This window comes from Paenibacillus sp. Dod16, from assembly GCF_049893405.1.
GTDB lineage: Bacteria > Bacillota > Bacilli > Paenibacillales > Paenibacillaceae > Paenibacillus_AQ.
On sequence record NZ_JBNDYG010000004.1, the window covers coordinates 115,343 to 165,562 of the forward strand.

Annotated in this window: 49 protein-coding genes and 1 riboswitch (1 of these 50 running past the window's edge); of the genes, 23 read left to right on the top strand and 26 right to left on the bottom strand. The window is 49.3% G+C overall.

Going from position 1 to position 50,220, the window contains the following annotated elements:
- The 8 genes from ACPV3A_RS04455 to ACPV3A_RS04490 form a co-directional block, all read right to left on the bottom strand.
- Positions 1 to 328: the 5' portion of a hypothetical protein gene (locus ACPV3A_RS04455; RefSeq protein WP_426198304.1), read on the bottom strand. 116 nt of this gene lie to the left of the window's left edge; 328 of the gene's 444 nt are visible here — the first part of the coding sequence; it begins with the start codon at positions 326 to 328; its stop codon lies beyond the left edge, outside the window.
- Positions 329 to 645: 317 nt separating this feature from the next.
- Positions 646 to 1,896 (bottom strand): anti-sigma factor, encoded by a 1,251-nt coding sequence (locus ACPV3A_RS04460; RefSeq protein ID WP_426198305.1) that lies wholly within the window; start codon positions 1,894 to 1,896, stop codon positions 646 to 648.
- On the bottom strand, positions 1,893 to 2,393 hold the full coding sequence (locus tag ACPV3A_RS04465; protein WP_220686721.1) for a sigma-70 family RNA polymerase sigma factor: 501 nt from the start codon (positions 2,391 to 2,393) through the stop codon (positions 1,893 to 1,895). Before ACPV3A_RS04465 ends, ACPV3A_RS04460 begins: the two co-directional genes overlap by 4 nt.
- Positions 2,394 to 2,598: 205 nt before the next feature.
- The gene (locus ACPV3A_RS04470; RefSeq protein ID WP_339221395.1) at positions 2,599 to 3,225 is read right to left on the bottom strand and encodes a hypothetical protein; all 627 of its coding nucleotides are present in this window, start codon (positions 3,223 to 3,225) and stop codon (positions 2,599 to 2,601) included.
- Between the two features lie 170 nt (positions 3,226 to 3,395).
- Entirely contained in the window at positions 3,396 to 4,523 is a 1,128-nt protein-coding gene (locus ACPV3A_RS04475; protein WP_194540694.1) for an ArnT family glycosyltransferase, read from the bottom strand.
- Positions 4,524 to 4,673: 150 nt separating this feature from the next.
- Positions 4,674 to 4,904, bottom strand: coding sequence for a hypothetical protein (locus ACPV3A_RS04480; protein ID WP_426198306.1), 231 nt, complete (start codon positions 4,902 to 4,904; stop codon positions 4,674 to 4,676).
- 98 nt (positions 4,905 to 5,002) lie between these two features.
- Positions 5,003 to 6,859, bottom strand: a complete 1,857-nt coding sequence (locus ACPV3A_RS04485; protein ID WP_194540696.1) for a bifunctional diguanylate cyclase/phosphohydrolase — start codon at positions 6,857 to 6,859, stop codon at positions 5,003 to 5,005.
- Between the two features lie 263 nt (positions 6,860 to 7,122).
- A complete protein-coding gene (locus ACPV3A_RS04490) occupies positions 7,123 to 7,743 on the bottom strand; it encodes a DUF5317 domain-containing protein (protein WP_194540697.1) in 621 nt (206 codons plus the stop codon).
- 299 nt (positions 7,744 to 8,042) lie between these two features.
- Here ACPV3A_RS04490 and ACPV3A_RS04495 point away from each other — a divergent pair, with 299 nt between their 5' ends.
- Positions 8,043 to 8,246, top strand: coding sequence for a cation transporter (locus ACPV3A_RS04495; RefSeq protein ID WP_071222204.1), 204 nt, complete (start codon positions 8,043 to 8,045; stop codon positions 8,244 to 8,246).
- 184 nt (positions 8,247 to 8,430) lie between these two features.
- A complete protein-coding gene (gene nfsA, locus ACPV3A_RS04500) occupies positions 8,431 to 9,171 on the top strand; it encodes an oxygen-insensitive NADPH nitroreductase (protein WP_426198307.1) in 741 nt (246 codons plus the stop codon).
- A gap of 178 nt (positions 9,172 to 9,349) precedes the next feature.
- On the opposite strand, the gene ACPV3A_RS04505 is transcribed toward nfsA, so the two are convergent.
- Both ACPV3A_RS04505 and ACPV3A_RS04510 read right to left on the bottom strand, forming a co-directional pair.
- On the bottom strand, positions 9,350 to 9,874 hold the full coding sequence (locus ACPV3A_RS04505) for a hypothetical protein (protein WP_426198308.1): 525 nt from the start codon (positions 9,872 to 9,874) through the stop codon (positions 9,350 to 9,352).
- 106 nt (positions 9,875 to 9,980) lie between these two features.
- Positions 9,981 to 12,299: a helix-turn-helix domain-containing protein gene (locus ACPV3A_RS04510; RefSeq protein ID WP_426198309.1), complete on the bottom strand. Its 2,319-nt coding sequence runs from the start codon at positions 12,297 to 12,299 to the stop codon at positions 9,981 to 9,983.
- 378 nt (positions 12,300 to 12,677) lie between these two features.
- On the opposite strand from ACPV3A_RS04510, the gene ACPV3A_RS04515 reads away from it, so the two are divergent.
- From ACPV3A_RS04515 to ACPV3A_RS04530, 4 genes are all read left to right on the top strand, one after another.
- The gene (locus ACPV3A_RS04515; protein WP_194540701.1) at positions 12,678 to 13,658 is read left to right on the top strand and encodes an ABC transporter permease; all 981 of its coding nucleotides are present in this window, start codon (positions 12,678 to 12,680) and stop codon (positions 13,656 to 13,658) included.
- A 31-nt stretch (positions 13,659 to 13,689) separates the two neighbouring features.
- A complete protein-coding gene (locus ACPV3A_RS04520) occupies positions 13,690 to 14,574 on the top strand; it encodes a carbohydrate ABC transporter permease (protein WP_071222199.1) in 885 nt (294 codons plus the stop codon).
- A 66-nt stretch (positions 14,575 to 14,640) separates the two neighbouring features.
- Entirely contained in the window at positions 14,641 to 16,194 is a 1,554-nt protein-coding gene (locus tag ACPV3A_RS04525) for an extracellular solute-binding protein (RefSeq protein WP_194540702.1), read from the top strand.
- A gap of 172 nt (positions 16,195 to 16,366) precedes the next feature.
- Positions 16,367 to 16,546, top strand: a complete 180-nt coding sequence (locus tag ACPV3A_RS04530; RefSeq protein WP_113059296.1) for an aspartyl-phosphate phosphatase Spo0E family protein — start codon at positions 16,367 to 16,369, stop codon at positions 16,544 to 16,546.
- Between the two features lie 32 nt (positions 16,547 to 16,578).
- Here the strand turns inward: ACPV3A_RS04530 and ACPV3A_RS04535 are convergent, their stop codons facing one another.
- From ACPV3A_RS04535 to ACPV3A_RS04560, 6 genes are all read right to left on the bottom strand, one after another.
- Positions 16,579 to 17,394 carry a TatD family hydrolase gene (locus tag ACPV3A_RS04535; RefSeq protein WP_194540703.1) on the bottom strand — a complete coding sequence of 272 codons (816 nt, stop codon included), beginning with the start codon at positions 17,392 to 17,394 and terminating at the stop codon, positions 16,579 to 16,581.
- A 79-nt stretch (positions 17,395 to 17,473) separates the two neighbouring features.
- Complete coding sequence (locus ACPV3A_RS04540; RefSeq protein WP_339221408.1) at positions 17,474 to 18,307, bottom strand: ABC transporter ATP-binding protein; 834 nt, start codon at positions 18,305 to 18,307, stop codon at positions 17,474 to 17,476.
- A 53-nt stretch (positions 18,308 to 18,360) separates the two neighbouring features.
- The gene (locus tag ACPV3A_RS04545) at positions 18,361 to 19,116 is read right to left on the bottom strand and encodes an ABC transporter permease (RefSeq protein WP_220686712.1); all 756 of its coding nucleotides are present in this window, start codon (positions 19,114 to 19,116) and stop codon (positions 18,361 to 18,363) included.
- On the bottom strand, positions 19,113 to 19,406 hold the full coding sequence (locus ACPV3A_RS04550; protein WP_071222195.1) for an MTH1187 family thiamine-binding protein: 294 nt from the start codon (positions 19,404 to 19,406) through the stop codon (positions 19,113 to 19,115). Before ACPV3A_RS04550 ends, ACPV3A_RS04545 begins: the two co-directional genes overlap by 4 nt.
- A gap of 92 nt (positions 19,407 to 19,498) precedes the next feature.
- Positions 19,499 to 20,530, bottom strand: a complete 1,032-nt coding sequence (locus tag ACPV3A_RS04555) for an ABC transporter substrate-binding protein (RefSeq protein ID WP_426198310.1) — start codon at positions 20,528 to 20,530, stop codon at positions 19,499 to 19,501.
- Positions 20,531 to 20,644: 114 nt separating this feature from the next.
- A riboswitch (TPP riboswitch) is annotated at positions 20,645 to 20,756 on the bottom strand.
- Between the two features lie 173 nt (positions 20,757 to 20,929).
- Entirely contained in the window at positions 20,930 to 21,313 is a 384-nt protein-coding gene (locus ACPV3A_RS04560) for a VOC family protein (RefSeq protein ID WP_426198311.1), read from the bottom strand.
- A 233-nt stretch (positions 21,314 to 21,546) separates the two neighbouring features.
- Here ACPV3A_RS04560 and ACPV3A_RS04565 point away from each other — a divergent pair, with 233 nt between their 5' ends.
- Both ACPV3A_RS04565 and ACPV3A_RS04570 read left to right on the top strand, forming a co-directional pair.
- Positions 21,547 to 23,082, top strand: coding sequence for a diguanylate cyclase domain-containing protein (locus tag ACPV3A_RS04565; RefSeq protein ID WP_426198312.1), 1,536 nt, complete (start codon positions 21,547 to 21,549; stop codon positions 23,080 to 23,082).
- A 208-nt stretch (positions 23,083 to 23,290) separates the two neighbouring features.
- Complete coding sequence (locus ACPV3A_RS04570) at positions 23,291 to 24,337, top strand: EAL domain-containing protein (RefSeq protein ID WP_426198313.1); 1,047 nt, start codon at positions 23,291 to 23,293, stop codon at positions 24,335 to 24,337.
- Between the two features lie 233 nt (positions 24,338 to 24,570).
- Here ACPV3A_RS04570 and ACPV3A_RS04575 read toward each other — a convergent pair whose 3' ends face one another.
- The 3 genes from ACPV3A_RS04575 to ACPV3A_RS04585 form a co-directional block, all read right to left on the bottom strand.
- Positions 24,571 to 26,874, bottom strand: a complete 2,304-nt coding sequence (locus ACPV3A_RS04575) for a glycoside hydrolase family 65 protein (protein WP_426198314.1) — start codon at positions 26,872 to 26,874, stop codon at positions 24,571 to 24,573.
- Positions 26,875 to 26,963: 89 nt separating this feature from the next.
- Positions 26,964 to 27,614 (bottom strand): beta-phosphoglucomutase, encoded by a 651-nt coding sequence (pgmB, locus tag ACPV3A_RS04580; RefSeq protein WP_426198315.1) that lies wholly within the window; start codon positions 27,612 to 27,614, stop codon positions 26,964 to 26,966.
- A gap of 120 nt (positions 27,615 to 27,734) precedes the next feature.
- The gene (locus ACPV3A_RS04585) at positions 27,735 to 28,769 is read right to left on the bottom strand and encodes a LacI family DNA-binding transcriptional regulator (RefSeq protein WP_194540712.1); all 1,035 of its coding nucleotides are present in this window, start codon (positions 28,767 to 28,769) and stop codon (positions 27,735 to 27,737) included.
- 606 nt (positions 28,770 to 29,375) lie between these two features.
- Between ACPV3A_RS04585 and ACPV3A_RS04590 the strand changes: the two genes are divergently transcribed.
- Positions 29,376 to 31,073 (top strand): alpha-amylase family glycosyl hydrolase, encoded by a 1,698-nt coding sequence (locus ACPV3A_RS04590; RefSeq protein WP_426198316.1) that lies wholly within the window; start codon positions 29,376 to 29,378, stop codon positions 31,071 to 31,073.
- A gap of 124 nt (positions 31,074 to 31,197) precedes the next feature.
- Here the strand turns inward: ACPV3A_RS04590 and ACPV3A_RS04595 are convergent, their stop codons facing one another.
- Positions 31,198 to 33,462 (bottom strand): ATP-binding cassette domain-containing protein, encoded by a 2,265-nt coding sequence (locus ACPV3A_RS04595; protein ID WP_426198317.1) that lies wholly within the window; start codon positions 33,460 to 33,462, stop codon positions 31,198 to 31,200.
- A 102-nt stretch (positions 33,463 to 33,564) separates the two neighbouring features.
- Between ACPV3A_RS04595 and ACPV3A_RS04600 the strand changes: the two genes are divergently transcribed.
- From ACPV3A_RS04600 to ACPV3A_RS04630, 7 genes are all read left to right on the top strand, one after another.
- On the top strand, positions 33,565 to 34,506 hold the full coding sequence (locus tag ACPV3A_RS04600) for a helix-turn-helix transcriptional regulator (RefSeq protein ID WP_426198318.1): 942 nt from the start codon (positions 33,565 to 33,567) through the stop codon (positions 34,504 to 34,506).
- 157 nt (positions 34,507 to 34,663) lie between these two features.
- Entirely contained in the window at positions 34,664 to 35,338 is a 675-nt protein-coding gene (locus ACPV3A_RS04605) for a response regulator transcription factor (protein ID WP_071222186.1), read from the top strand.
- Complete coding sequence (locus ACPV3A_RS04610; protein ID WP_339221417.1) at positions 35,335 to 36,723, top strand: HAMP domain-containing sensor histidine kinase; 1,389 nt, start codon at positions 35,335 to 35,337, stop codon at positions 36,721 to 36,723. Before ACPV3A_RS04605 ends, ACPV3A_RS04610 begins: the two co-directional genes overlap by 4 nt.
- Before the next feature lie 325 nt (positions 36,724 to 37,048).
- Complete coding sequence (locus ACPV3A_RS04615) at positions 37,049 to 37,210, top strand: hypothetical protein (protein WP_426198319.1); 162 nt, start codon at positions 37,049 to 37,051, stop codon at positions 37,208 to 37,210.
- A gap of 182 nt (positions 37,211 to 37,392) precedes the next feature.
- Positions 37,393 to 38,313 carry an ABC transporter ATP-binding protein gene (locus tag ACPV3A_RS04620; protein WP_374198254.1) on the top strand — a complete coding sequence of 307 codons (921 nt, stop codon included), beginning with the start codon at positions 37,393 to 37,395 and terminating at the stop codon, positions 38,311 to 38,313.
- Positions 38,310 to 39,026, top strand: coding sequence for an ABC transporter permease (locus ACPV3A_RS04625; protein ID WP_220686702.1), 717 nt, complete (start codon positions 38,310 to 38,312; stop codon positions 39,024 to 39,026). The genes ACPV3A_RS04620 and ACPV3A_RS04625 overlap by 4 nt, the downstream gene beginning before the upstream one ends.
- A 1-nt stretch (position 39,027) precedes the next feature.
- Positions 39,028 to 39,762: an ABC transporter permease gene (locus ACPV3A_RS04630; RefSeq protein ID WP_426198320.1), complete on the top strand. Its 735-nt coding sequence runs from the start codon at positions 39,028 to 39,030 to the stop codon at positions 39,760 to 39,762.
- A gap of 116 nt (positions 39,763 to 39,878) precedes the next feature.
- Here the strand turns inward: ACPV3A_RS04630 and ACPV3A_RS04635 are convergent, their stop codons facing one another.
- From ACPV3A_RS04635 to ACPV3A_RS04645, 3 genes are all read right to left on the bottom strand, one after another.
- Complete coding sequence (locus tag ACPV3A_RS04635) at positions 39,879 to 40,718, bottom strand: Gfo/Idh/MocA family protein (protein ID WP_426198321.1); 840 nt, start codon at positions 40,716 to 40,718, stop codon at positions 39,879 to 39,881.
- A 34-nt stretch (positions 40,719 to 40,752) separates the two neighbouring features.
- Positions 40,753 to 41,835 carry a Gfo/Idh/MocA family protein gene (locus tag ACPV3A_RS04640; protein WP_071222181.1) on the bottom strand — a complete coding sequence of 361 codons (1,083 nt, stop codon included), beginning with the start codon at positions 41,833 to 41,835 and terminating at the stop codon, positions 40,753 to 40,755.
- A gap of 151 nt (positions 41,836 to 41,986) precedes the next feature.
- Positions 41,987 to 42,934 carry a helix-turn-helix domain-containing protein gene (locus ACPV3A_RS04645; protein WP_220686701.1) on the bottom strand — a complete coding sequence of 316 codons (948 nt, stop codon included), beginning with the start codon at positions 42,932 to 42,934 and terminating at the stop codon, positions 41,987 to 41,989.
- A gap of 352 nt (positions 42,935 to 43,286) precedes the next feature.
- Here ACPV3A_RS04645 and ACPV3A_RS04650 point away from each other — a divergent pair, with 352 nt between their 5' ends.
- From ACPV3A_RS04650 to ACPV3A_RS04665, 4 genes are all read left to right on the top strand, one after another.
- A complete protein-coding gene (locus ACPV3A_RS04650; RefSeq protein WP_426198322.1) occupies positions 43,287 to 43,598 on the top strand; it encodes a hypothetical protein in 312 nt (103 codons plus the stop codon).
- A gap of 58 nt (positions 43,599 to 43,656) precedes the next feature.
- Positions 43,657 to 44,091: an AbrB/MazE/SpoVT family DNA-binding domain-containing protein gene (locus ACPV3A_RS04655; protein WP_426198323.1), complete on the top strand. Its 435-nt coding sequence runs from the start codon at positions 43,657 to 43,659 to the stop codon at positions 44,089 to 44,091.
- 275 nt (positions 44,092 to 44,366) lie between these two features.
- Positions 44,367 to 44,717 carry a hypothetical protein gene (locus ACPV3A_RS04660; protein ID WP_426198324.1) on the top strand — a complete coding sequence of 117 codons (351 nt, stop codon included), beginning with the start codon at positions 44,367 to 44,369 and terminating at the stop codon, positions 44,715 to 44,717.
- Between the two features lie 206 nt (positions 44,718 to 44,923).
- Complete coding sequence (locus ACPV3A_RS04665) at positions 44,924 to 45,274, top strand: hypothetical protein (protein ID WP_426198325.1); 351 nt, start codon at positions 44,924 to 44,926, stop codon at positions 45,272 to 45,274.
- 327 nt (positions 45,275 to 45,601) lie between these two features.
- Here the strand turns inward: ACPV3A_RS04665 and ACPV3A_RS04670 are convergent, their stop codons facing one another.
- On the bottom strand, positions 45,602 to 46,027 hold the full coding sequence (locus ACPV3A_RS04670) for a hypothetical protein (protein WP_426198326.1): 426 nt from the start codon (positions 46,025 to 46,027) through the stop codon (positions 45,602 to 45,604).
- A 405-nt stretch (positions 46,028 to 46,432) separates the two neighbouring features.
- On the opposite strand from ACPV3A_RS04670, the gene ACPV3A_RS04675 reads away from it, so the two are divergent.
- Complete coding sequence (locus ACPV3A_RS04675; protein ID WP_426198327.1) at positions 46,433 to 46,777, top strand: DUF3221 domain-containing protein; 345 nt, start codon at positions 46,433 to 46,435, stop codon at positions 46,775 to 46,777.
- Positions 46,778 to 46,779: 2 nt separating this feature from the next.
- Here ACPV3A_RS04675 and ACPV3A_RS04680 read toward each other — a convergent pair whose 3' ends face one another.
- A complete protein-coding gene (locus ACPV3A_RS04680) occupies positions 46,780 to 47,631 on the bottom strand; it encodes a hypothetical protein (protein ID WP_426198328.1) in 852 nt (283 codons plus the stop codon).
- A 17-nt stretch (positions 47,632 to 47,648) separates the two neighbouring features.
- Positions 47,649 to 48,008 (bottom strand): hypothetical protein, encoded by a 360-nt coding sequence (locus tag ACPV3A_RS04685; RefSeq protein ID WP_426198329.1) that lies wholly within the window; start codon positions 48,006 to 48,008, stop codon positions 47,649 to 47,651.
- 366 nt (positions 48,009 to 48,374) lie between these two features.
- Here ACPV3A_RS04685 and ACPV3A_RS04690 point away from each other — a divergent pair, with 366 nt between their 5' ends.
- Positions 48,375 to 49,016 carry a recombinase family protein gene (locus ACPV3A_RS04690; RefSeq protein WP_426198330.1) on the top strand — a complete coding sequence of 214 codons (642 nt, stop codon included), beginning with the start codon at positions 48,375 to 48,377 and terminating at the stop codon, positions 49,014 to 49,016.
- A gap of 583 nt (positions 49,017 to 49,599) precedes the next feature.
- Positions 49,600 to 50,055 (top strand): peptidoglycan-binding domain-containing protein, encoded by a 456-nt coding sequence (locus ACPV3A_RS04695; RefSeq protein WP_426198331.1) that lies wholly within the window; start codon positions 49,600 to 49,602, stop codon positions 50,053 to 50,055.
- Positions 50,056 to 50,220: the final 165 nt, after the last annotated feature.

The window sequence follows — 50,220 nt, forward strand, 5'->3', positions numbered from 1 at the left end:
TGTATCTAATCTCTGGAATAAAAATGATAAGCGCAAGAATAGAATCCAATAAATCTAAAATAGGTTGCATATACTTCTCTCCATTGCTTGATGTTCTAACCTTATCCAAAATCAAATAAAAGGATTCGCTCGCTAAAGAAATCGGTGGGGCATCCTCGTTTCTTTTAAAATCTCTGAAATGTAGCAATAGTTCATCATTTGTATGCGATTTTATAGTTATATATAAAACCTTGTTGTTCAAATTAAAGCTGGCTTCGGCACCAGCATCTATAACTTTGAATTTTCGAATAAGGCTTTCTCTTGATTGATAGATACGATTTATGAACATAGCATTCTCCCTTTCAATCCTAAATCCTTATTAATCTTGAGATCCTTTATTCGTATAGAGACCGTCTCACTAAATATATCTGGAAAGCATCTGGCAGCACAACGCGGATCATTCATGATCTAAATCATTTATATGAATAACAAAATCCCGGACTCGAATGTAGGAAGTCCGGGAGATTTGTTACCCCTATGTGATATGTACATCGTGCGTTTGCTCCATGTGGCACGGTGTGTAATCCCGGGCAGGCTTAGATGGCTGGGCACCCTTATTCAATGTCAGCACGCATTTAGAAGCAAACGGAATTCGCTAAAAGATCATCACTCGGTCCAGTTCCACAACCGCACTTCCCCGACCCGCAGGTCATGCACCCAGGATACCTTGCGCAGGGTCAGCAGTTCCTTGACGGGCCCGGTTACGACAGCTCCATACAGGCGAACGCCGTTTTGTTCGATATAAGCTAAGGAAGCGTCCACGTCTACGAACGGAGCCACCCGATTCGCAATGAGCTCGTACTCCTGCAGAAGCCGCAGCGACTTGATGAAGTGTTCATTCCGCAGTTCCCCGTCCCCGTAGGTGTCTATAGAAGGGTAATGTCCGCCGCTGGACACGATTTTGCCGAACCAGCCGCGTTTTTCTTCCTGATAAGAGGTTACCGTCAAATCGTCATGATGCCAGACGGGATAAGATGGGAAGCCGACAGGATCGGTGATGACTCCATCATGATCGCCGAATCGGTCATTCGGCCCGGTATCCACGGCAAACCAGACAGGCTCCATGTTCCGGTTCTCGAACTGCTTCAGCAGCTCGTCGGTCGAGAAGAAGCGGTTAAACGATACATAAGCCTCGGCCACGGTACCCTCGGGGAGCTTTGAAAGCCTGGACCAGTCACCGCTCTTGGTGGAGGAGGGTCTGGTGTTCTGTTCTTTTGACTGTTCCTGGGGAGCTCCGTCTTGGTCGACTGAAGACGCCTTCGCTGGGCCGTCCGGTCGGTAGAAAACCCGTGATGGACTATTGCGTTCGTTCCAGTCCATGTCGACGGACGGCAGCCCGAACAGGAAGTTCACGGTATATTCGCCGACGGTCACGCGTTCTTTCCCCACTTTCTTGTCTATATCCCCGTACACCTCCTGCATAAAGAAGACTTTGCCCTGACTGCTTAGTGGAACCTCGATGTTAGGTTGGGAGATCGAGATAGCGGAGGCGATGGCATCCTGGTATTTATCGTTTCGGCTCGGGTCGCCGACACCGTAGAATAACGCTGTACCAATTGAGCTAAGGACCGTTATAGCCAGAATTGCCGATATTACTGTCAGCGCATTCGAGATTCGGGCTTTCCATTTGCCCCTGCGAACGATTCGCTTTTCTTTCTTGGGCGAGAGGCCGGTCTGATCGTCAGCTCGCATATGCATAGCGCTATTAGAATTAGAGCTTGTGTTATCCATCATCTCGTTCAAGTAAGTCTGGTATTCCTCCAGCTTCTCCATTTCCCGCTCAATTTCGATTTTTTCCTCGTCAGTCAGCTTGCCATCTGCATAATCCTTCAGCCGCCGTTTAAAATCTTCGCTCATAACATCCCGTCCTTTCGTTTCATTTCCCGCAGCCGCTGCCTGGCCCGAAATAACGTGATTTTGATATGGGATAAGGTGATGCCCATAATATCCGCCGCCTCCTGGTATGTGAATTGATGAAAGTCCACCAGAAGCACCGCTTGCCGCTGCTTTTCCGGAATATCGGTTAACATTTGCCCAATTTCTCTTTGGGCTTCTTGCTGGAGCAGGATGTCCTCCGGGGTATGGCGGTCGATCAGCTGATCGAAAAAAACAGAGTCCCTCACGATGCTGCGGCTGGCCTTCCGCTGATAATCCACATAAGCGTTATGGGCGACTCGAAATAACCATGGCTTGATTCGTTCTTCCTTCCAATCCTCAAGGAACAGGTAAGCGCGATAGAAGGTTTCCTGTACCAGGTCTTCCGCCGTATGGTGATCATAAGAGAGGGAGTACAAGTAACGATAAACGTCCTTTACGTAATATTGATAAACCGATTCAAGACTGTTCAGTTTCATGTCCTCCCCTCTAAGTAAACACACGTTTAACCAGGGCAAAAAGTTACACTTTCGGCAATAAAGTAATGAAGCTGCGATGTAACCCCTTAGTCGCAAAAAGCAAAAGCCCGCCAGATGAGCGGGCTTCAAACGTATATAAGGTGATGTAGGAACTGTAAGAGAGTTGTATTGCTGGCTGTCGCACCTCTTTATATACCATGCAGCGTTACCTCAATTGAATGTCCGGATCCAACACGATAATTCGCTGTTCATCCAATGCGGTGTTTAGCAGTTTATCCTTCAGCTGCTGCGTGCTGGTTATGACGTCAGGCTGGGTAGACTTGATATCCGTCGTCAGTTTATTCACTAATCGCTCGATCGATAGCATATCCCGATATTCCGGCGAGGAGTAGTCTTCCCAGTATTGATCTTCGCTGATGCCCATCGTATCCAGTATGCGCAAGTGCTGTTCTTGCACCTGCCGCGGCTGGGTTTCGAGCGTCTTCCGAAGCTCCTTGGCCCTTTGAATACCATCCTCCAGACTCGCCGCAACGCCTTGTTCGTTGGCCAATTGAAGCATCAATTCCTTCGTTGCCATTTCTTTAAGGAGCGTAGCGTCATCAGGGAGGGGCGCGGTGCTATGCGCGAGGTTGTTCTTATAGGCAGTTAGATGGGTATGCGTGATGTAGGTGGAGCCGACTTGAACCAGCGCCTGTCCGTTCATGTTGTCGTTCATGCGATGATGCTGGCCCGAGCGATTCGAAGCATCCGTGAAGAAGAGTATGATGCTTACCGTCAGAACGCTGGCCACAGCGATACTGAGAATGGCGATAAATTTACGGTTTATTTTCATACCTGACACCTCTCTTGACAGGGATATATGAAAACGAAGATATAATATAGACGTTTCATCAGCCTGAAAGGTTCTATAACAACGTGAAAAAAACGCCTGAAGGCACAAGATAAAGTGCTTTCAGGCGCAAAAGTTACATGATGATGGAATGACAGGCTTCGCGTTGAAACTTACTTGCGAAGCAGGCGGGTCTTATGGGCATAGATAATCGCTTTGTCCGCGAGAAATGCCGCGTAGAGCAGCAGGAAGACCGCATAGGGAAATCCGGTGCCGTCCAGGCTCGGAACCAACCATTCGGCGGCAATAAAATACAGCAGCGTCAGAAGCACCGGGAGCTGCCGTTTCAGATGGTATTTCCAAACCGACCAGATGACGCCGGCAGTCCCGGCAAACAGCATGAGGAGACGGACGGCGTCCAATGCGGATTGCACAACCTTTCTGGCCTCCTCGTTTCCGATCGCTGCCGCATATTTGGAGGTGCGGCCGGCATATATGCTCCGGAAGAGATGAACCAAAGGGTTGCCTTCGATGTATCTCGATTCCAGCCACAGCGAGGCAAGGTTCCACGGACCGGACATATACATCAAACGATTGAAAAGCGGGATGTTCAGCCACCATGGAGATAAGATGAGCAAATAACCTGCGCTAATAAGAAGGAGCCCGCCGGTTACGATTTTGATCGGACTGCGGTACTTGATCCAAAAGGCAATGAACAATACCGGATACAGCAGCGCTTGAAGGTTGTAACAAGCCATAAGCGCTGTAAGCGCGCCGGCAGCTGCGTACCAGCCAGCCTGCTTCAATTCAAGCGCTCCGATGACGGCGCAGACCAGAAGAAGCATTAAGGTTTGCATGGTCGTATCCGGCAGGATTAGCCGGACTGCACCGTAGGCCGGCCAGAACAGAGCGTAGATCATGCATGACAGAAAAGCGATTCGCGTATTAAACATGTAGCGGGACAGTACGAAAACCAAGTATACGGAAAATGCATGGAAGACGCATTGAAGGAGCTGGTAGGCAATCAGGGCGGCATCCATGCTTCCGAATAAGGCGGTAAGTCCGGCAATCATAAGCGGCACACCGGGCATGACGCTGGAAGCATGGTCTTCCAGGTCTCCACCGGGGTGGCTGATCATGGCCGCACTTTGGATATATCGTTCTTCGATCACGCTGCTTATGCTCGGGGAACGTTCATGAAGACCGGTAAGAACCAGCAGACATGACATAACCAGAACCGCTGCAATCAGTATCAGCAGCATCCTTCGCTGCACACGGTTTAACGTCCATATGGAAAACAAAGGGTCCACTCCACTCTTTATATAATCTCTAGGTTTAAATCCGCATTCATCCTCTTCTATATTAAAGAAAAAAAGGTGAAATAAAAAGGCTCCGCTAAAACGGAGCCCATAAGTTCAAGTTACGCTGCAGTGATAAGGTCAGTCCCACTTTTAAAAGCCGCTGTGATACTTATCATTACTGGATGAACGCTTCTTTGACGTCCCGTCCCGCTGCTTCTCTTCCTGGCGCTCCAGTCTGGCGTCTTCCATCGGAATCGGGTCCACATGCTGTTCGCTCTCATGTTGATCGAACAGGCTTTCTTGTTCCGTCGGGTATTGTTCAGGGTGATCCATGTTGCCGGGACCGTTGTAAAGCGGGAGATCCTTTTTCTTGTCAGTCACCGTTTCTCACCTCATTTATCGTTGTGATACTACCTTTATACCTTATTTGGGGAAGTATCAAACATGTAGAGGTGATAATAGGAGGGGCATCGGTCTCTTTAAGACGTCTCCGAACCGGCTGCAGGCTGCTGCTGTGCTTCTGCTTTGAGTCTTAAATAACGAATAAACAGCTCAACAAGCTCCGGATCGAATTGCGTGCCTGAGCAGCGGAGCAATTCCTCAATTCCCTCCTCGAAGGTTTTCGTTTTTTGGTAAGGTCGTTCCGTTGTCATCGCGTCAAAGGAATCGATAATGGTCAGCATCCGGCACAGTTTGGGGATTTGGCTGCCCTTGAAGCCGTGCGGATATCCCCCGCCATCGTATCTTTCATGGTGTAATTCAATATAAGGAACCAGTTCCTTGAACTTCTCGTTCGTTTCCGCGATGCGTTTACCCCAGCTGACATGCCGTTTGACGGTTTCCCATTCACCGGCCGTGAGCTTGTCCCGTTTGTTCAAGATCCCCCAAGGAATCTCAAGCTTGCCGATATCGTGAATGAGTGCACCGAGTACGAAATTGCGTCGTTCCACACTATCAAGCCCGAGCACTTCGCTGATGTCCATGGCATAGCGGAATACCCGTTTGGAGTGTTTGAACGTATCCACATCTTTATACAAGAACAGCTTCAGCTGCTGCTCAATATCGCGGACGTCCTCCGCGAAGTCGATCTCGGATTCTTTTTCGGCGCCGCTCCCGTATACGTGTACATTATTCTTGCCCTGCTTCTTGGCATAGTACAGCGCCTGATCGGCAAGCTCGACGAGCTGTGACTTGTCATGGATGTCAATCCGATAGGACGCAACGCCGGCAGAGAAGGAGAGGCACCCGGATGGGAATATCTCAACGCCGTCAAAATAGGTATCGTTCAATTTTTTGCGGAGCCTGTTAATGAAGGAACGTGCTTTGTTGTCATCGTAACCCGGCATTAGAATCGTGAATTCCTCACCGCCGAAACGAGAGGCCACCACTTCAGCCGTTTCGGATTCCACCTTGAGGTAATTGCCGAGAAATCCGAGCAGCATGTCCCCTTTCAGGTGACCGAATTGATCGTTGTATTTCTTGAAATCATCGATATCGATCATGGCCAGCGACAATGGCGTCTCATTGGCCTTGGCTTTCTTGATCTCGTCCTCCAGTAAACTTTCGAAATAACTGTGATTATACAGGCTCGTCCGTTGATCCTTGATTGCTTTTTCCTGTACCTGTTTATACATTGTGAAGAGCTGTTTGAAAGAATAGGACAGCATCACGCTGAGTCCTATAAACAAGGTTAGTCCGAACACGCCGTTATGTACGATGAGTATGGAGAGAACCAGCGAAAGAATGAGCGTACTAAGGTATACAAGCAGTGTATCTTTTATGAAGGTTTTCAAAATATCATATAACGATCCTTTGTATAGAAGGTAATAGTAGAAACCGACAAGGAATACGTTGATAACAAAATAAACAACCAACGCTGCAAGATACGCACCAAATTGATCATTGTGAATAGGGCCAGCTTGTCCGCCTGCCATTTTGAAAATGAAGGAGGACCCGACAATCATCACGGTATACACAGAGAAATTAACAAAATGCTTCCAGAAGGGGATTTTTCTGTCGTACAGCGCCATGGTAAGGGAGACAAACAGGATGACAGACAGCGCAAACGGTGCTCCATATATAAAGATACACGCCAGGTAAACAGAGGAATCCATAGACTGTAAATTACCCTCTGGCGGCAGCTGGAAGGTGAAGTAATTTAAGATGAGGGCGGCGCCTAACATCGCATAGACCCATACCCACTGTGAAGGAGTATAATGGAAAATCTCCCCTTGTTGCACCAACAGGAAGGTTGAACAGCCCAGAAGAGAAAGAAAAACAAAATACAGCTGTCCCGCTAAGTCTCGAGAGAATCTAGGACGCTTTAATATGGACATAAATGATTTCTCCTCAATAAAATCAATGGTGTATTCTCCACATTTTAAGGTATATTGCGATGCAAAACAACGAAAAAGATATAAAAAAACAGGCTGAATTTTCCAGCCTGTTTTTATGGAAGTCTATTATCCGAATCTGTAACCGGAAGTCAGAGCGACAACAACAGAAGCAACGATGATCGCATTCAATACGATGCGGGAATACTTGATTTTATCAGTTTTCTTCACAGTTCTCCCTCCTTTCCAGGTGGCATGATGTATGATTAATTTTGCGGTTCCACACGTTCATTGGTATCGGATTTGGTTCCTAATGTTTGCACGTTGGCGGTATTCTTCCCCACGGTCATGAGATTTAGAATGTAGAGAAATATGCCGAAGTTCATGATAATATCTCCGATACTGATAACCTGTGTTCTTGGGTACGGCGGGGATAATGGTATAATGTCTCCCAGGAACGGCAGGCGGGTAGAGGCGTCCATCAGATAGTGCTTGGTAGTAGCTGTGGCATCCACTAGCATGTCCATATAAACAGGATCCAGCACGGAAGCTGCACCCATGGAAACGGGCATTCTGCCACCGTTCACTGCCATGACAAGGAAATTCAGAAAGACACCTGCCAAGATGCTGCCAAAACCTTTCTGATCCCGGTTCATCCAGAGAAAGATCATGCCGGCAACGTAGATGAACATAAAGACGTAGCCGCTTGCGGCTGCCAACCAATCAGAGTTCACTTGAAAGCGGAATATGAGCAGTTGCACAATCAGGAGTATGGGGAAGATTAAGCCGCCCTTCAGACGAATCTTACTGAATTGCTGCAGTCCATGACGGAGTCCGCCACGTATCAGCCCGACAATTAACCCGAGTATAATGCCGTCAAATACCATGATAGAATTCCTACTTTCATAGTTCATTATCTCTGTTATTAAGATAGTTCGACAGCAAATTGGTAATTCCTTCAACAAAAATCAAATTTTATAAAAAAACTAAGGAAGTATGATAAAAAGCTTGTCCCTTCCTGTATGAATCTAATGAATTATGTACATTATAACAGATTAAAAGGATAAATCTTCCTACTTTTTTCGTGTTTCTGTTGCAGAAAGAAGCAAATTCTTGAGCTTTACATACTTATGGGGGGTATAGTAAGGTTGAATGGTACAACATTATATGATAGGAGGACGACAGCATGAAACAAGTGACATTGACAGTGGAAGGCATGTCCTGCAACCATTGCGTGAACTCGGTGGAAGGCGCACTGAAGAATGCGGGAGCTTCCGGTAAAGTCGATCTTGCATCCAATACAGTGGCTATCGAATACGACGAAAACAAGGTCAGCCTTGAAGCATTAAAAGAAGCAATTGAAGAGCAAGGCTACGATATCGTGTCCTAACGAACATTCCCTGGAATAATCCAAGGCCATGAGCTTTGGCTAAAATAGGAGCCGGCTGCTGAAGGCGATCGACAGCAAGCCGGCTTTTTTGCGCGGTGTCACCTATCGCGTGAACTTGCACTGCCCAAGCCGAAGTTTCATAATAGATGGAACAATGCTTTCAGCCTAAGGAGTGGATACCCCGATGAATGATACCATATCGCTTCTGATGAACCATCGATCGATTCGTAAATATTCGGATCGACCCGTGTCAGAGGAGCAGCTTAGGACCGTTGTGGCAGCAGGTCAGATGGCATCAACCTCAAGCAACGTCCAGGCATACAGCGTAATTGCCGTTACCTCTCAAGAGAAGAAGCAGCGGTTGGCCGCTTTAGCGGGAAATCAGTCGTATATTGTGGAATGCCCGGTATTTCTGGTGTGGTGCGCGGATCTGTATCGTTTGAAAAAAAGCGCAGAGGCGCACGTGGTTGATCAAGAGATGTATGAAGATTCGACCGAGAATTTCATCGTGGCGACGGTGGATGCCGCTTTGGCTGCGCAGAATGCCGCGATCGCCGCGGAATCGCTTGGTCTTGGCATCGTGTATATAGGCGGGGTCCGTAACTCCATTGCTGAGTTCTCCGAGGCTTTGGAGCTCCCGGATTTGGTCTATCCGGTATTTGGCATGTGCCTGGGTTACCCGGATCAGGAGCCGGGGCTTCGTCCTCGGCTTCCGGTGGAGGCTGTTCTGCACCGCGACAGCTACAATCGTGCGGCTGTAGAAGAAGTGAAGAACTACGATCGAACCTCTTCCGAATACTTGTCCCTGCGTACCCATGGCAAAAACAACACACCGTGGTCGGCGCTTATGGCTAAACGCCTGGCAGAGCCGGTAAGGCTGCACATGAAGGACTTCCTGAAGGGGAAGGGGTTCATGGGGCGTTAGACATGAATAGAGAAAGCGGGTACAGCGCTCTCGAGATACGTGCTGCGAACCTGCAGACCCCGATCATCATGCTGATACGGCTGCTCTCGTGGGGAATACTACGGGGCGCGGCTCTAGGAACTAAGCTCGGCCTCGAAACTAGGCCGGCCCCGAAACTAGGCCTTGCATGAACCCAAGCCTAGTTCGGAACCAAGCCCGACCTCGGACCCCATCCCACGCCAGCCGGCGTCGGAACCAAGCCCCGCCTCGGATCCCATCCCCCGCCAGCCGGCGTCGGAACCAAGCCCCGCCTCGGACCCCATCCCACATCAGCCAGCCACGAACCCAAGCCTGGCTGATGTGGGATTGGTGGCGTAGGAGGCGAGCAGTGCACCGCAAGTTTAACCGTAGCTTCCAAGCCGCAAGCCGGAACGAGTTGCAGTACGGCGATAGCAGTATCGGACCTCAGATCCGTTATTTGCGCTATGGGCTCGTTTTTGCAGGATCTATCGGACACACGTTCCGTTAAGTAGCATATAATCCGAAACATGAGAGCCTTATTCGGGGAATAACGGACCTCTTGTCCGCCACCATTCGCAACTATTTTATACATCGTGCGCACTGCTCCCTGTGCGCACGATGCGTGGTTCGGAGCATGCTTGGATGACTCGTCGGCGCTAATCGTGCCGCCATGTACGACGCTTGAACGTAAGTCATAGCTCATAAAAAAGGGGCTGTCCCAAAAGGTCGTGAAATACGGACCTGGGGACAGCCCTTTTTTCAGCGGTCTTCTTTTATATGGAGATTACTGATCAGGATGACATGCTGATTTATTTGCCGATGCCCTGCTGACGGTATTGTCCGGGCGTAATCCCTTCAAGCTTCTTGAACATACGATTGAAGTAGGGAGGCTGATATCCGGCGGCCTCCGCAATCTCGTGAATGCGAAGATCGGTGGTCAGCAGCAATTCTTTGCAGCGGTTCATGCGCACGGTTGTCAGATAGTCTATATAATTCGTGCCCGTCATCTGCTTGAACGCTTTGCTCAGCTGGGATACACTGACGCCGGCTTCCATGGCCATGGCATCCAGGGACAAATCCTGCATCCCGTTTTGCTCGATTTGCTCCAGCACGTTTTCGACCAGCGATTTCATGGAGCTGTTGAAGTTCTTTGTTAACTGATCGAGGTAGGGTTCGATAATTTCTTTCTGAAACCAGGTCACGCAGGCCTTCGGATCCCGAAGCAGGGACAACTGTTCCTGCAGATTGGAGAAATTGTACACCTGATATGGATTTAAGCCAGCCTGCAGCATAGACCGGTGAACGCTTGTGATTAACCGCATGAGGCCATGGTGGACATGCCACTCCGAGCCTCCCCCGGCCTGAAGCGCCGTTACGAAGCGGCTTAGGGAACGCAGCGCATCCCCCTGAAGCCCAAGATTCAAGGTATGAATGAAATCCTGCTCCAATTCCAGCGGGAAGTCGATCCAGTCGTTTTTCTGGGAAAGCACGGTTTCTGCTTCCAGCAGCTGACTGCCTGCGTCGAAGGACCGGTAATGCAGCGCCCGCTTGGCCTGTTCGAGAATATGGGGAACATCGGTCCAGGTTGAGCTTGGTCCGCCCAATACGATGGTTGCCGACATGCGGAGCGTATCGCGCAACGCCCGCATGATCTGATCGCACAGCTCCTTCATCAAACGCGATTGTTCATCGGCTTGATGGGAAGCCGGAACGATCAAGATGACGCCGAAGGAGCCGTCGAAGAAGTTAATGGGATGTATATATGCGCTTATGTCCTCTGCCAGCTCCTGAATCACGTTCAAAGCAGCATACGTGAGAAGATGCTGATCGTTTTCCGTCAGAGGTGTCCGATCCTCCCCGTGGGTATGCTGCTGAAGCACGATGGCCGAGAACTGTTTATGGGTAATGTCAAGATCCATCTCTTGCAGCTTGAGCACATATTCGGACTCCGTCAGGTGGGCGGCTTGTCCGCTCAAGAATTGATTGATATAAGCCTCTCTGATCGTGGGCAGGGACCGCTGCCATTGGTTCTGAAGCGTATCGTGCGAGAACCGGTACTGCTTCCACTCGTGTTCAATGTAATCAAGCTCATTGTATCGCGCGCTCGGTTTGGCCTGATCGCCGCCAATCATATTTAGCATCTTGCTTATAGGACGATACATGCTCTTAGAGGCAAACCAGCTTACAGCCAGTGATGCCGCAAGCGCAAAAGCAAAGCAAATCAGGATGATATGAGTATACGGCTTCGTTGGAGCAATGATTTTCGATTGCGGCGTGCCGGAAACATAGGTCCAACTTTGCTGCATTTTTTCGAATTGAACGGTATTCACCAGTAATACATCCTGGTCGACCGGAACCTTCAATCGCAGATGATTCGCACTCCGGGCATTCTCCGGTAGCTTCAGCTGTTCCTGAATCGCGCTCATCGCCTTCGGCATGCTGCGGCTCATCCCCGACTCTCCGATGACGTGACCATGGTCGTCCAGCAGGAACGAGAGATTCTCGCTATTGCGAATGACGTGCAGTTTCGACGGATCAATATAGATGACGATCGCGCCGTAGGGCGTATGACCGTTGAAGGGAAGTCGCATGACGAGCGCGTGAGAGGATTTATCCTTGTTAAAAGGCCGCTCCAGGTCGTGGACCCAGAACATGTCCGTATCTCCTTCCATGAGCCTGTTGAAGTTTAACGCATCCTGTTCCTGATCCAGCGTCCGCAGGCCGAGATCAGGCTCCATGATTTTATTTTGCTTTTTGATATAGAGATAGACCTGATCCACCAGCGGATCAGCATTCTCCACCAGGTTCAGTGTATTGAACAGCTCGTTCGTCTCCTCGATATTCGATACAAAGTCCATATCAGACAACGAAGGCTTGAAATGGGGCTTCACCACCATATTGAGGGCGTAGTGGACCAATTGGGTGAATTGCTCGTCTACTTGTCGCGCAGCGTCAACCAAGGCTTCTTCGTTCCGCTGCTGATATTGGTTAATCATATGCTGGTTGCCCACATAAAGGTAAACGGCCGTTATGGCCGAGATGGGGAGGCATGTTAACAAAACGGCAAGCGCGATGCTTCTCCAATACATAATACCTTTGAAAACGGATTCAGGATTCTGTTGCCTCATTACTTTAACCCCCTGTTGGCATAGACAAATCAAAGGCTTGATCGAAGCGAGCCGGTAAAATGATTACATACTATCATAGCGAATGAGTGGATGAGTTGAAAAGATCATATCTTCCTAATCGAGTTCGAGTCAACGTGACCGATTAACCGAATCGGACGTTCGTTTGCCGTGGAAAAAAAGTGCAATACAAGGAAACGAAAGGTTCCACAATGCCGTAGAGACCAAGCTTTCCCTGTGCCGTGCATCGAATGGGAGGGGGATTGGAGCCGACGGAAAAAAAGTGGAATTGCAGGGAATCCTGCAACCGTTTACATTAGGACTACATTCCGTGAACGGTATGTTGAACGAGATGACAAGGCTGAAAGTGAGGGAGTATCGATGAAAGCACAAGAAACCGTTCAGTCGGCAAAAGGAAGCGGGGGCCCCCCCATTCCCGTGAAATCCAAAACGAAGTGGGGGAGGATATGGTCGGATGTTGTGCGCGACAAGTATTTGTACGTGCTGGCCTTGCCGGGTCTGATCTTTTTTATCATTTTCAAATATATTCCGATTACGAATCTCGTGATTGCCTTCCAGGAGTATTCACCATACTTTGGAGTGCTTGGAAGCCCCTGGGTAGGATTCGAGCATTTCACCCGGTTCTTCTCCAACGATGATTTCTGGATGCTGCTGCGCAATACGCTGGCGATCAGTTTTCTGAGCTTGATTTTCTTTTTCCCGGCACCGATCATTTTAGCTTTGATGCTGAATGAAGTGCGAAATTCCTTCTATAAGCGGACCATTCAGTCTCTGGTGTATATCCCCCATTTTTTATCATGGGTATTGATCTATGGCCTTACGTACCTCATGTTCTCGCAATCGGAGGGCTTGTTTAATAAGTGGCTCATCTCGATGGATTGGGAGACGATCGATATTCTCTCCAACCCCAACTACTTCTGGGGGATGCTGACGGGACAATCCATCTGGAAGGAAGTCGGGTGGGGAACCATTATCTTTCTCGCGGCCATCGCCGGTGTGGACCCGCAGTTATATGAAGCAGCCGTCATGGACGGCGCGGGCCGTATGAGACGGATGTGGCATATTACCCTGCCCGCGATGCGCAACGTGATCTTGATTCTGTTGATCCTCCGTCTGGGAACGATTCTGGATACGGGATTCGAACAGATATATCTGATGATGAATGCACCTGTTACCAATGTAGCTGAAGTGTTCGATACCTATGTATACCGGGTGGGGATTCGGCAGGGAGAGTTCAGTTACAGTACGGCTATCGGATTGTTCAAATCGATTGTCGGCGTCATTCTGGTGGTTACGGCCAACCGGCTGGCGAGGCGTTACGGTCAAGAAAGCTTGTACTAAAGGATGGGTGGAGACAAGGAGGAATAAAAGCATGCATGAGAAAGGATGGAAAACCAGGCTGTTCGGTCTTGTGAATAACGGACTGCTGCTGATCATCGGTTTGGCAACGATATTTCCGATTTATTATACCGTTATTTTGTCGTTTACCGATCCGGTGGAGTATTATCAACGAAGCCTGATATTATGGCCGCGGGTTTGGACGCTGGATGCTTATAAGCATTTACTCTCCAACGGACTGTTTGTCACCTCGATTTCCGTGAGTGTGTTCCTGGCTACGGTCGGCACGCTGCTCAGTCTGCTCGTTACCGGGGGCTTGGCTTATGCGGTGTCCCGTAAACGCCTGCGGTTTCGCAAAGCAATCATGATTATGATCCTAATCACCTTTCTCTTCACGCCGGGATTGGTGCCGCTGTATTTGGTGGTTCGTAATGTGGGACTCATTGACAGCATCTGGTCGCTTATCCTGCCGAGCTTGACCAGCGCATGGTATGTGCTGCTCATGAAGGGATTCTTCGACAGCATTCCGGAAAGTCTGGAGGAAGCCGCGATGATTGACGGTTCGAATGATATCGGCGTATTCTGGAGAATTATTTTGCCTCTGTCGCTGCCGGCGCTGGTCGCTTTCGGATTGTTCTTTGCGGTCGGTTATTGGAATACGTATTTCAACGCACTGATGTTTATTAACGACCAGAAGATGTGGCCGCTGCAAGTATTGCTGCAAAATATGCTTGTGGATCCAACGACGATGGGATCCGGAAGCGGCGGCGGATTCGCCTTCCAAGTGAATCGTCCCGTTCCAACGGAAACGTTGAAGATGGCGGCGGTCGTTATTGCAACCGTGCCGATCATGTTAGTGTATCCATTCCTGCAGAAGCACTTCGCCAAAGGAGCGATGGTAGGCTCTGTCAAGGAATGAATCGATATACGGTTTATCTGACATCATGATCAGTCAGGAGAGAGGTATCATTATAAGGGAGGTCTAATGATGAAAAGAATGGAAACCAAGCCGGGCAAGTCATTTTTAAAAATGTCGGGGGTGCTGCTCTTGGCAAGCTCGCTCTTGCTTAGCGCATGCGGCAGCCGTAACGGAAGTGCACCGAGCGACAACGGAGGCGGAACAGACAGCAGTGAACCTACAAGTATTACGATACAGACCCTGAATTATGCCACCGAATTCATAGACAACACCAATGCACTATGGAAAGAGCTCGAGAAACGCACCAATACCAAGCTGAATATTACGTGGCTGTCGCCGTCCACGGCCGAAGAGAAGATCAATGTCATGCTTGCATCCGGCGATCTTCCAGAGGTTACTTTCGTGGAGACGTTGCAGAACCCGCAGCTGCAGAAAATGCTGAAGCAGGGAGTTTTCTGGGATCTGACACCGTTTCTTAAAGACTATCCGAATTTGAACCGCGAAGAATTGAAGGAAATGTGGGAAATCACCAAGGTGGATGGCAAGAACATCGTCATTCCTCGTTATTATCCTAGCTATGGCGGCGGAGTGTTCCCGATGATCCGCAAGGACTGGCTGGATGCCCTTCAGCTGGAAACGCCCAAAACGCTGGATGAGTTCCATAACGTGTTAAAGGCTTTTAAGGAACAGGATCCGAATGGTAATGGACAGGCGGATGAGATCCCGTATGCCGCTAATCCGAGCGCACTCGCCTATATTTATAATATATTTAATGAAACGCAAGGGTCCTGGAAGCTTCAACCCGATAATACCCTGACTCCGATTATGACGTCGGACGAGTCTAGGGAGGCCATGCTGTGGATCAAAAAAGCATATGATGAGGGCTTGTTCCCCAAAGACTTCGCTATCATGAAGTTCTCGCAGGTAATGGATACGATGCGAAGCGCCAAGGCAGGGGTAGGGGGCATGTCCATGAACCATGCCTGGGTGACCGGCGAAGCCGTGAAGGGCGTTGATCCCAAGGCGGATCTGATGCCGCTTGCTTATTTGGAGAATGCAAACGGGGTGAAGTATACGCCTTCAGGATCGCCGTATTATGGAGTATACCTGATTCCGAAGAAAGTGCCGGAGGCGAAAGTGAAGAAAATCCTCGAGTTTTTCGACTATGGTTATAGTCAAGAAGGCAATGAAATGTTGACCTACGGAATTGAAGGGGTCCATTACAATGTGGAGAACGGGAAGAAGGTTGCAACGCCGCAGGCCGCCGTGGATAAGACGGGTGACGGCAACTTGAACAATATGATTCACCTCGTCAGCGACGATATGGCTATCAGTGCGGTAGGGATGCCGGATGAAGTATATGAGCGGAACGTAGAGATCGTCACAGAGCGCAAGACGGTCAAGGTTCCGAATCCTTCGGGAGAGCTGTATTCGGAAGCCTACAACAAATACTATCCCGAGCTTTCCAAGAAAGTGGAGGATATGCGGGTCATGGTCATCACGGGCAAAGAACCGGTTGAATCGTACGATAAACTGATCGAAACAATCAAGAGTGACCCGAAGATGAAGGAAATTACAGACGAGATGTCAAAGGCATATCAGGAGAAGTATGTTAAATAAGTACGTTAAATAATGGAACCAAAAAACCACAATGCTGCGGTTGGCATTGTGGTTTTTTGGCGTGAATAACAGAAAGAAGCCCCTCCATGTCATATTTCTGATGTCTAATATTAAACATCCTATAATTTTACATTAAAGCATAAAATATTACATGAGGGGAGGATATAAAGTCATGGAAACGAAGGAAGGCATAAAGTTTAATATCGAGCAAGAACGGCATAAACTTCATAAGATGAAGCAGCGGTATCGTGATTTTAATCATCCTAAAGTCCTCAGACAATCGATTGTGCTTGATGAGTTGATTAATCAATATAACCGATTTCTTCTTAAAGAGAACAAGCCGATTGCCTAAGCAACCGACTTGAACTGCATGAAGATTCTTTCTTATAGACCGTAAAGTCTCGCGGCATTCTCATATAAAATCCTGCGGGCCTCAAGTATGGACAGCCCCTTAAGCTCAGCCCATGCCGAAGCCACAGAAGCCGTCATCCGAGGATGGGTCATCTGTCCGGTGAACGGACCTTCGAACGGCCAAGGTCCATCGGTTTCGGTCATGACGAGGTGATCCGGATACCTACATGCCATAGCACGAATTTCTTCCTCATAGAGGATGTCGGGCGTAAAGGAAATATAGTATCCGTTGCCCGCCATTCGCTGCAAGGTGTCACGGGAGCCCTTAAACCAATGAAAATGGGCACGAGTGACGCCGTATTTTTCGAGCAGATCACATGCGATATCCGCATCTTCATATACAGCGTGCAGAATGACCGGTTTATGATGCTTCTTAGCAAAAGCTATAAATTGCTCCAACAGATAGGCGTAAGGGCGGTTATCCCAGGGACGGCCTTCCGATTCAGCCTCCAGCCTGGCGTAATAGGGGAGACCCACCTCTCCTACGGCAACCATCTCATCGGCATGCTCTGCCATCCAATCCAGCAGCCCTTCGGTTTCGTCAGAGGAAGGGAGGGGCTGCTCCGGATGATAACCGAAAGCCGGCCGCACCATCAGTCCGTACTGCCTGGCCAGCTCCAGGTTTCGCTTGCAGGAAGTCAGATGCATGGAGACAGAGATGACGGATTGAACCTCATGATGGCGGATGTCCGCGAGAATTGCTTGTTGATCGGATAACGAATAACTGTCCAGATGAATATGAGTGTCGATCAGGGGGGAATTCGCTTCATTCTGCATGAATGATTTCATGGTTACATCTCCTCGCTTGCAAGCTTCCACGAAGCGCTTTGCCCATCATGGATGTATGTATTACGCTGGCCTTCATCGGTCAGCGCTTGTGCTGTTCTTCCCGCATGATGGCGGAAATTTCGGTTTTTAATGCGATGAAGGACGGATCCATCAGGATGTTTTCCCGGCGCGGGCGGGAGAAAGGGACTTCTACCCGTTTCAAGATGGTTCCGGGCCGTGCTGATAGGATATAGATACTGTCCGAGAGGAGCAGCGCCTCCTCGATATGATGGGTAATCATCAGCACCGAACGGCGCGTATCCTCCCAGATATCGAGCAGCCAGCGCTGCATATCGCTGCGCGTTAACGCATCCAATGCACTGAACGGTTCGTCCAGGCACATAACTTCCTGCGGACTCATCAGTGCGCGAAGAAAAGCCGCCCGCTGCTGCATTCCGCCAGAGAGGGTGTGCGGATAGGCCTTTTCGAAGCCGCTGAGTCCGGCGCGTTCCATCCAGCTGCGGGCATGTTCCCTGGCAGCGGCTTTCGAGGTGCCTCTCAGCTCCTCGGGAAGGAGCACATTGTCCTCCACCGTACGCCAAGGGAATAGGGCCGGCTGTTGAGGCATATAGGCGATGCGGCCTTTTTCCCCGGTCACGTCCTGACCGTCCATGAGGACAGAGCCTGCATCCGGAGCTGTTAACCCCCCAATGATATGGAAGAGAGTGCTCTTTCCGCTGCCTGAGGGACCGATTAAGGAGACGAATTCCCCGGGTTGTACTTGAAGCGAAAGGCCATCCAGCACATGCACTTCGCTGCGCCGGTCGCGGAAGGTTTTTCGAAGGGTGCGAACCTCGAGGGCAGGTGCGGTTGAGACCGACGCAGCCGACGGGTCAGCCCCGTCCTGGACCGTCAGGGGTACTTGATGTGTCATATCGACAAATGGCCTCCTATCATATAAGATTCGTTACGTCTATTCACGGAGACTCAACCTTTTCGATTCCAGCGGATGAGCCGCTTCTCCAGCAGAGTGATCAGCAGCACCATCAGCAGGCTGAGCAGGACGATGACCAGGATGGCAACAAACACCCGATCCGTGCGGTAGCCGGATTTTTGCAGCATCATGTAGTAACCGATTCCCCGGTCCGAGCCGATCCATTCCCCGATAACCGCACCCATGACCGAATAGGTGGCCGCAATTCGAATCCCGGAGAAGATGGAGGGAAGGGCATGCGGCAGCTCCAGCTTGCTGAAAATTTGCCAAGAGGTAGCCCCCGCCATCTGCATGTAGTTCATCATGGTTCGGTCAGTACGGGCCAGTCCGTCCAGTGCCGCAACAGCGACGGGGAAGAAGCAGACCAGCGTAATCACGATAACCTTGGGCAGCATGCCGAAGCCGAACCAAATCATGAGAAGCGGGGCTAGGGCGATTGTCGGCACATTCTGGCTAAGAATAAGAAGTGGATAAAGAGCGGTTTTGAGAAAAGGAACCATGTGCAGTGCCAGCGAGATGACTAGGCCGATCGCCGTACCGATCATAAATCCGACCAAGGTTAATTGCAGGGTGGCCGCTGTATGCTGGAAGAGACCGGAAGCTCCGGTAACGGCCTCATGCCCGATGGCCGTCGGCGCAGGCAGAATAAAAGGTTCAATGTCGAATATAGATACTGCGGCCTGCCATACCACCAAAAAGAAGAGGACCGCCACAACGGGCGGCCAAACCGAACTCCACCAGCTTCTCATGGACGGTATTTCTCAGTCAGCTTATCCATGCTGATGCCGCTGGGATGATGAGCGATTTTAACTTGGGATATGATGCTGGGACTTCCCGCATTCACCAGCGCTTCATGCATGCGCTCCACGATCTTGAGCAGCTCGGCGAGCTCACCTTCCATGGTCGTTTCGAGTGCATGAACCTCGTATTTCACGCCTGATTCCTGAATGACCTTAATCGCTTCATCTACATAAGGGATGCTGTCGGCCCCGTTTGGCGTTCTCGGTATCACTTGAATGCTCAAAAGTGTATTCGCCATGTAAACTCATCCTTTCGTGCAAGCTATAATGTATTGGAAGAAAGGCAGCCTTTTGCAAAGGCCGACTTTCTTCTTTTTAAATAAAAATAGCCTTATGGCTGCTCCGGTAAAAAATCATTGGTGAATGCGCGGTCCGCGTCAAGTTCCTTCTCCAGCAGCTTACGCTCAAACATCCAGTCTGCATATCCCGACCATACTTCGGCTTTCTGTTCGCCCCAGCGGGATGCATCATCCTGATAACGGGGGCTCAACCATTTCTGGCTGGCGAGAACCAGTTCGGCATCCAGGTCAGGAACCGCCTTCGTAAGCAGAGCTGCGGCATCTTCAGGATGTTGAATCGCATAGTCGTATCCTTTTGAAGTCGCCCGCATGAACGCTTTGATAAGCTCGGGGTCCTCCTGGATCAGCTTCTCGTTCGTCACGATCACTGGTGTGTAATAATCAAGCTGCTCGGAGTAGTCCTTCACATAAATCATGTCAAGCGGTTCATTGCGAAGCTCAGCTTCAATCCCCGTCCAAGCATAGAAGATCCAGGCAAAATCAATGTCGCGTTTGACGGCCGTAAAATAATCAGCATCGCCCATATTGACCATATTCACCTTGCTGACATCGGCGCCATCGATCTCCATGATGGATTTCATGACGGCCTCCTCCACAGGCGAGCCCCAGCCGCCATAGGATTTTCCTTCAAAATCGCCTGCCTTCACGATGCCTTTGTCCTTGGGGGCGGCAAAGCCGGACGTATTATGCTGAATGATCGCTGCAATGGAAACGAGCGGCAAGCCTTGGGTTCTGGCCAGCGTTACGCCTTCCTGATAACTGATGCCAAACGGCACGTTTCCGGATGCGACCAGTGTATCCGTACCGCCTGCTCCCGGCTGGACGATCTGGACATTAAGCCCTTCTTCCTCATAATACCCAAGCTCCTTCGCTGCATACAGGCCGGTGTGATTCGTATTGGCGGACCAATCGAGCATCAGCTGCACGTCACGGAGTTTCTCGGAAGTCTGACTGCCTTCGCCTTCGGCACCTGTCTTCTTGTTCTGTCCGTTTGTACCGCATCCGGACGCGACCATAAGCAGGACGCAAGCGAGAAGCAGCGGAATCCATCTTCCCTTCTTCATCGTTTCTTCTCTCCTTTGAGTTCTCTTTCTATTACCTCGCAACTCCACAAAAAAAACGCCCTGATGATATCAGGACGCATGACGGCGTAAGTGTATACCACGGCAAATAAATAGCTGCCGCAAACATGGGCTTCCTACGCTGGCATTACCCAGATCAGGTGTAAGGGTCAGTATCATATCGGATACACTCTCAGCCGGCCATATCCCAGCTCCCCCGGTATTTATGAAGTTTCGATCATTACATCCGCTATTATAGTCCTAACACACCAGACCTGTCTAGTTCGAAGAGGTATGAACGAGGCAGGTCTTTGCTTAGAACACTTATGCAATGGGAAGGATTAATTGATCCTATGAACCTTTCACGAGATAAAGTATTTGAAAAAGGCTTCTACGTAGAGGTTAGCGCTGGAAGAACTCAATCCATTCCCCTTCGGGACCATGCACGAAGAAATAACGGAAACCATTCGGGAGCGTCACGATCTCCTCGTCCAAGTGAGGAACGTCAAGTCCTTGAACCCGGGCATATTCCTCTTCAATGTTATCCGTGCTGACTGCAAAATGATGAACGGTGCCCTCCGCTGGCAGCGTGTCGCTGTATCCCTGAATAAGCTCGACTTCCGTCTCGTTGCTGCCGTTAAATCCGAGGAACGCCAGCTGGATGACGCCATTCGTATGGGTCAGGCGATCCTTTAGTTCTAGTCCGACTACGGATGTATAGAAGGCGATTGTAGCTTCTAGGTCCCGGACAACAATACCAACATGATCTAATCGTTTCTTTGACATGGTTCAACACCCTTTCCGATCCATATGAGATATGACTGAAATATTATCACATAATCCCTATACGTCAAGTGGGAGTTGTGTTCATGCAGGGGCTGATACAGATGATTTTTCTTTCATTTCCTCATCTTTACTTTTGGGTGGGTAAAAAGTATCATGAGAAATAGAAAGATTAATTCAAAAGACCTAACATATGAAAGTGATCCAGCTTACCTTTTGGCCGAGGAGGAATGCTTATGAGTCCAACTCCAGCAGATCATCTGTGGATTCGACTCGCCATGATATATGCATTCATTCAGATTATGATTGCTCTGTGGATGCCTGAGGCTTTATCGCTTCAGCGTGTTCTAGTCATTATTCCTCCTGCAGCCGCCTCCGTTTATTTAATGCGGATTAGTCGGCGTTATGAGGTTCATCTTCGCAGGTTTTGGCTTATTGTGAGTCTCGGATTAATGGGGGATGCAGCGGCACGAATCATTCACGCTTGTTATGTTTGGTTTGAAAAAGAGAGCGCTTTCTCGCCGATCCTAACCCACTTATTCTGGGGACTTGAACTCATTCTGTTCGCAAGTTCTCTCATTTATTTATTCCGGCATGTTCAAGGATCGTTTCGGGGGCTCCGGTTTATGCTGGATATCGTGATTGTTGGCATTGCCGTCATGACAGTAGGGTGGGAATATTTCATCAAGCCTGAGCTTCAGGGTCTTGCCCATGAGGCAGTATGGGGAAACCTTTGGGTGGACATGCTGTATCCCCTGTGCGCAATGGTACTTATTTTTTTTACGCTGGTGTTGTATTTTAATACCGGACTGTTAGGGAAAAGGGCGGCCATTCTGTTATGTCTTGGCGGAAGCGCTTATATTGCCGGAGATGCCCTGTACATCTATCTCGTTGATCTGATGGGTATCGAGGTTCGTTCCTATCTGTATCCGCTTTATACGATATCGGTATTATTCATTAGTTTCGCAGGTGGGCAGTCCGCTCCTAATTCCCGTAAACCATCCGTTGGCGAGCGGGAGCCGCGTTCAGTCGGAAACCTGATCGTAAGGTACCTGCTTCCCTACAGCGTGCTTGGCGGGATGTTTGCCCTTATGGCGGAGCGGGTTGGAGGGGGGACTGGACTGTTTACCGGCCTATCCCTGTGCGTGATCCTGATTCTGTTCAGGCAGATTTTAATCCAGTTCGAGAACGATCGCTTGTTTGACCGACTGCATGAGAGTCTGATGCAGAGTGAAGCCCTGGCACATCGTGATGATCTGACGGGGCTGTATAATCGCCGTTATTTTAATGCAAGGCTGGCGGGCTCGCTGAAGGAGGCGGACCGCGCAGGTTCCCGTGTAGGCTTGCTGTATATGGATATGAACCGTTTCAAACGAGTCAATGACCGATACGGCCACCGTGCCGGCGATTTGTTGATACGAAAGGTTGCAGACCGGCTTCAATCCCTTGAGTCTAAGGGAGTTTTGGTTTCCCGTTTAGGAGGAGACGAATTCACCGTTATGATCCATCCGGCTGGTGAGGATCAGGAGCTGATCTGGATGGCGGAGGAGATTTGGACGATGCTTAGCGAGCCGTACGAATTGGAAGGGCATGAAGTCCGAACCACGCCGAGTATCGGCATTGCGGTTTATCCGGATCATGCCAGAAATGACCAGGAGCTGATTGGTCGCGCTGATGCCGCGATGTATGCGGCAAAGGAACGGAACGCCCCTTGGCATTTTGATGTGGAGCGGACGATGCTGCTGCAGCTTTTGGATCAAAAGGTTGAGTAGATCAAGCATGACCATCGTATTGACAATACGTTGTTAAAAGCAATATAAGTCGATTTTTGTAGAATTTGGCGTAATCATTGCACGAATCTTGCGCATTTCTCTTAAAATAGGTCATAACTTCAATATAAAATCCATAAAATGCAAAGAAATCATATTCAAAATGCCGATAAGAAGCATAGTGAGAGCTAGCTTGCCAAGGAGGACGAACATGATTTGCGACAATTGCAGCACCTTTGAACCGATTGAGGACCAGGGGACCATTCATATGAAGCCTGCAAGTGGAGAGCTTATTCAGTTGCTGGCAGTGAACGGCTACGCGGTACAAGAGAACAATGAGGGTTGTGCTGTAAACTACAAGGTACGTGCGGACCTGATCTCCATGATGAAGTGTCTGCAGCCCCTTCCGCTGAAGATTCGTCAAGAGCTGTCCTTCTGTGTTACCGGTGGAGAAGCTCCGCAAATCCGGCATTCGTGGACCCCTATGCAAAAGTTCGAACTGCAGATGGAGCATTACGATATGGTAAGTATCATTTTACATAAGCAGTTTACGAGCTATATGCAGCCCATCGTGGATTCGTCCGAGCAGATCGTTGCCTACGAATTTCTCCTTCGTCCGGTAGAGTGGGGAGCCAGGTTCCAGCCGTATGAGCTGTTTGAGACAGCCCGTAAAACCGGATTGCATGCATTCCTAGACCGGGCGGCACGAACCAGTGCCATTGAGACCAGTGCCGAGTGGCTTCCCACTGGCGTGAAGCGATTCGTGAACTTCCTGCCATCCTCCATATATGATGCGCAGATGTGTCTTAGCCACACCTTCCATACCATAGACAGGCTCCATCTGGATCCGAAGGATTTCGTATTTGAGGTTGTGGAAACCGAGAAGATTGATGATGTTGAGCATTTGCAATCGATTTTCGAGGTGTATCGGAGTCATGGAATCTCGGTAGCCATGGATGACGTTGGGGCAGGTTATTCCACATTGGAGCAGATGATTAAGCTTAAGCCGGATTATGTAAAGATCGACCGGAGTCTGATCGACCATTGCGATCGTAATCGCTCGCAGCAGGAGCAGCTCAAAATGATCACGAACAAGGCACATGATTTTGGGGCCATGGTGCTGGCTGAAGGCATTGAGAGACGGGAGGAGTTTCATTTTTGCCGAGATATCGGGATCGAGCTCTCGCAGGGGTATTTGTTTGGGAAGCCATCTGAACGGCCTCCGCGTGATCCTCATTCTCAACTCATCTATTCATAGCATACATAATCGGTATTTCCCCCGCCATCGGGATGCGGAGCTTTGCATCTGATTGTCACAGCCTTTGGCTGAGTTCAGACGATATAGATGCTTGGCGTGGATGAAAACGAGCCCTTTAAGAAGGAGCAATGCTGCCTGAAGGAGCCCGTTTTCTGTAACAACAAGAGCCCTGGAATGTTCTCCAGGGCTCTTGTTGTTATATAACTCGGTAGTTTTTATTAGACGTATGCCTGTTATCTTGCGGCTTGGACCTCTCCAAATCCGTCGATGCTGTACTCCTTGCCATTCACGTTCAGGACAGCCGGCGTATCCGTTTCGTTGACGATGATGGTTTCCTTGCCTTTGACGTTGACCTTCAGGCGGGAACCGCGGAACATCACCTTGAAGGAGAAGGAAGACCAGTGACCTGGAATGAATGGATTCAAATGCAATACGCCGTCCTTCACGCGCAAGCCGCCGAAGCCATGCACAACGGACATCCAGGTTCCCGCCATACTGGTTGTATGACAGCCGTCCTCGGTATCGTTGTTGTAGTTGTCCAGATCCAGGCGAGCTGTACGGAGGTACATCTCGTACGCCTTCTCCTGGTACCCAAGCTCGCACGCGAGAATGGAGTGTACGCAAGGCGAGAGAGAAGACTCATGCACCGTGAACGGTTCATAGAAGTCGAAGTTGCGTTTTTTCGTAGCCAAGTCGTACTGGTCGCCAAGGAAGAACAAGCCTTGCAGCACGTCAGCCTGCTTAATGTACACCGAGCGCAGAATGCGGTCCCAGGACCAGTTCTGATTCAGGGGCAGGTGGGCTGGATCCAATTCCTTCACAGGGACAAGCTCCTTGTTGAGGAATCCGTCCTGCTGCAGGAATACGCCGAGCTCCTCATCGACCGGGTAGTACATTTTGCTGATGATATCCTGCCATTTGGTCGTTTCGACATCCTGCAGCCCCAGCTTCGCCGTAAGCTCGGCATAGCGGGAATTCTCGTTCTCTTTCAAATATTCGAGCACGTCAAGCGTGTATTCCATCGTCCAGCTGGCAATGCGGTTAGTATACCAGTTGTTGTTCACGTTGTTCTCGTACTCGTTCGGACCGGTGACTCCGAGCATCATATACTGATCCTTCGCCGGCACGTAATTCACGCGCTCTTCCCAGAAGCGGGAAATTTCGACGAGCACTTCCAGGCCGTATTGGCCGAGGTAAGAGAAGTCGCCGGTATAGTTTACATAGTTATAGATGGCATAGGCAATCGCGCCGTTACGGTGGATTTCTTCAAACGTAATTTCCCACTCGTTATGGCATTCCTCACCGTTCATCGTCACCATAGGATAGAGGGCGCCTTTGGTAAAGCCGAGCTTCTTGGCGTTTTCCTTCGCTTTTTCCAGGTGTTTATAACGATAGATCAGCAGGTTGCGCGAAATGCTGGCGTCCGCGGTGCTCAGGTAGAACGGCAGGCAATAAGCCTCGGTATCCCAGTAGGTGCTGCCGCCGTATTTTTCCCCGGTGAAGCCCTTCGGCCCGATGTTCAGACGGTCGTCTTCGCCGCTGTAGGTTTGGTTCAGCTGGAAGATGTTGAAGCGGATCGCTTGCTGGGCCGCCACATCGCCTTCAATGACAATATCGCTTTCCTTCCATTTGTCGCCCCACGCATCCGCCTGTTCCTTCAGCAGCAGCTCAAATCCGGTTTCGACCGCCGGCTCCAGCACGGCACGTGCAGCATCCACCAATTCGCCGAATCCATGATTGCGGGATGTGACGTTGGCTACATATTTATAGATGGTGATGGTTTCGCCTTCGGACACGGATACGTTTACGCGGTTCGCCGCATACTTCTCTTTTTCCACCAGTTCGGCCTGAAGATCCAGCTTTGCGCCGTTCTTAAGGATGCTATATGACATGACGGAGGTCACATGGAAATCGAGTTTCTTGGTCTTTACGGTCAATGCGGCCGAGCCTTGCGCGGCTTCCTTGAATACCTCCAGCCAGAACTTCTCGTCATAGTTGGAGTCTTTGTTCTTCACATCGCCATCGAGATAAGGCGTAACCGTAAGCTCTCCAGCGAAATTGAGCGGAGTTACGGCATATCGAATGGCGCCGATCTCGTGGCGAACAATGCTGACAAAACGGACAGCTTCAACCTTGAGCTCCTTGCCGTTTTCCATGACAGCGGTAAAGCTGCGGGAGAGGAAGCCTTCTTTCATATTCAGCTCGCGCACAAAATCCTTCACCGTGCATTTGGCCAGATCAAGCGGCGTTCCGTCGATTTCAATGCCGATGCCAATCCAGTTGGTGCTGTTCAGCACTTTGGCAAAATATTCGGGATAACCGTTCTTCCACCAGCCTACACGGGTTTTATCCGGATAATACACGCCGGCCATATAACTGCCTTGCAGGGAGGAACCGCTGTAGGATTCCTCGAAGTTGGCGCGCTGGCCCATAAATCCGTTACCGATACTGAAGATACTCTCCGAGATCTCATGCGTGTGAGGATCAAAGCCCTCCTCAATAATTGACCATTCATCAAGCTTTAAATATTGTTTCACAATCATCGGCTCCTTTGTTTTTAGGAAAAATGGTTGCAGATCTATATGGGATGAAACTACCGGATGCCGTAAGCATGTGTCGCATTCGCTTACAACACCAGCAGACGATCCACCGTGAATCCTTCCAGGGAAGGAAGAACGATGTTGGCACGCCCCAAGGTTTCAGGCGACCCGATACCGACGCTCCGCATTCCCGCGCGGATGGCGGCTTCGATGCCGGCCTCGGCATCCTCGAATACGACGCAGTCGTCAGGCCGGGCGCCAAGCTCGCTGGCTCCCATCGTAAATACCTCGGGATCCGGCTTCGCTTGGGCAGTCTTCGTTCCATCGATGATAGCGTCGAAGTAAGGAGTCAGGCCGGTATTGTTCAGGATCAGCATCGCGTTCTTGCTGGCGGAGCCCAGCGCAACCTTGATGCCGCGGTCCTTCAGCGCTTGGATAAATTCGAGGGCTCCAGGCAAAATCTCGGATTCATCCATGTTGGAAATATACTCGACATACCAAGCATTCTTCTTCTCGGCTAGCGCCAGCTTCGCGTCTTCATTGAGCGTGATTCCGCCAACCTCAAGCAGAATATCGAGGGAAGCCATGCGGCTTACACCCTTCAGGCGTTCATTGTCCTGCTCCGTAAATTCAAAGCCAAGCTCTCCGGCAAGACGCTTCCAGGCAATGTAGTGATACTTGGCGGTATCCACCAGCACCCCGTCAAGATCAAATAAACAAGCGGATAGGGTTGACATGATCATCCTCCTTAATGAATTAGTGCAAACGTTTGAACCAAGCTGCAAAAATAAAGGAAGCACCACGATGCTTCTTTATTTTGATAATACTTCGTGTATTCCGCCATGCTTATCCAAACCTTATGATTTCGGCAGCGAAAACATCGAGGATTCGCGGATCATCAACCGGTGCGGAATGATATAGCGGTGCGGCAGTATCGTGTTGTCATCGTTACGAATGGTCTGAATCAGCGCTTGCGAAGCGGTATAACCCAGGTTGTAAATACCGATGTCCACACTGCTCAGCGGCGGGGTCGATAGTTCGGTCAATGAGATGTTATTGAAACTGATAATGGACACATCTTCGGGAACCTTATACCCCAGCTCGTGTAGTCCTCTCAGCACGCCGAAGGATACAATATCGTCAACAATAACAAGCGCCGTCGGACGTTCAGGCAGATTCATGAAAAAGGACATGGCGCGATAGCCGCTCTCCTGAAGGAACTCGCCTTCGACAATCCATTCTTTTCTCATCTCCAGATTGGCATCGGCAAGCGCTTTGCCATAGCCTTTCATCCTGTCCTGAGAGACGATCAGGTTAGGCGGGCCGCTGACAAAGCCGATCCGTTGATGTCCAAGGGAGATCAGATGCTTGGTTGCATCATAGGCAGCCTGCACATTATCGGTATCGACGGATAACAGATCCGGGTATTTCTCGCTCCGGCCGACAAGCACGAACGGATAGTTGTTGGACTTGAGAAAATCGACCACCTGATCGTCCTGCCTGGAGTACAGCAAAATAGCGCCGTCGACGCGGCGACCGTTAAGCAGCCGGGATACGGCTTCGACTTCTTCCTTCTCGTTGCCGCCCGAACTGAGAACGACGTCGTATCCGGAGCGGTTCGCTTGGGTGACGATCCCGCGGATCAGTTCCATGAAGAATAAGTTGAGGAACAATTCTTCCGCAGGTTTCGGCAGAATCACGCATATGCTTTCCGTCGTTTTGGAAACCAGGCTCTTGGCCATAATATTGGGATGGTAGCCCATTTCCTCCATGATCTCTTTTACCTTCCGCGAGGTTTCGCGGCTGATCCTAGGATGATTGGAAAGCACCCGTGAGACGGTGGAGGGGGATACGCCCGCTCGTTTTGCGACATCTTTAATCGTTACAGACATAATAGGACCTCCAGTGGAACCGTTTGCGTTTTTTTGAAAATAAGAAAGCGACTACTGGAGTTCTCTCTAATTTCAGAAGAGTAACTTCCGCTAATCGCGGACCGTTCTTCTTTATTTAATTGTGGGTCTGTCAGGCCCTGAGTATACATGATACCTATTGATTTAAAGCCATATTGATCCGGTTTGTTAAACGGTTTCACCCTGCTATATTAACGTTAATCGATAGGCTTGTAAATACGTATCCAAGTCAGTCCAGCGCAAATATTTCACAAATACATCAAAAAAGAAGTAAGGGTTAGAAAACGGGAGAAAGTGCGGTATTATAGTCAGAAAAGCCCGGAAAACAACTTAAAACGGCATTGTGCAAACGATTTAACAAAACAAAGAAGTGAGTTATGATATGGATGGATAAAAACGAGCCGGCATCTACGGAAGAAGATGAATTTTAAGTTGAACCACGAAATGTAACCGTTTTACTGGAAAACAATGATGAAATCGAATACAAACGTTTGCGCTATTCTAAGATAGCTGTAGAGATCCATTTGAATAGATAAGTGCAGCAACTGGATGAATTTCAGATGCTGCAACGAACAGGAGGTAAACAACGTGATACGTTCTACATGGGGAAAACGCAGGGCTCTGCCTATATGGCTCGCTGTCTTTGCGCTTACGGGAAGTCTGCTGGCAGGCTGCAGCGGCACAGCGGCTCCATCGCAAGATGAGGCTAAGCCGCCGGCAGCCCCGGAAACAAAACAGCCGGATCCGAAAGCGCCTGTAACAATGGAGACAGCGGAGGTGGATGAGCAGCCCTCCGACGTCTATTATGAGATCTTTGTACGCTCATTCTATGATTCCGATGGGGATGGGATCGGTGACTTACAAGGCGTCATTGAGAAGCTGGATTATCTGAATGACGGAAATCCGGAAACTTCAGAGGATCTTGGCGTGACGGGGATTTGGCTGATGCCGATTAATCCTTCGCCGAGCTATCACGGCTATGATGTGACCGACTATCGTTCCATCCACCCGGACTACGGAACCCTTGATGACTTTAAGACGCTGCTTGCCGAAGCGGATAAGCGCGGAATCAAGATTATTATGGATTTGGTAGTCAATCACACAAGCACGGAGCATGCCTGGTTCCAGCAGGCTGCGAAAGACAAGGCTTCGGCAACCCGCGATTGGTACATATGGGCCGAGGATCAAGGGAGGACTCCTTCAGGAGCCAGCGCCGCAGGCAGCGACTCGCCATGGCATGAGATCAACGGGGCCCATTACATGGGCACGTTCTGGGGCGGGATGCCGGACCTGAACTTTGATCATCCCAAGGTCCGCGAGGAGATGAAGGATATCGGGAAGTTCTGGCTGGAGCTGGGTGTCGACGGATTCCGGATCGATGCAGCCAAACATATTTATGAGGATCTGATGTCCGATAAAGGCGAAGCGACAACGGCTAAGAATACAGCATGGTGGCAGGAATTCCGCGCGAGCATGAATGAGGTGAATCCGGACGCTTATATTGTCGGGGAGATTTGGGATAATTCCGCTGCGGTCATTGCGCCGTATCTGGATAACGCGTTTGATTCCGGGTTCAACTTTAGCCTGGGCGAGAGCATCATCGGTGCCGCGATAAATGAAAAGGATAACAATCTGGCCTTCACCCTGGAGCGGATTTATGGTTTGTTCAGCCAAGTATCGGGCGGCAAGTTTACGGATGCCGCATTCTTGACGAATCATGACATGAACCGTGTCATGTCGCAGCTGAAGGACAATGAGAACCACGCCAAGATGGCCGCTGGCATTCTGCTGACCATGCCGGGCAATCCGTTTATTTATTACGGAGAAGAGATCGGGATGAAGGGAGCGAAGCCGGACGAACAAATCCGCGAGCCGATGATCTGGTCCAATACGGGCAGCGATAAGGGACAGACGACCTGGGAGCCGCTTAAGCATAACGGCGGCGATCAGGTGCAGGGCGTGGAACAGCAGACAGAAGACCCGGATTCTCTGCTGTCCCGTTACCGCACGCTGATCCGCTGGCGGAATGATATGCCTGCGCTGAACAGCGGAACGATTGAATCCTTTGCTTCCGGCAATGGGCAGGTGATGGCTTATATCCGCCGTTCCCAAGACAACAAAGCCCTTGTTGTCCATAACCTGTCAAGCGAAGAGCAGACGGTTGATTTGGCAGCAAAGAGCGGGGAATCGCCGTTCCAATCCTTGTCGAAAACAACGGATGATAGAGCGGCATTAGACGGCAAAGGTTTAACACTGCCGCCTTATACAACCGTCATATTGGAGTAAGTCGGTCTCAGCTTGTCTACTACAGTGGAACACAAAAAGACCGCGTACCCCCTTGGAAGGAGGGGGACTCGCGGTCTTTTTGCCGTTAGGATGCCTTCGCATGAGCCAAAAAAGGCCTAGATGTCTAGCCTTGAAACTGCCGTAAATATCTGGCTGTTAGGGAATGCGGGTTCTTCAGCAGATCGGCCGGTTTGCCGGAGAACAGGACATTCCCGCCGTCATGTCCCGCGCCGGGCCCCATGTCAATGATCCAATCCGCTTGGCTGATGATATCCAGGTTATGCTCAATCACAATGACCGTGCTGTTCTGAGCGACAAGTCGGTTGATGATGGACATAAGCCGCTCACAGTCGGACAGATGAAGGCCAGTTGAAGGTTCATCGAGCACATAAATTTCACCTTGCTTATCGAGCTCTGCCGCCAGCTTCACCCGCTGCCGTTCCCCTCCCGACAGCGTGCTTAAGGGCTGGCCGAGCGTTAAGTAACCCAGTCCTACATGCTCAATGCGCTGAAGCGCGGCCACGATACCCTGTTCCGTGAAATAATCCAGCGCTTCGTCGGTGGTCATGGCGAGCACGTCACTGATGTTTCTACCGCGAAGTTGATAGCCCAGAACGTCATCATGAAAGCGGCGGCCCTGGCAGGCTTCGCAAACCGTAACCAGGCTGTCCATAAAAGCCAGATCCATCGTAATCGTGCCGGAGCCGTTACATACCGGACAAGCCCCCTTTGCGTTAAAGCTGAACAGGGAAGGACTTACCCGATTCTCGTTGGCGAACAGCTTGCGGATAGCATCAAAAATGCCGGTAAACGTCGCGATATTGGAGCGGTTGGATGCCTGGATCATGTCCTGATTGATAATGACGGCCTCCGGATAAACGTTCGGCAGCACCTGGTTAATGAGTGTGCTTTTGCCTGACCCGGCAACGCCTGTTACCACGGTCAGCACCCCGGCGGGAATGCTCACGGATACCTTCTTCAGATTGTGAAGTGAGGCGTCTTTGATGCGCAGCCATCCAGCCGGCTCCCGGACCGCGGACTTTAAGCGGGTGCGTTGACTGAGATATTTACCTGTCAGGGTGTTGGCGTGCCGTAACCCTTCCGGGTCCCCCTCGTAGACGATCGTACCGCCATCGGTGCCTGCTCGCGGCCCCATATCTACAATATGATCCGCAATCCGGATGACGTCCGGATCATGCTCCACGATGATGACCGTGTTCCCCTTATCCCGAAGCTGTTGCAGCAGGCGGTTCATGTTATGCACATCGTGCGGATGTAGGCCAATGCTGGGCTCGTCAAAAATATACGTTAAATCCGTCAAGCTGCTCCCCAGCTGGCGCACCATTTTGATGCGCTGGGACTCGCCTCCGGACAGTGTTGCGGTTTCCCGGTCCATCGTCAGGTAACCGATCCCGACCAGAAGCAGCTGCTCCAGCCGAGTGATGCAGGTATCCACGACAGTTGCTGCCGCCGGATCCTCGATCGTCTGCAAAAAAGCGATCAGCTCATTGACCTGCATCCGCGCACAGTCGGCGATGGATGTGCCGTTGATTTTGCAGGAGAGCACCTCCTGATTCAGTCTCCCGCCATGGCATAACGGGCAGGCGGTCTCAGCCACCACTTGATCAATAGCTTCCCTGTACGTCCTCGCATCCCGTGAATCCTTGCTCAGGAACGTCCGCTCCAACCGGGGTATAATGCCTTCATAATACGAGGTGGGCGGCCATTCCTCCGTTGGGCTCGGCGGTTTAAAACCGGTTTTGTACAGCAGTGTGTCCCATTCTTCCTCGGTGTAATCCTTCAATTTCTTATCATTATCAAACAGGCCTGTAGCGACATAACGCTTCCAGCGGAACTCCCCCGGGCGGAATGTCGGGAACCGGATGGGGCCTTCGTTCAGCGATTTCTCCTTGTCGATCAAGTTCTCGATCCGAAAGCTGTTCACTTTGCCGAGTCCCTCGCAATGGGGGCACATGCCTTGAGGGTTGTTAAAGGAAAAGACGTCCGAATATCCGACAAAGGGCCGGCCTATTCGTGAGAATAACAAGCGCAGCAAGGAATGGATATCGGTAATGGTTCCCACGGTTGAACGGGCATTGCCGCCGATTCTTTTCTGATTGACGACGATGGCCACCGACAGGTTTTCAACCGAATCCACCTCCGGCTGTCCGTAATGGGGGAGGCGATGGCGAATAAAGCTGGAATACGTCTCATTTAGCTGACGCTGGGATTCCGCGGCAATCGTATCGAAGACCATGGCGGATTTGCCGGAACCGGACACACCGGTGAACACCGTGATTTGTTTTTTGGGGATCGAGAGGCTCACGTTACGCAGGTTTTTGTTGCGGGCACCATTAACCTTGATGGCCTGTTCCATAGGGTTGCACATCATGAGGGCTCCTTTCTTGTATCGTTTTGACCTTGACACAGCAATAGCATATCTTATAAACATGACAATTATTGTCTAGTTATAACGTGTGAGGTGGGTATTATGTCAAAAGCGAAACAGCTTATGGATGTCATCATGTATGTCAATGCCAAAAGGAGCTTTACCGCTCAGGAAGTGGCCGATGAATTCGGCGTTTCCGTTCGCACGGCGCACCGGTATCTAACCGAGATCAGCGACATGGGCGTTCCCTTATATACGGAGCAAGGGCGGCACGGGGGATACCGTACATTGAAGAGCCGCGTTCTTCCTCCGATCCTGTTCGATGAAGATGAAGTGTTTGCTATATTTTTTGCTTTTCAAGCTTTGAAGCGTTATACCTCGTTGCCGTTCGAGCTGAATATCGGCTCTGCCTCCCGCAAGCTGCTGGCCGGATTTCCGGAGGATACCAAAATAATGATCAGCCGCCTGGAATCGGTGCTGACGTTCTGGAGTCCAAACAGAACCGCAGGGTCCCCTTATCTAAAAGACGTCATTGAAGCCGCTCTTCATCAGCGGGCTATACGGATCAGCTATCGTTCCAAATCGGGCACGAGCGACCGGGAAGTGCTGCCGATCGGCGTTTATGCCCAGGATGGTTTATGGTATATGCCCGCGGTGGAGCATGGGAAGGAAGGGGTGCGCCTGTTCCGCATGGACCGAATGGAATCCTTAGCCCTGACCGATAACACCTATGAGGCGGACATTAGCATGCAAGAATGGCTCGAGGATTACCCCATTCGGGAGCCGGTTCGATTGTATGCAGAGCTGACTAGGGAAGGGGCGAGACAGTGCGAGAGCATTCCGTGGCTGGAGAACGAGGTAGCCATGCAAGACGAGCACCGGGGCATTGTGGATACAACCATTGATGGCAATGATCTTGAATATGTCGCTCAAATCTTCCTGCGTCTGGGTACGGAAGCGAAAGTCATTGAACCTCCGGAGATCGTTGATATGCTCAGGGAGAAGGCAAGGCAGCTGAGCCTGCACTACGGATTGCCGGGTTAGCGAATCATATGCCTGCACGCCGGGTCTCCCATGATACAATGACAAATGATGGATCAATGTATACCTACATAGATACGGGAGTCTTTTTTGTTTTGAAGGACCTAAGGAGCTCCTTCTAAGGGGATATGATTATTTGCACGAGAAAGGAAGATGGTTCATGAGCGCATGCATTCTATATATCGAGGATGACCGGGAGATCGGCGGGTGGGTCAGTGAGTTTCTTAAGGACAAGGGGTATGAGGTGCGATGGCTGCTCAGCGGAGAGAAGGCCGTAGGGGAAGCAGCTTCGTGTGCGGTCGTTGTTCTGGATGTTATGCTTCCGGGACTTGACGGCTTTACAGTCGGGCAGCGTCTCAAAAAGGCTTATCCCGGATTGCCCATCCTGATGCTGTCGGCTCGAACCTCCATTGACGATAAGCTGCAGGGGCTTGAGTTCGCCGATGATTACTTGACGAAGCCCTTCCACCCGGACGAGCTGGCTGCCCGTCTCGAGGTGCTTCTGCGTCGATCCGTCGTCAAATCCGCGGAGCCCATGAGAGTGAAGCACTTATCGGTATACGAAGCCGAGAATCGGATCGTGAACGAGGATACCGGCGAGGAGACGCTGCTGACCGGTAAACAGCATCAAATTTTTATGTACCTGCTCCAGCATCAGGGGCGTGTCATGACCAAGGAGCAAATATATGAGTCGGTCTGGGGAGAGTCATATATCGAAGGGGACAAGACGCTGATGGTCCACATCCGGTATCTGCGCGAGAAGCTGGAGCGGGATCCCGCCAACCCGGAGATTATTGAGACGGTTCGCGGGCTTGGTTATCGGGTGAGAGCATGAGATGGAGAAAGAAGCAGGGAAGGTTCCGCAATTCGCTGACCAACCGGTATTTGCTGTTGATTTTGATGGCCATGATCTTCATGCCGATCATGTTTCCGTTAGCGTCGATTTTTTACTGGTTCGTGAACGATACCTTCTCGAACCGTCCACCGACCCCTGCAGGGAAATATACCAGCGGTGCCGCGTTAGAGAGAATGTGGCACGAGGAAGCAGCCGGATTAAGCGGAGCTTCGCCGGAGGCCATTGAGCAGAAGCTGAATTCGATACGGCAGGAGTATCCGGAGATCTCCATGTTCTGGGTGGATGGCGGCAATGAGACCAGGCTGCAGCTGCCGGTGCAGCCTAACCTGCCCGAGGTATGGAGCGCGCTCGATACCGTGCAATTTATGAAAAACTCTAGGGATAGCGATCCGTTCACTTCCGTGGCTTTTATCGGGGGAGAGGGATCGGGAGAAGGATTCATGGTCATGCAGCTGCCGAGAAAATACTTGAATGTCCAGCAGCCCATTGCGAGCGAAACAGCGCTGTACGGGGTGTTCACAGCTTCGATGTCCGGCCTGTTCATTCTGATCTCCTGGCTGTTCTTCGTGCGTATTCGCAAGCGGCTGCTGCGGCTTCGTACGGCTATGAAGTCGTCCCATACGGTAACGGGCATACCGCAGCCGGTTACGTTAACCAAGTATGACGAGATTGGGCAGCTGGAAGAGGGCTATAACGATATGGTCATCCAGTTGGAAGAGGGGCAGCGCCGCCAGCGCGAGGAAGAAGAGCTGCGCAAATCCCTGATCGCCAATCTGTCTCATGATCTGAGAACCCCTCTGACGGTGATTCGAAGCCATATTTTCTCCATGGAACGGGAGCCGCTGAGCCCGAAGGGGAAAGAATCGCTGTCACTCATTGAATCGAAAATCGCGGATTTAGGCGGTCTGATCGACAACCTGTTGTCCTACAACCTGCTCACCAGCGGCAGAGTGCAGCTGAGCATGGGGCCAACCGACGTTCTGCGAATCGTCAAGGAAAGCGCGGCGGCCTGGTATCCCGTGTGGGAGAAGGAGGGAATCGAACCCGATATCCAGGTGCGCGACGAGCCGCTCAGCTGGAACGTGGACGTGCTGTGGTTCAGACGACTTCTTGATAATCTGTTTCAAAATGTCGTCCGCCACGCCAAATCCGGGCAGTACATCGGAATACATACCGAGGAGAGAGAAGGGCTTGAGGGCGTGCTTGTCATTTCGGATCACGGACCTGGAATCGAAAGCGACTCCGGCAACAAGGGCACAGGCATCGGCCTGGCCATCGTGGATCACCTGACAAGGGAAATGGGACTTGGATGCCATGTGGTAAGCTCGGATGAGGGAACGAGGATCAGCATCTGGAAGCGGTGAGGAATCAGGGAGTGCATGCTGGCGAAGAGCGAGATCGTTTCTAGCGGGAGTAATATGCAATTCAAGTAACCTATCTCAGTTATGAGCAGTAAGGCTAGTATGTGAAGGATTTAAACCACCCAAGGGTGTTCTTAGAAAGTTATTTCGAACCGTCGGATACGAGAAGGAACCGGAAATTGCCGGTTCCTTTTTTGGTTGCGGAATATACATAAGCGTGCGTGTTTCGGGGTGTTCTTGGAATGGCAGTCAACCTATGTGATTTAAAAAGTGACGGGGTAGGCATTTTTGGTTACGGTGCGTCTGGTTTTTACTATGAACTTTCCACGTGTACACCAGCGGAGGAGACGGAATCGTTGCTGGAGAAGCGAAGCGGTCGCCTTTAAATCCGGGAAACCACCCTTGGGCAAATTCCATTTTCCTGGATTTAACAGCGATCGGAAGAACGATCCGGCACTGGAGAGGCCTTAGCTGCGCGAAGCTGCTCTAGCTCTTTTCACGAAGTCATTCCTATCTGCACAGAAGCTCCAGCGACAGAGATCCACGAAAATTCCCACGATGGTGGCATACACTCCGAAACCGTTTGGATAGCCTGCCAGCTTTTTTAAAGTAAATTTAAACTTGAGGCCGACCGGCATTTAACCTTGGACAGGTAGGATATTACCTGAGGTGATGAACGTGACGGAACTCGTCATTCAAACGAAAGGCTTATATAAAATATACAAAAAGCGCGCAGCAGTCGTAGATTTGAACCTGGAGATCGCACGCGGCGACATTTATGGCTTCCTTGGACCGAACGGCGCCGGGAAAACAACGACCATCCGCATGCTGCTCGGACTCATTCAACCGACGCGCGGCGCGATTCATTTGTTCGGCAAGGATTTGAAAAGTGAAAAAATGGACATTTTGCGCCGGACCGGATCACTCGTGGAGTATCCTTCGTATTACGGCCATTTGACTGCCGTTGAGAATCTGGAAGCGATTCGCCGGATCACCGGCGGGCCGAAGTCCCGCATCGCGGAAGTGCTGGAGATCGTCTCCTTGACGAAGGAGGCCAAGCGCCCGGTCAAGGGATACTCGCTTGGGATGAAGCAGCGTCTTGGCATCGCAGCTGCCCTGCTGAACAATCCGGAGCTGCTCATTCTGGATGAGCCGACCAACGGCCTGGATCCGTCCGGCATACATGAAATCCGGGAGCTGATCAAGAATATGCCGCGCCAATACGGCATTACCGTGCTGGTATCCAGTCACCTGCTGGGCGAGGTCGAGCAGATGGCGGACAAAGTCGGCATTATCCGTGAAGGAAGGATGGTGTTCCAGGATACGATCGACAATCTGGTATCCACGGCTTCCAGCGGTTTCCGTCTGTCGGTGTCCGAGCCGGAGTTAGCACTCGGCTTGGCGCTGGACCTGGGCTGCGAAGGAGTCCTGCGTAATCAGATGCTGGAGCTGGAAAGCATGCAGGATGCGAAGATTGCGCTGCTCGTGAAGCGGCTCGTGGAGAATCAGCACGCGGTGTACCGGGTGGAAGAGCAGCGGAGGTCGCTCGAGGATATTTTCATGCAGATCGTAGGGGAGGGAAGCCGGGTATGATGTTCCGTGCGCTTTCCGCCGATTGGCTGAAGATCCGGGGCAAGGGCATTTGGTTTCTCGCCGCGCTCGGTCCCATCGGGCTGGCAGCGATGCAAGGGCTGAACTTCGGACTTCGCTATGATTACCTGATGAAATCCTACGCGGCAGATCCTTGGGGCGGGCTGCTCGAGAACGTGCTGTTTTTTGTACCGATTGCCCTCTTTCTTGGGATCACGCTGGTCTGCTCGCTGATGGCCAACGTGGAGCATCAGCTGAGCTCGTGGAAACAGCTGCTGGCATTGCCTATTTCCAGAACAGCGGTATTCAGCGCCAAGTTCGTACAGGCCTTCCTCATTCTCTGCGTATCCTGTCTCCTTCTGTCGATCAGTACCGCCGTGCTCGGCATCATACTGGGGATGGGGGCGGAGCAAATGCCTTATATGGATCTGCTGCGCATTGGCTTTGTACAGCTATTTGCGGCGCTTCCCATGCTGGCTTTTCAGCTGTGGATGTCTTTGACGCTTAAGAACCAGGGGATTGCGGTCGGGATCGGGATTACCGCCTCTGTGGTGTCGATGTTTGCCCTGCAATTCCCCGATTGGATGCCGCTAAAGTGGCCGCTGCTTGCTTATATGGGGCCGGGCGAAGTCAAGGTCATCGGAGCGGGTTTGCTGCTGGGCGCGGTCATAACGTGCGTTGGCCTGATTCATTTTAACCGAAAGGATGTGGACTAAGATGACATCCTATAGAAGAGCGGTGTCCGCAGAGTGGCTAAAACTGTCAAAATCGAAGCTATGGCCGCAAATCTTCTTGTGTGCGATCCTGGTCATGCTGCTTGGCATATTAAATGGAAAGCCTGAGGAGCTTGCGCCATGGGAGTACTTGATCAGCATTATGATCATTCTGCATGCGATGCTGCTGCTCCCGATTCTGACGGGGATTTTTAGTGCCATGGTGTGTCGGTATGAGCATTCGGGCGGGGGATGGAAGCAGCTGCTTGTCCTGCCGGTTTCACGCGGCACCGTCTATTTTGCGAAGTTCTCGGTGGTAGCCATGCTGCTGGCCGTCGTCCAGTTACTGTTCATGGGAGCCGTGCTGGGAGCCGGTTTGATCCACAAGGTGGATGCCCCGATACCGTGGGACATGCTGCTGCGCAGCCTGCTTGGCGGTTGGGTTGCTTGCTTGCCGCTGGCCGCGCTGCAGCTTGGAGTCTCCACGGCCTGGAGCAGCTTTGCCGCTCCGCTGGCATTGAACGTCGTTTTTACCATACCGAACATGCTGGTGGCCAACTCGCAGACGTATGCCCCTTACTATCCTTGGACGCAGCCGTTTCTGACGATGATGCCGGCGGGTCAAGCCGATTTCGGCGCATTCAACCTGCCGTTCGAAAGCCTCATGACCGTCGTGGTTGGCGGGTTTCTACTGTTCTTTCTTGCAGGCTTTATCTATTTTCAGCGGAAAGAAGTGTAAGCATTCAGAACCGGAAAAAATCGGTTGAATCATGACAAAGAGCTGCCCCGGGTCTTTTTGGCCTGTTGGAGCAGCTCTTTTTTATTTTGCTAATGTGTAACGAACCCTTGGTTACGCTATTGAGGCAAATCCAACCACACATAAGGGGTGTCAGCGGCCTTCAATCCATACTCGATAATCGTGATGACGGCGACCGTTTCTGCCGGGTTGACGGCAGGCTTGCCCGTTTCGAAGAAATTCACCAGATTCTCGATGAACAAGTTGAAAAAATTCGAATGGGCGGTGACCTGCTTGAAGCCCCCGTCGCCATTCTTTATCCCTAAGGTAAATGGACAATTATCGCCAAGATGATTAACGGTGGCCTGCCGTCCGTTCCCGAAATCGATCAGCAGGGCAGGGGAGTCAGGCGTGCCGATATACATCACCCGCTTCGGGCTGGCCCCCATCAGGCTGACGATCGGCTCGATTTGATGGATCGAATAATTGGCGAAGGCACCCGGCCCCCAGCTGCTGATCGTTTGGATATCGCTTCGGTCCAGCTCACGGTATTCGCTGGCAAAACGCAGGGCGGACGTCGAATACATCGGCGTTCCTTGCTTTGCCGCCAGGTCGAACAGGCGGATAGCCGTTTCGCGGTCAGGCGCGAACGTTTTATCGATATAGGTCGGCTTGCCGGATTGCAGCGGCAGCTGGGACAGCTCCTCATGGAATTCCGGGTTATCCGGGGACAGCACGATCAGGTAATCGCTGCGCTCCACCACCTCTTCGATTGTGGGCAGCAGCTCAATGCCAAACTCCTGGCTCCAGGCGGCGTTCGTGAGCCCGTTCTCTTTGTCTCTCTTGCCGTAGGCGTACACGACCTTCATGGCATGTTCCGATGCCTGTTCAATCCAACCGGGATATTTATTCGCGTGGAATTGGTCCAGATGCAGGTCGATGAATCCGATTTTTTTCATGATAAAAGGGCCTCCCTGGCGTTCGAACTATAGGTTATAGGCTGTTCTGGGCAACGGGCTGCAGCGAAACCTCCGCGCCTTGGTCGGACGAGTCGTAAATCGCCTGGATGATCTGGGAGGAGAGGATGACCGTATCGATATGCGAAGGCTGCTTCTCCCCGGTTTGAATGCAGCGGATGAACCCGTCGATCTCATTTTGGAACATGCTGCCAAGATTGAATTTCGGCGTGGTTTCAATCAATGCGCCGTCCTCCGTTGTGTAGAAGGTGAAGTCCGCGCCGTATTTCAGCCGGATGCCGCCTTTGTCGCCGAGGAAGTCGATGAACATTTCTTCGGCGCCGATATTTTGCGCCCAAGCTCCGTTCAAGGAAATGGTCGGGCCTTCGGTGCGGACGAGAGCCGTGACAAAATCGTCGACGTCATACGTGCCGTCATATTTCGGCGGACCTGCCCACATTTTGAGGAAGGTGTAATTCTCCATGTCCTTGCCCAGCTTGCAGTAAGCCTGGCCGGAGACGGTCTTCGGCTTCGGATCGCCCGTACAGTACATCACGACATCGAGGAAGTGAACGCCCCAATCGATCAGCGCGCCGCCGCCGGCAATGGCTTTGGTCGTGAAGGCGCCGCCGAGTCCCGGGATCGAGCGGTGGGAACGGAAGCTGGCATATACGTGATACAGCTCGCCGAGATCGCCGTTTTGGATCATTTTTCTGATTCTGTTTACGCTTTCATTGTAACGGTTGACCACCCCGATATTGAGCGTTTTGCCCGTTTCGTGCTGAACCTTCTGCATTTCCAGCGCTTCCGCGTAGGTGCGGGCTGCCGGTTTTTCGCATAATACATGCTTACCTGCCCGCAAGCAATCGATGGCGATGGAAGCATGAACGTCATTTGGCGTACAGATCGATACCGCGTCGACCTCAGGGTCGTTCAGGATCTGGTTGTAATCTTCGATGGCTTGGCCGCATTCGTATTTGGCGACGGCGGCATCGGCCCGATCCTTCACGATATCGCAGAAATATTTGATCTCGGCATCTTCGTTGGCCATGTAGGCGGGAATATGGGCGCTGTTTGCAATCGTGCCGCAGCCAATCACGGCAATTGTAATTTTGTTCATCGGTTCTCCTCCAAAATCGTGGATTGATGATGCTGTGAAAACATAAGCCTGTCGCTTGATTCTTCGTTATTGCTTGCCACGAGTATAGCATGTGAACGAACCGATCGATTTCACTATCGTGTTTATTTATTGGATTATCGTACCGGGGGTGTTAGTCCACGGTTTTAAAAGCGTTCTTTTTGTAGTAGGCAGGAGTCGTTCCCGTATATTTCTTGAAAGTGCGGCAGAAGTAGGGAAGCTCGTTAAACCCGACCTTGAAGCATACATCGGTTACCGTGAGCTCGGGCTCCGTCAGCAGCCGCATGGCCATCCGTATCCGATAGTTGGCCAAGTACTGGCTGAAGGTCCAGCCGGTCACTTCCTTGAACCGTCGGCAAAAGTTCGTCCGGGACATCATCGTCCGCGCACAGAGATCCTCCAGCCATAGAGGCTGGTCGTAATGGTCGTGAATATATTGTACGGATTCCAAAATGGGCTCACGGTACGGGGCGCTGCCGGCGGTTACCGCTGTATGCTTGCCTTGCTCGGCATGCTCGCGGTTCACGATGGCCAGCAGCTTCAGCAGATTGGCCTTCAGCAGAATATCGAAGAATGGGCCGCGGCCTCCGAACTCGTTCAGCATTTCGGTCAGGAGCTCCTTTACGGCGAGGTCGCTGCCGCCGGTTAAGGTGATTTTGAGCGGGACACGGTCTTCGGTCGTGACAAAAGGCTTGATAAAGGAAAGGTCGAACAGCTGCGGCTCAGCCGGCATTCCCTCCAATCGTTCGTTAATGAAGGCCGGCATGAATTCGCACCCGAGCACCTCCAGTTCTTTCCCGGGAACCATCTCCACGCGATGGACGCTGTAAGGAGGGAGCACGAATATATTGCCCTGGACCATCCGGTATTTTTGACCATAGAGCGTATGAATGAATTCGCCCTTGCTGACATACCAGATCTGCAGATAATCGTGCATATGATCGGATAAACTCCCGAATTTTTCGGTAATGCGGTACATTTTGCAGGGCAGGCCATTCGCCATCTCCAGCTCCGACGTAAAGTAGGCGATTCCTCTTCGGGTGCATTCGGCGATATCCGGTTCCAGCCAGTGAATAGCCATCGTTTTTTTCCTCCTCACGTACGTTTCGATCCTGTTATTCATAGCATAACTGATTAAGGACATGAAGGAAGAGAAAAAGTTGAAAAAGTTAGCTGTTCATGCGCATCATGTCCAATGATCAATGTGATGAGGATGCCCTTAATGAAGAGGTAAACAAGTGTATTCTTTTGGCTCGGCGAGGGGGATGATCTAGAAAGTGGGACCTTCCAAGTGCTGTTTCCCGTTGATGGCGTAATTCAAAATAACTAAAGATCTAATCCCCTTTAAGCGTAAGAATGGGAAACGTAAACAGATTACTTTCCAGACAAATCATGTATTCATATCCGATGCCGAGCAGAACACAGGTCAGCTCATGCAGAGATCCACGAATGATATAATTCTGCTGCTGCGGTTGGCTCGTCAGAAGCGAACAGATATATATAACTATCTAAGAATCATTAACAAGGCGAATGAGCAAGATGGTGGTTTTCAGGAACATGCCCAGGTAACAGGTAAAGATTATGAATATTGGACGCGCAAGGCGTGGGTTCTAGAAAATATTCTTCGGGATCGCACCGGCGTGTATCCTGAAAGAATCACGGATGATTATTTGATTGGGTTGGCTACCAGAGCAGAAAAAATCAATGAGAAAAGCATGAAAATTGTGAAGAAAAAACAACAATAAAAGGATGATTATGTAATTCAATGCTATAATTCAATTAAAATTTCAAGTAGGTGATAGCATGAAAGATACAGGAATGACAAGAGAATTGGATGCACTTGGTCGGATCGTTTTGCCTGTTGAATTGCGGAGATCCAAAGGAATAGAAGTCGGTGATTCTTTAGAATTCTTTACAGATGGATCGATTATGATGTTGAAAAAATATAGATCTACATGCTGCATTTTTTGTGATAATGTCAACACTACACAGTTTTACAAAAATTATTTTATTTGTGAGACGTGTGCTTCATCTTTGCATAAAGTCGATACGCCGCAGGAAATAGCACCAAGTACAACGAGTGAAAAACGGAAATCAACGAAGAAAGAAAAACGATTAGAGACCCTTAAGAGAATCATTGCTGAAGAACCTGGTTTAACTCAAAAAGAAATTGCGTTAAAAATGGGTATCTCTCAACCTATGGTTTCTCTTCTAAAAAAAGAGTGTGTATTGGAATGAGCGAAAGCGAAAAAAATTTTGTGGATGAAGGAAGTCTCTTGTTTTCTAAACCTATTAAGGGGTGAGGAAATTATGTTAAATGAAGAGATCATTGTACGGGTCAGCGATCATGTCCCAGGATAAGAAGGGCAGACCGTAGGTCTTGCCCGACAAGGTGACGTTTTTATTTTCCGAAGTCCGCTTGGAAACTTACAGGGTTCCGACTATCTAGCCTGCTACAAAATGGGAAGGTCTAACTTTATAGAGCCATACAAGCCTCTACAGAGCGTCAATGGATGGAACAGGAGGAAGAGTATCAGGTGTACCTTGGCGAGCGTGCTAAACGATTCTCTCCTATTTTACAAGCCTTTTCCAAAGAAGATCGGAACGATATGGAGTTCGCCTGGTCTCTTATGGAGACTCATGGAATTGAGAGTCATCACGAGGATGTGATGCTTTTCAGCCAATATTTATGGAGAGAAGTCAGACAGCTTGAAGAGCATGAGTCGGATAATATTAAACGAATCGATCAGGTTTATGAGATGCTAAAAGCAGTTGGTAAAATATTTGAGGTACGAGCTGGACTCGGGTCTGTAGAATCAGATTCCGTATATCTAACAACAGATGATGCGGCCTTTTTGGCATGAAATCAAAAATGTAGATTTATTTTCCTAATTGAACCAACTTTTCTATATAATTCAGTGTTTTATATTATGAGTGACTATTTACTAGAAGAAAATCTAGTAAAATAAAAAGGAGGAATTGGTTATGAATCTAGGACCTCTTCAAGGAAACGGATATGTTACTTCTCCATAATACTTAAATAAGAAAACTGAAAGGTGATGATAATTTCGTGTTTAAGTCAAAAGTGAAAATTACCGTCGGTCTTCTTTCCATTATTGCATCAATTCTTGTGATTGGTCTTTTCATCGAAACAAGTTTTGCTGATGATTCGTCTAGTGACAAAGAAATTAAAGTTTCATCATTTAGCCAGCAACAGCCTGTAACAACAGAAGAGGAACAAAAAATTAATGAGAAAGTTGAAGCCATCTACACTAAATTCGGTGAATTTAGAAGGTCGGCAAATATATCAACGGTAGATGAGAAGCATAACAACTCTGAAGAAGTTGTTTACGATCTTTATGAAGTTACAGCTAAAACTAAGGTGATTATAACTAATGGCCGGGAATATATTAAGCAATAAGAAAGAAGATGCAACCTCTATAAGTTGCATCTCAAGGAAGGCTGTCGAGAAAGTTTCGACAGCTATTTTTTTATGTCTGGTTGGTATAAGCCCTTCTTTGTTTCTATTCTTCCCTTCGGAATAGCATAAACTCGATCGCTGAGTGCAAGCTACTTACGCTTATTGCTTCTTATATAAAACCATAAAACTCATAAATTGATCGTAGTTGGGAATAAGTTCGATGGGCTTCTTCCCTCCCGGGAGACCAGCATTCGATACCACAATTCAACACATTAGGGGGCCCTAGAAGCTAAGAAAAAGCGTCTATTGGCGACTCTTACCAGACTCTTACCAAACGTATTTATCTGACGTAACAATCTCAGCTAGAGCTCTCCATAAGAAAGACACAAGCAACTCATCTTCCTTGCTCTGAATGACAGTAACATTATTCCATAAAAGCATCCATCCAGTGCCAAAAGAAGTGAGATTGAAGTGAAAATGGAATGATAATAATTCAATCAGCATCCCTGTTGTAAAGAGCGGATAAGTATCGTCAAATCCAATCTTTTGTCCGTCTCCATAAATAAATAAACAATTACCTTCTTCGTCTAATTCCTCATCGAGGACCACATGACGGGTATGCGGCTGTGCTGTAATGAAAAATTGATCACCAATTTTGTAATCAAAAAAGGATTCATCGATAATCTTGTCCAGTGTCTCTTTACCGATGGATAATGTTTCATCAACAGTTAATATATCTCGTTCCAATTGCATAAAAACAACCCCTTTTATTCGATTTATTCGACTAATGAGGATTTTACCTCTTACTGGTACTTAGGTCGAGAACAGAATTGCTTTATTCCAGTCCACAACCTTGGAAAGGGAACTAGCGTAACGGAAAAACGTACATCCGCCAAAAATTGGTGGTTTTATGTTTTTTACGTCCGTAAAGGCATAAAACCTTTACTCCCCAATACCAGTGTAGCTGACACAGACCACAAAGTTTTGGTAAGTTTATAATAAATGCTACAAGACAGATGATTCTATTTTAGAATAGATGCTTATAAGAGGAAGGGCAGGACAGTACTAAGCAGATATAGATACAATTATGAAGCAACTTTTAATGGGGGGAGACCGTCAATTAGTAAGGAAGGTACAACAGTTTTAGGAGGAATATTAATGAAAAAGTGGAGTCTACTTGTAGTACCTTGTCTTTTCTTGTTTATTGTTGGTTGCTCTGGAAATGAATCAACTAACCCTGAGAAATGGGATCGTTCAAGTGGGTATGTCATTGCAAAAGAAGCTCAGAAAATATTGACAGTCAGGAATATACCTGAAACTGGGGATTTCTCAGTATCCGAACTTCTCGAACAAAACAAACCTGATGCAATTTGGATAACAGTCAAAAATCCAGAAGTGTATGACACTATAAGCATAGGCGATAATGTTGAGTTGGGTATAGAAGGAGCAATTAAAAATTCATATCCTGCACAAGCCAATGCCACGGTTAAAATCAAGAACTAGTGTTACAATGCTAAAAACGATGAATCAGTGTAAACACCGGACATTCCTAAACCATCAAACACACGACTATACTTCGAAAAGTAATCGTAAGCATCTTTGCCGGTTACTGGATCCAATAACGATCCTGCGTAAACCCCTTCTATACGAGCATAGTTTTTTGTTCCGTTGTTAGCGATAGAGTAAACTAACCCTCCACTGTCTCCACCAACGGCTCCAGATAGCGTAGTGACAACTACATCTTGTGTATCTCCAGGGATGTTAAAGGAGTTATCAATAACTCGAACTGGACCGAAGCTGGAACCATTACCGGACCGTGCATGGACTCTTACGTAATCTCCTTCTTCTCGGTAATAGCCTGCATAATCCGTTGTACCGATTGTCATAGAATTTCCATTAAGAAAGACGCTTGGAGTCACAGTTACATTAGTTGTATAACGGATATATCCAGCATCAAAGTTACCAAGTAAACTTCCATTAGACATGTTCCCGATAGCGGCAGTTCCATCCGATTTATCATACCAAGTACCATTTCCACAATGCCCTGCTATAACGCCGACATCGTTCCCATTGGCACTCCCATTGAAACCAAGGCTACACTGATATTCACCACCCGTGACAGTTCTCTCAACTTGTTCACCAGCGTAAAGATTGTAGGCTTTTTGCTTAACAACAAGATCGCCAAATACCCAATTAACCATATCTTCATCAATATGATTAAGTATTGTTTCCTTATTGTTTTTGAAATTTTCCTCTGTGATGTAGACATTCACTTTATTCTTTTCTGCACTAATTCCGACTCCTTCAAGACCTAATTCTACTGCTAAAGCAGCTAATGCTTCCTTAGTAGAATACAATTTCTCCTTGGAATATTTTACTTTCTGAATTTTGGTTTTATCTTTGAACTTTGCGATACTTTTGATTTTTTCTTCATTAGAAAGTGACGTTTATAGCCATCTTCATCGGTATATACTCCACCGTAGATGTCCTCCATATTAGAGGTGACAAATGCTTGTACCTGTGCACGATCATCAAGTATTTCAGTTTTCACGTTGTTGACCTCTGAAAAAGTTTGCATTACAGCATTTTGTGGTGCAGGACCTGCCTCAATGGGGATTTCTCCTGGAAGAACTGGAGTCGGATCATTGAAATCTTGTGCAAATACTGAGCCTGAGATCAGAGATAGAGACAATATAGCAGCCGAGCTAAATGTGGTTAGGAATCGAAGTTTCATTTGTTTGCTCCCTTCTTACATTTTAATTAATGATGGTACAACAATTGCTGAAATCGTGACTTATCTCAACTCCTTTGTGTAAATTCATCCCATTATTGGGGTTGGTTACTTAGACGCACTTTTCAATGATTTTGTTTCTTATAAAACTGAAATAATTATGATTTAATTTTGAATTGGCGTTTTTTACCGGAATAAATTGCTGTTTAAAAACTTAGCTAACACTGAGTTTCTTTTTTTATAGTCTGTAAAGGTATACCTTTGCGGACGATCAGAAATGAGAGTTTTGACAATCTCTAAAGGTATTGTTTTGTTATTATAAACGTTTATAATATTCTTAATACCTTTTCAAACAAACGGGAGTTGATTATGCGAATACTTACGAGAGTATACGGATATGCCAGGGTATCCACCAAAGATCAGAATGAGGATCGACAATTAACCGTATTGCGGGAGCAGGGTATTCCAGAGGAATTTATTTTTGTAGACAAGGTTAGCGGCAAGAATTTTGACCGTCCGGAATATCAGCTCCTGAAGCGTGTACTTCGAGAGGGCGACACTTTATTTGTAAAATCCATCAATAGGTTTGGCCGTAACAAGCAGGAAATTCTAAAAGAATGGCAATGGCTGATTGATGCGAAAATCCACGTTGTCGTAATCGACATCCCCATACTCGATACGCGTAAGTATGAAGAGCTGGAAGGGATCGGGCAGCTCATTATGGATCTCGTGCTTCAGATCCTAAGCTGGCTTGCTGAAGAGGAACGCAAAGGGATCAAACAAGCTCAAGCTGAAGGGATTGCTGAAGCTAAGAAAAAAGGGAAGCACCTGGGACGGCCGCAGATCAATCTAACCACCTTAACGCCTGGGCAAAGGGACGTCCTGGATGCGGAGTATCCTCGCTGGAAAAATAATGAGCTGTCCGCGGTGGAGCTTATGAAAAAACTTGGCTTGAAGAAAAACACATTCTACAAGATCGTGAAGGAATATGCTGAAGAACGATCGGGCTGATACTAGCGGCTCTAAGTCGGCAAGAACGGCCACCTAAGAGCCGCTACGCACCGCTGCGGGGTTACTTGGCCCGATAACCAGAGCGCCTAAGCCGTCCCGGCCAAGGCGCTCTAGGTTCCTGTGCCGCGTTTCACACCCCACACGGAGCCTTAACAGATATTGAAGACACCAATGTTCGTCTTTTAAGGCAATTTGGATCCTTGACCAGCTCCTGCAGCCGGCCTATTTTTGTTCAAAACCCGAACATTCCATAGGATAGCATTGTCTTCATAAGTAACCTAAAGCAAAACGATATAATTATGTCCGAAAATTCACTGTCATTTTAACAAAGTTATGTACTGAAAATCTCCCTTTCCTGTTTACGCCATACTTATACTAGATTACGGAATTTAATCCTTTTTTTTGATTTTATCATAACTGTTGATAGTTTTATTACGTTATATACTATGAAGCCATCAAATTAGATAGCTTCATAATTATAAACCGGAGGTGAACAAAGATCTAACTTCCAGACATCAGGGGATCTAACATGATAATGAATAGTCGTACAAGCCATATTCACAAAACAAAGGAGGAGTATTCGTTGAAGAAGAAGAAGTTGGTTTCTCTTGTAACAGTTTCGCTCATGGGTTCACTTTTGTTTAGTGGTATAGCAAGTGCTGCTCAAGCAGGCTTCTATTGGTGGCCGACTTTGAGAGAAGGTTCAACTGGTGGTTATGTTTCAGGTTTACAGGCTAACTTGTGGGCGTTCGGACAACAACCATACACAGCGATTGATGGTAGTTTTGGCTCCGGAACGAAAACAGGGGTTATGAACTTTCAAAGATATGCGGGTGTTACCGCTGACGGTGTAGCTGGTTCCTCTACATGGAATAGGTTCGAGTACTTCTCAACCTATTCAACCGATAAACATTGGTATCTAGATAACCCCCAAAGCTCGACTTATTGGACCTTCTACAATGCAAACGGAACTAGAGTATCATACGAAGTAATGTATAAGTCTAATAACGCGACCGTTAAATTCGGATATGTCAATTAATTAAAAAGGAGGTACACACAATGAAGATAAAAAAAATACTTGTTACATGTGCGGCAGGGGCTTTTCTTCTAACAGGTGCTGGATATGCGTATCAGTCCTATGCTGCCGAAGGGGATACTACGATTCCAGAAGTGGTTACAGAAGAAAATACAGTACAACAAAGTG

What these genes read in the sequence shown, in the direction of transcription:
- ACPV3A_RS04495 (WP_071222204.1), top strand. Translation starts at nt 8,043, where the DNA reads ATGAAACAAGTGACATTGACAGTGGAAGGCATGTCCTGCAACCATTGC.
- ACPV3A_RS04535 (WP_194540703.1), bottom strand. Translation starts at nt 17,394, where the DNA reads ATGAAATCATTCATGCAGAATGAAGCGAATTCCCCCCTGATCGACACT.
- ACPV3A_RS04505 (WP_426198308.1), bottom strand. Translation starts at nt 9,874, where the DNA reads ATGAGCTATGACTTACGTTCAAGCGTCGTACATGGCGGCACGATTAGC.
- ACPV3A_RS04690 (WP_426198330.1), top strand. Translation starts at nt 48,375, where the DNA reads ATGCGAATACTTACGAGAGTATACGGATATGCCAGGGTATCCACCAAA.
- ACPV3A_RS04650 (WP_426198322.1), top strand. Translation starts at nt 43,287, where the DNA reads ATGCAGAGATCCACGAATGATATAATTCTGCTGCTGCGGTTGGCTCGT.
- ACPV3A_RS04565 (WP_426198312.1), top strand. Translation starts at nt 21,547, where the DNA reads ATGAGTCCAACTCCAGCAGATCATCTGTGGATTCGACTCGCCATGATA.
- ACPV3A_RS04525 (WP_194540702.1), top strand. Translation starts at nt 14,641, where the DNA reads ATGATGAAAAGAATGGAAACCAAGCCGGGCAAGTCATTTTTAAAAATG.
- ACPV3A_RS04570 (WP_426198313.1), top strand. Translation starts at nt 23,291, where the DNA reads ATGATTTGCGACAATTGCAGCACCTTTGAACCGATTGAGGACCAGGGG.
- ACPV3A_RS04675 (WP_426198327.1), top strand. Translation starts at nt 46,433, where the DNA reads ATGAAAAAGTGGAGTCTACTTGTAGTACCTTGTCTTTTCTTGTTTATT.
- ACPV3A_RS04640 (WP_071222181.1), bottom strand. Translation starts at nt 41,835, where the DNA reads ATGAACAAAATTACAATTGCCGTGATTGGCTGCGGCACGATTGCAAAC.
- ACPV3A_RS04520 (WP_071222199.1), top strand. Translation starts at nt 13,690, where the DNA reads ATGCATGAGAAAGGATGGAAAACCAGGCTGTTCGGTCTTGTGAATAAC.
- ACPV3A_RS04460 (WP_426198305.1), bottom strand. Translation starts at nt 1,896, where the DNA reads ATGAGCGAAGATTTTAAACGGCGGCTGAAGGATTATGCAGATGGCAAG.
- ACPV3A_RS04660 (WP_426198324.1), top strand. Translation starts at nt 44,367, where the DNA reads ATGGAACAGGAGGAAGAGTATCAGGTGTACCTTGGCGAGCGTGCTAAA.
- ACPV3A_RS04585 (WP_194540712.1), bottom strand. Translation starts at nt 28,769, where the DNA reads ATGTCTGTAACGATTAAAGATGTCGCAAAACGAGCGGGCGTATCCCCC.
- ACPV3A_RS04540 (WP_339221408.1), bottom strand. Translation starts at nt 18,307, where the DNA reads ATGACACATCAAGTACCCCTGACGGTCCAGGACGGGGCTGACCCGTCG.
- ACPV3A_RS04490 (WP_194540697.1), bottom strand. Translation starts at nt 7,743, where the DNA reads ATGGTATTTGACGGCATTATACTCGGGTTAATTGTCGGGCTGATACGT.
- ACPV3A_RS04635 (WP_426198321.1), bottom strand. Translation starts at nt 40,718, where the DNA reads ATGAAAAAAATCGGATTCATCGACCTGCATCTGGACCAATTCCACGCG.
- pgmB (WP_426198315.1), bottom strand. Translation starts at nt 27,614, where the DNA reads ATGTCAACCCTATCCGCTTGTTTATTTGATCTTGACGGGGTGCTGGTG.
- nfsA (WP_426198307.1), top strand. Translation starts at nt 8,431, where the DNA reads ATGAATGATACCATATCGCTTCTGATGAACCATCGATCGATTCGTAAA.
- ACPV3A_RS04555 (WP_426198310.1), bottom strand. Translation starts at nt 20,530, where the DNA reads ATGAAGAAGGGAAGATGGATTCCGCTGCTTCTCGCTTGCGTCCTGCTT.
- ACPV3A_RS04645 (WP_220686701.1), bottom strand. Translation starts at nt 42,934, where the DNA reads ATGGCTATTCACTGGCTGGAACCGGATATCGCCGAATGCACCCGAAGA.
- ACPV3A_RS04670 (WP_426198326.1), bottom strand. Translation starts at nt 46,027, where the DNA reads ATGCAATTGGAACGAGATATATTAACTGTTGATGAAACATTATCCATC.
- ACPV3A_RS04510 (WP_426198309.1), bottom strand. Translation starts at nt 12,299, where the DNA reads ATGAGGCAACAGAATCCTGAATCCGTTTTCAAAGGTATTATGTATTGG.
- ACPV3A_RS04550 (WP_071222195.1), bottom strand. Translation starts at nt 19,406, where the DNA reads ATGGCGAATACACTTTTGAGCATTCAAGTGATACCGAGAACGCCAAAC.
- ACPV3A_RS04515 (WP_194540701.1), top strand. Translation starts at nt 12,678, where the DNA reads ATGAAAGCACAAGAAACCGTTCAGTCGGCAAAAGGAAGCGGGGGCCCC.
- ACPV3A_RS04560 (WP_426198311.1), bottom strand. Translation starts at nt 21,313, where the DNA reads ATGTCAAAGAAACGATTAGATCATGTTGGTATTGTTGTCCGGGACCTA.
- ACPV3A_RS04685 (WP_426198329.1), bottom strand. Translation starts at nt 48,008, where the DNA reads ATGAAACTTCGATTCCTAACCACATTTAGCTCGGCTGCTATATTGTCT.
- ACPV3A_RS04595 (WP_426198317.1), bottom strand. Translation starts at nt 33,462, where the DNA reads ATGTGCAACCCTATGGAACAGGCCATCAAGGTTAATGGTGCCCGCAAC.
- ACPV3A_RS04605 (WP_071222186.1), top strand. Translation starts at nt 34,664, where the DNA reads ATGAGCGCATGCATTCTATATATCGAGGATGACCGGGAGATCGGCGGG.
- ACPV3A_RS04610 (WP_339221417.1), top strand. Translation starts at nt 35,335, where the DNA reads ATGAGATGGAGAAAGAAGCAGGGAAGGTTCCGCAATTCGCTGACCAAC.
- ACPV3A_RS04485 (WP_194540696.1), bottom strand. Translation starts at nt 6,859, where the DNA reads ATGTCCATATTAAAGCGTCCTAGATTCTCTCGAGACTTAGCGGGACAG.
- ACPV3A_RS04625 (WP_220686702.1), top strand. Translation starts at nt 38,310, where the DNA reads ATGATGTTCCGTGCGCTTTCCGCCGATTGGCTGAAGATCCGGGGCAAG.
- ACPV3A_RS04470 (WP_339221395.1), bottom strand. Translation starts at nt 3,225, where the DNA reads ATGAAAATAAACCGTAAATTTATCGCCATTCTCAGTATCGCTGTGGCC.
- ACPV3A_RS04530 (WP_113059296.1), top strand. Translation starts at nt 16,367, where the DNA reads ATGGAAACGAAGGAAGGCATAAAGTTTAATATCGAGCAAGAACGGCAT.
- ACPV3A_RS04545 (WP_220686712.1), bottom strand. Translation starts at nt 19,116, where the DNA reads ATGAGAAGCTGGTGGAGTTCGGTTTGGCCGCCCGTTGTGGCGGTCCTC.
- ACPV3A_RS04465 (WP_220686721.1), bottom strand. Translation starts at nt 2,393, where the DNA reads ATGAAACTGAACAGTCTTGAATCGGTTTATCAATATTACGTAAAGGAC.
- ACPV3A_RS04620 (WP_374198254.1), top strand. Translation starts at nt 37,393, where the DNA reads ATGAACGTGACGGAACTCGTCATTCAAACGAAAGGCTTATATAAAATA.
- ACPV3A_RS04655 (WP_426198323.1), top strand. Translation starts at nt 43,657, where the DNA reads ATGAAAGATACAGGAATGACAAGAGAATTGGATGCACTTGGTCGGATC.
- ACPV3A_RS04630 (WP_426198320.1), top strand. Translation starts at nt 39,028, where the DNA reads ATGACATCCTATAGAAGAGCGGTGTCCGCAGAGTGGCTAAAACTGTCA.
- ACPV3A_RS04600 (WP_426198318.1), top strand. Translation starts at nt 33,565, where the DNA reads ATGTCAAAAGCGAAACAGCTTATGGATGTCATCATGTATGTCAATGCC.